Source organism: Streptomyces sp. DT190, from assembly GCF_049846985.1.
Taxonomy (GTDB): Bacteria; Actinomycetota; Actinomycetes; order Streptomycetales; family Streptomycetaceae; genus Streptomyces.
This window is the reverse complement of record NZ_JBNCNM010000015.1, coordinates 191,604-238,299: the sequence shown is the minus strand read 5'-3', so window position 1 is coordinate 238,299 and position 46,696 is coordinate 191,604. Positions and strand designations below refer to the sequence as shown.

The 46,696-nt window shown below is 72.8% G+C and carries 46 protein-coding genes (1 of these 46 running past the window's edge); 16 read left to right on the top strand and 30 right to left on the bottom strand.

Translation table 11 applies throughout. The annotated features are described in order from the left end of the window. The 6 genes from ACPXCS_RS25780 to ACPXCS_RS25755 all read right to left on the bottom strand — a co-directional run. Positions 1-222, bottom strand: a 222-nt coding sequence (locus ACPXCS_RS25780; protein WP_425946774.1) for a leucine zipper domain-containing protein, incomplete at its 3' end; no start/stop codon positions are given. Positions 223-323: 101 nt separating this feature from the next. After that, positions 324-1,049, bottom strand: coding sequence for a hypothetical protein (locus tag ACPXCS_RS25775; RefSeq protein WP_425949627.1), 726 nt, complete (start codon positions 1,047-1,049; stop codon positions 324-326). Beyond that, positions 1,046-1,657 carry an RNA polymerase sigma factor gene (locus ACPXCS_RS25770; RefSeq protein WP_425949625.1) on the bottom strand — a complete coding sequence of 204 codons (612 nt, stop codon included), beginning with the start codon at positions 1,655-1,657 and terminating at the stop codon, positions 1,046-1,048. Before ACPXCS_RS25770 ends, ACPXCS_RS25775 begins: the two co-directional genes overlap by 4 nt. A 640-nt stretch (positions 1,658-2,297) precedes the next feature. Further along, the gene (locus ACPXCS_RS25765) at positions 2,298-2,714 is read right to left on the bottom strand and encodes a hypothetical protein (protein WP_425949623.1); all 417 of its coding nucleotides are present in this window, start codon (positions 2,712-2,714) and stop codon (positions 2,298-2,300) included. A gap of 253 nt (positions 2,715-2,967) precedes the next feature. Further along, the gene (locus ACPXCS_RS25760) at positions 2,968-4,152 is read right to left on the bottom strand and encodes a PP2C family protein-serine/threonine phosphatase (protein ID WP_425949622.1); all 1,185 of its coding nucleotides are present in this window, start codon (positions 4,150-4,152) and stop codon (positions 2,968-2,970) included. Positions 4,153-4,296: 144 nt separating this feature from the next. Continuing rightward, on the bottom strand, positions 4,297-4,830 hold the full coding sequence (locus ACPXCS_RS25755) for a 2'-5' RNA ligase family protein (RefSeq protein WP_425949620.1): 534 nt from the start codon (positions 4,828-4,830) through the stop codon (positions 4,297-4,299). Positions 4,831-5,152: 322 nt separating this feature from the next. On the opposite strand from ACPXCS_RS25755, the gene ACPXCS_RS25750 reads away from it, so the two are divergent. Together ACPXCS_RS25750 and ACPXCS_RS25745 are read left to right on the top strand one after the other, a co-directional pair. Further along, complete coding sequence (locus ACPXCS_RS25750; protein ID WP_425949618.1) at positions 5,153-8,161, top strand: glycosyl hydrolase; 3,009 nt, start codon at positions 5,153-5,155, stop codon at positions 8,159-8,161. A 155-nt stretch (positions 8,162-8,316) separates the two neighbouring features. After that, positions 8,317-8,778: a pyridoxamine 5'-phosphate oxidase family protein gene (locus ACPXCS_RS25745; RefSeq protein WP_425949617.1), complete on the top strand. Its 462-nt coding sequence runs from the start codon at positions 8,317-8,319 to the stop codon at positions 8,776-8,778. A gap of 10 nt (positions 8,779-8,788) precedes the next feature. Here the strand turns inward: ACPXCS_RS25745 and ACPXCS_RS25740 are convergent, their stop codons facing one another. Beyond that, positions 8,789-9,322 (bottom strand): GNAT family N-acetyltransferase, encoded by a 534-nt coding sequence (locus ACPXCS_RS25740; RefSeq protein ID WP_425949615.1) that lies wholly within the window; start codon positions 9,320-9,322, stop codon positions 8,789-8,791. Between the two features lie 340 nt (positions 9,323-9,662). Between ACPXCS_RS25740 and ACPXCS_RS25735 the strand changes: the two genes are divergently transcribed. Continuing rightward, on the top strand, positions 9,663-10,022 hold the full coding sequence (locus tag ACPXCS_RS25735) for a hypothetical protein (protein WP_425949614.1): 360 nt from the start codon (positions 9,663-9,665) through the stop codon (positions 10,020-10,022). A 172-nt stretch (positions 10,023-10,194) separates the two neighbouring features. Here the strand turns inward: ACPXCS_RS25735 and ACPXCS_RS25730 are convergent, their stop codons facing one another. Both ACPXCS_RS25730 and ACPXCS_RS25725 read right to left on the bottom strand, forming a co-directional pair. Further along, positions 10,195-10,698: an NUDIX hydrolase gene (locus tag ACPXCS_RS25730; protein WP_425949612.1), complete on the bottom strand. Its 504-nt coding sequence runs from the start codon at positions 10,696-10,698 to the stop codon at positions 10,195-10,197. Positions 10,699-10,762: 64 nt separating this feature from the next. Next, positions 10,763-10,990 carry a hypothetical protein gene (locus ACPXCS_RS25725; RefSeq protein ID WP_425949610.1) on the bottom strand — a complete coding sequence of 76 codons (228 nt, stop codon included), beginning with the start codon at positions 10,988-10,990 and terminating at the stop codon, positions 10,763-10,765. 295 nt (positions 10,991-11,285) lie between these two features. Here ACPXCS_RS25725 and ACPXCS_RS25720 point away from each other — a divergent pair, with 295 nt between their 5' ends. The 3 genes from ACPXCS_RS25720 (at position 11,286) to ACPXCS_RS25710 (ending at position 15,951) form a co-directional block, all read left to right on the top strand. Further along, complete coding sequence (locus tag ACPXCS_RS25720; RefSeq protein WP_425949608.1) at positions 11,286-14,327, top strand: family 16 glycoside hydrolase; 3,042 nt, start codon at positions 11,286-11,288, stop codon at positions 14,325-14,327. A 202-nt stretch (positions 14,328-14,529) separates the two neighbouring features. Then, complete coding sequence (locus ACPXCS_RS25715; protein WP_425949606.1) at positions 14,530-14,952, top strand: thiol-disulfide oxidoreductase DCC family protein; 423 nt, start codon at positions 14,530-14,532, stop codon at positions 14,950-14,952. A gap of 138 nt (positions 14,953-15,090) precedes the next feature. After that, positions 15,091-15,951 carry an alpha/beta fold hydrolase gene (locus tag ACPXCS_RS25710; protein WP_425949605.1) on the top strand — a complete coding sequence of 287 codons (861 nt, stop codon included), beginning with the start codon at positions 15,091-15,093 and terminating at the stop codon, positions 15,949-15,951. Positions 15,952-16,124: 173 nt separating this feature from the next. On the opposite strand, the gene ACPXCS_RS25705 is transcribed toward ACPXCS_RS25710, so the two are convergent. Together ACPXCS_RS25705 and ACPXCS_RS25700 are read right to left on the bottom strand one after the other, a co-directional pair. Then, positions 16,125-16,571 carry an ATP-binding protein gene (locus ACPXCS_RS25705; protein ID WP_425949603.1) on the bottom strand — a complete coding sequence of 149 codons (447 nt, stop codon included), beginning with the start codon at positions 16,569-16,571 and terminating at the stop codon, positions 16,125-16,127. A 225-nt stretch (positions 16,572-16,796) separates the two neighbouring features. After that, complete coding sequence (locus ACPXCS_RS25700) at positions 16,797-17,141, bottom strand: ANTAR domain-containing protein (RefSeq protein WP_425949602.1); 345 nt, start codon at positions 17,139-17,141, stop codon at positions 16,797-16,799. A 180-nt stretch (positions 17,142-17,321) separates the two neighbouring features. Between ACPXCS_RS25700 and ACPXCS_RS25695 the strand changes: the two genes are divergently transcribed. Continuing rightward, positions 17,322-18,278: a GlxA family transcriptional regulator gene (locus tag ACPXCS_RS25695; protein WP_425949600.1), complete on the top strand. Its 957-nt coding sequence runs from the start codon at positions 17,322-17,324 to the stop codon at positions 18,276-18,278. Positions 18,279-18,386: 108 nt separating this feature from the next. Further along, positions 18,387-19,385 (top strand): type I glyceraldehyde-3-phosphate dehydrogenase, encoded by a 999-nt coding sequence (gene gap / locus ACPXCS_RS25690; RefSeq protein ID WP_425949598.1) that lies wholly within the window; start codon positions 18,387-18,389, stop codon positions 19,383-19,385. Between the two features lie 427 nt (positions 19,386-19,812). Here the strand turns inward: gap and ACPXCS_RS25685 are convergent, their stop codons facing one another. From ACPXCS_RS25685 to ACPXCS_RS25675, 3 genes are read right to left on the bottom strand one after another with little or no spacing between them, the layout of a single operon-like run. Further along, complete coding sequence (locus ACPXCS_RS25685; RefSeq protein WP_425949596.1) at positions 19,813-20,595, bottom strand: TSUP family transporter; 783 nt, start codon at positions 20,593-20,595, stop codon at positions 19,813-19,815. A gap of 29 nt (positions 20,596-20,624) precedes the next feature. Next, the gene (locus ACPXCS_RS25680; RefSeq protein ID WP_425949595.1) at positions 20,625-21,866 is read right to left on the bottom strand and encodes an FAD-dependent monooxygenase; all 1,242 of its coding nucleotides are present in this window, start codon (positions 21,864-21,866) and stop codon (positions 20,625-20,627) included. After that, entirely contained in the window at positions 21,863-23,260 is a 1,398-nt protein-coding gene (locus ACPXCS_RS25675; protein WP_425949593.1) for an MFS transporter, read from the bottom strand. Before ACPXCS_RS25675 ends, ACPXCS_RS25680 begins: the two co-directional genes overlap by 4 nt. Before the next feature lie 275 nt (positions 23,261-23,535). Between ACPXCS_RS25675 and ACPXCS_RS25670 the strand changes: the two genes are divergently transcribed. Further along, a complete protein-coding gene (locus ACPXCS_RS25670; RefSeq protein WP_425949591.1) occupies positions 23,536-24,177 on the top strand; it encodes a TetR/AcrR family transcriptional regulator in 642 nt (213 codons plus the stop codon). A gap of 65 nt (positions 24,178-24,242) precedes the next feature. Here ACPXCS_RS25670 and ACPXCS_RS25665 read toward each other — a convergent pair whose 3' ends face one another. From ACPXCS_RS25665 to ACPXCS_RS25650, 4 genes are all read right to left on the bottom strand, one after another. Then, positions 24,243-24,596, bottom strand: a complete 354-nt coding sequence (locus tag ACPXCS_RS25665) for a hypothetical protein (RefSeq protein WP_425949589.1) — start codon at positions 24,594-24,596, stop codon at positions 24,243-24,245. Positions 24,597-24,772: 176 nt separating this feature from the next. After that, complete coding sequence (locus ACPXCS_RS25660) at positions 24,773-25,192, bottom strand: Hsp20/alpha crystallin family protein (protein ID WP_425949588.1); 420 nt, start codon at positions 25,190-25,192, stop codon at positions 24,773-24,775. 380 nt (positions 25,193-25,572) lie between these two features. Beyond that, positions 25,573-26,946 (bottom strand): tryptophanase, encoded by a 1,374-nt coding sequence (locus ACPXCS_RS25655; RefSeq protein ID WP_425949587.1) that lies wholly within the window; start codon positions 26,944-26,946, stop codon positions 25,573-25,575. After that, positions 26,946-28,130, bottom strand: a complete 1,185-nt coding sequence (locus ACPXCS_RS25650; protein WP_425949585.1) for a tryptophan dimethylallyltransferase family protein — start codon at positions 28,128-28,130, stop codon at positions 26,946-26,948. Before ACPXCS_RS25650 ends, ACPXCS_RS25655 begins: the two co-directional genes overlap by 1 nt. A 161-nt stretch (positions 28,131-28,291) precedes the next feature. Between ACPXCS_RS25650 and ACPXCS_RS25645 the strand changes: the two genes are divergently transcribed. After that, a complete protein-coding gene (locus ACPXCS_RS25645) occupies positions 28,292-31,846 on the top strand; it encodes a BTAD domain-containing putative transcriptional regulator (RefSeq protein ID WP_425949584.1) in 3,555 nt (1,184 codons plus the stop codon). A 330-nt stretch (positions 31,847-32,176) separates the two neighbouring features. Then, positions 32,177-32,635: a hypothetical protein gene (locus ACPXCS_RS25640; protein WP_425949583.1), complete on the top strand. Its 459-nt coding sequence runs from the start codon at positions 32,177-32,179 to the stop codon at positions 32,633-32,635. 56 nt (positions 32,636-32,691) lie between these two features. Here the strand turns inward: ACPXCS_RS25640 and ACPXCS_RS25635 are convergent, their stop codons facing one another. Both ACPXCS_RS25635 and ACPXCS_RS25630 read right to left on the bottom strand, forming a co-directional pair. Beyond that, positions 32,692-33,054: a NucA/NucB deoxyribonuclease domain-containing protein gene (locus ACPXCS_RS25635; protein ID WP_425949582.1), complete on the bottom strand. Its 363-nt coding sequence runs from the start codon at positions 33,052-33,054 to the stop codon at positions 32,692-32,694. A 404-nt stretch (positions 33,055-33,458) separates the two neighbouring features. Then, a complete protein-coding gene (locus ACPXCS_RS25630) occupies positions 33,459-34,445 on the bottom strand; it encodes a magnesium and cobalt transport protein CorA (protein WP_425949580.1) in 987 nt (328 codons plus the stop codon). Positions 34,446-34,612: 167 nt separating this feature from the next. On the opposite strand from ACPXCS_RS25630, the gene ACPXCS_RS25625 reads away from it, so the two are divergent. From ACPXCS_RS25625 to ACPXCS_RS25615, 3 genes are all read left to right on the top strand, one after another. After that, positions 34,613-34,840 carry a hypothetical protein gene (locus ACPXCS_RS25625; protein ID WP_425949578.1) on the top strand — a complete coding sequence of 76 codons (228 nt, stop codon included), beginning with the start codon at positions 34,613-34,615 and terminating at the stop codon, positions 34,838-34,840. Between the two features lie 99 nt (positions 34,841-34,939). Next, a complete protein-coding gene (locus ACPXCS_RS25620; RefSeq protein WP_425949576.1) occupies positions 34,940-36,001 on the top strand; it encodes a YihY/virulence factor BrkB family protein in 1,062 nt (353 codons plus the stop codon). Beyond that, a complete protein-coding gene (locus ACPXCS_RS25615) occupies positions 35,998-36,555 on the top strand; it encodes a phosphatase PAP2 family protein (protein WP_425949575.1) in 558 nt (185 codons plus the stop codon). Before ACPXCS_RS25620 ends, ACPXCS_RS25615 begins: the two co-directional genes overlap by 4 nt. Before the next feature lie 80 nt (positions 36,556-36,635). On the opposite strand, the gene ACPXCS_RS25610 is transcribed toward ACPXCS_RS25615, so the two are convergent. Together ACPXCS_RS25610 and ACPXCS_RS25605 are read right to left on the bottom strand one after the other, a co-directional pair. Beyond that, complete coding sequence (locus tag ACPXCS_RS25610; RefSeq protein ID WP_425949573.1) at positions 36,636-36,791, bottom strand: DUF6131 family protein; 156 nt, start codon at positions 36,789-36,791, stop codon at positions 36,636-36,638. Between the two features lie 148 nt (positions 36,792-36,939). After that, entirely contained in the window at positions 36,940-37,413 is a 474-nt protein-coding gene (locus ACPXCS_RS25605; RefSeq protein ID WP_425949572.1) for an ATP-binding protein, read from the bottom strand. Between the two features lie 174 nt (positions 37,414-37,587). On the opposite strand from ACPXCS_RS25605, the gene ACPXCS_RS25600 reads away from it, so the two are divergent. Then, positions 37,588-37,953, top strand: coding sequence for an STAS domain-containing protein (locus ACPXCS_RS25600; RefSeq protein WP_425949571.1), 366 nt, complete (start codon positions 37,588-37,590; stop codon positions 37,951-37,953). Between the two features lie 157 nt (positions 37,954-38,110). On the opposite strand, the gene ACPXCS_RS25595 is transcribed toward ACPXCS_RS25600, so the two are convergent. Together ACPXCS_RS25595 and ACPXCS_RS25590 are read right to left on the bottom strand one after the other, a co-directional pair. Beyond that, the gene (locus tag ACPXCS_RS25595) at positions 38,111-38,749 is read right to left on the bottom strand and encodes an HD domain-containing protein (RefSeq protein ID WP_425949570.1); all 639 of its coding nucleotides are present in this window, start codon (positions 38,747-38,749) and stop codon (positions 38,111-38,113) included. A gap of 66 nt (positions 38,750-38,815) precedes the next feature. After that, positions 38,816-39,814, bottom strand: coding sequence for a GlxA family transcriptional regulator (locus ACPXCS_RS25590; protein WP_425949569.1), 999 nt, complete (start codon positions 39,812-39,814; stop codon positions 38,816-38,818). Positions 39,815-40,158: 344 nt separating this feature from the next. Here ACPXCS_RS25590 and ACPXCS_RS25585 point away from each other — a divergent pair, with 344 nt between their 5' ends. Continuing rightward, positions 40,159-43,167, top strand: a complete 3,009-nt coding sequence (locus ACPXCS_RS25585) for an AfsR/SARP family transcriptional regulator (protein WP_425949567.1) — start codon at positions 40,159-40,161, stop codon at positions 43,165-43,167. Between the two features lie 123 nt (positions 43,168-43,290). On the opposite strand, the gene ACPXCS_RS25580 is transcribed toward ACPXCS_RS25585, so the two are convergent. From ACPXCS_RS25580 to ACPXCS_RS25555, 6 genes are all read right to left on the bottom strand, one after another. Next, positions 43,291-43,947, bottom strand: coding sequence for a hypothetical protein (locus tag ACPXCS_RS25580; protein WP_425949566.1), 657 nt, complete (start codon positions 43,945-43,947; stop codon positions 43,291-43,293). A 34-nt stretch (positions 43,948-43,981) separates the two neighbouring features. Further along, entirely contained in the window at positions 43,982-44,125 is a 144-nt protein-coding gene (locus ACPXCS_RS25575) for a hypothetical protein (RefSeq protein ID WP_425949565.1), read from the bottom strand. 123 nt (positions 44,126-44,248) lie between these two features. Continuing rightward, entirely contained in the window at positions 44,249-44,704 is a 456-nt protein-coding gene (locus ACPXCS_RS25570; protein WP_425949563.1) for a luciferase family protein, read from the bottom strand. 6 nt (positions 44,705-44,710) lie between these two features. Beyond that, positions 44,711-45,202, bottom strand: a complete 492-nt coding sequence (locus tag ACPXCS_RS25565; protein ID WP_425949561.1) for a dCMP deaminase — start codon at positions 45,200-45,202, stop codon at positions 44,711-44,713. Between the two features lie 61 nt (positions 45,203-45,263). Further along, a complete protein-coding gene (locus ACPXCS_RS25560) occupies positions 45,264-46,280 on the bottom strand; it encodes a formylglycine-generating enzyme family protein (RefSeq protein ID WP_425949559.1) in 1,017 nt (338 codons plus the stop codon). After that, positions 46,277-46,696, bottom strand: the end of a protein-coding gene (locus ACPXCS_RS25555) for a WD40 repeat domain-containing protein (RefSeq protein ID WP_425949557.1). Its footprint extends 1,308 nt past the window's final position; 420 of the gene's 1,728 nt are visible here — the last part of the coding sequence; the start codon falls outside the window, past its right edge — the gene reads right to left on this strand; it ends in the stop codon at positions 46,277-46,279. The genes ACPXCS_RS25560 and ACPXCS_RS25555 overlap by 4 nt, the downstream gene beginning before the upstream one ends.

Sequence of the window (46,696 nt, the reverse complement as noted above, 5' to 3'; positions counted from 1 at the left end):
CTCGGTCGTGGCCGGGGTGCGGTGCGGTGTGGTGCGGGGCCGGCTGGAGCGGTCGTGCAGCCCTTGCTCGCCTTCGGCCCGCCAGCGACGCACCCACTTATGGGCCGTGACGCGCGAGATGCCCATCTCGGCCGCGACATGCGCGACCGGACGGCCTGCGCGGACCCGCTCGACGAGCAGTCGCCTGCCGTGCACGGTCAGCCGGGCATTACGGTGGGACACGAAGACCTCCGTGCGGTGTGTTCCTAGACAGCTCCACCACATCGGAGGTCTTCGCCATGATCAAGCCCGGCAAGCGTTAACAACGCTCGTGATCAATACACCTAGCTGCTCAGCGGGTCCCGCTCCGGTTCGCACGGGGTCATCCTGCCCTTGAAGGGGAAGTAGGCCTCCGTCCGCACGAGCCCGCTGTCGCTCCCGGAACCGGCCGGGCGGTTCTCGATGCCCAGGGAGTCGCCTGGGCGCAGCGTGACACTTGCGCCGGGCCATTCGTCCGGAAGGGGCTGAGCGCTCTTCGGGGCGCCGGCCTCGGGGCCGGCCTCGGGCGAGTCGAGGACGGCACTGGCCCCGACGACACCGAGGGACTCGCCGCGCGTCGGCGCGCACCGGTAGCCCGGCTTCAGGTTGTCGATGGTGACGTGGATTCCCGCGGCCCGCAGCTTCCGGGCGAGTTCCTTCTGGACGTCGGGGCCGATGCCCAGCGCGTGCAGGCTGAAGGTGACGCTGCCGTCGTCGTGGCGCTCCAGCGAGTACGCCGGCGCGACGGCGGGCGAGCCGGGTACCAGGGTCACCCCGAACCCCGCCAGCGCGCAGACTCCGGCGGCGATGACGAGCCGGGGACGCGTGACCAGCCGGCGCCGGGGAGCCAGGGTCCGGGGCCCGCCCCCCGCGCGGGCCCCGGAACCACCTCCCCTGCCGTGCCCGGCCGTCGTGTCCGCGGCGCCGCGTTCCGGCGCCCCCTTCGCCTCGTGCGCCCTCTGCTCCCGCCGCACGATCTCCCCCTGGAGCTCCGTCAGCAGTCGGTCCTCGAACGTCGTCCTCGCGGTCATGCCTCTCCCCCTGTTCCTCCGTTGACGAATGACAGTGACGCGCCGCGCGCTCCCGGTCCCGGCGGCAGCCCCGCGGCCTCCGGGCGCAGGGCCTTGCGGGCGCGGTGCAGCCGGACCCGGGCCGTGGTGCGGCGGATGCCGAGCGCCGCCGCGGCCTCGGTGACCGTGAGCTGGTCGACCACGATCAGTTCCAGCACCGCCCGTTCCCCCGGCGGAAGCCGCTCCATGGCGGCCAGCGCACGGCGCGCCGAGCTCTGCGCGTCGAGCTTGTCCTCCAGCCGGACGATGTCGTCGGCCTCGAGCAGCCGCCGCCCCGAGACCCGCCGGACGCGTTCGGCCTCCCGGGCGGCCCGGCGGTACTCGGACGAGACGACGTTGCGGGCGATGCCGTAGAGCCACGCGGTCTCACTGCCCCGGGAGGGGCGGTAGGTGTCCGCCGAGTCCAGGACCGCGAGGAAGATCTCGGCGGTCAGGTCGGCCACGGTGTGCGCGTCGGTGACGCGCCGGGCCACGAACGACGTCACGGCGTCCACATGGCGCCGGTAGAACTCCTCGAAGAGCTGTGGGTCGCAAGCCGCCTCGGCAGGCCCGCCCCGGTTCCCTGTCACTCGGATCCCCTCGTCGTCGGTTGCGCTTCACCCGTACTTGGCACAACAGGCGACAGGCGTTACACCCGCAGTCCGGGCTGACCGTCGAGTACCCGATGCCGGGTTGCGGGATGCTGTTGGACGTCACAGGGGAACAGGTGAAGCTGCCCGTCGGGCGCATTCCGGAGCTTGTTGGCCTGTCGGCCGGGCCACTCTGCATGCAGCTCTGGCTGTCGGCTGGCACGGACGTGGTCTGCTCCGTCAGGTACGTGGCGCCGGACACTCAGGTCCTCACCTTCGTACTCGGCGGGTTGACCGAGAACGAGCGTAAGCAGGCCATCGACGCGGTTCGACGGCTGATCCAGCGGGAGTTGGGCAGGACTGTCGCGCTGCTCGTCGATCCGGGCGGCGAAACAGCGGACGAGGCCAGCTGCCGCGCATGCCGGATCGTCCAGTTCGTCCCCCGCCGGTGCCCCTCATTCTGCGGGCGTCGGCGGCGTCCTGGTGAGCACGGTCGGTCGTGGGGTCGACCGACACGGTCCGCCGGGCGCCGGCCGCCTAATCCACTCAACCGCTCCGATCGATCGGCATTGACGCGCAACACCGGCCTTCCGCGCCCCGGCACTCCCTACGTCGAGTACCGGGGCACGCTGCCGGTGTGTCAGAAGCAGGGCCTGGAGACGTTGCCCACCTCGTTGCCCTTGAGCAGGCCGCCCCAGATGTAGTTGTCGTCCGAGAGGAGCACCCACTTGTTGTGGTAGACGCCGTTGGCGTTGACGTAGCCACCCTCGAGCCAGCACTCGGCGCTCAGGTTCTGGTTCGCCGCGACGGGGTAGGCGATGCTGTAGCCCGTCGAAGGTCCGATGCGGACATTGCCGTTGATCCAGGTTGTGACGGTCTGCGCCTGAATGCTCACCGTCTCGGCTGCGGGTCGCTCCGCCGACGGGACCGGTGCTGCGGCGGCCGGAGCGGCCGCGCCTCCCGCCACCACGATGGCTGCCGCTACTGCGGTCATGAGCTTGGTCGACGAGCGTGAAGTGATGCGCCGCATGATGATCTTCTCCCTGTTCAACAACATGTGCCGTGCGCCTCGCCAGTGGCCGGCTCGCTGTGCTCCGGCAACGTGTTCTTGTGGAAGCAAGATCCCGGCGCGCACATGCCGGTGCGATCCGCCCGCACTGACCAGGCACCGGTATCGTAGGAACCCAGGTGTGCCGCTGCTCCTGACAGATGTCAGGGGTGTGGACGCCGCCCCCTCGCCCTTTGTCATCACTCCCGTTCAGTGGCGCCCCGACCGGGCGGAGGGCCGCGCCGGCAGCGGAACCGGCGCGCTACCGCCGGTCGTCGTCGGCCGGCCTGCGGCGGTCGCCGTGCCAGTCCAGTATCAGGACCGTGGCGTCGTCCTTGAGGTTGCCGTGGCAGGCGTCGAGCACCGCGGAGGTCAGGCTCCGTACGGCTTCCCGCGGATGCTGCGCGCGGGTGTCGTGCACGACCGCGGCCAGATCCACGGCTGCGGCGCCGCGCTCCTGCATCCCGTCGGTGAGCAGGATCAGACGGTCGCCCGGGCGCAGTTGCAGCTCCTGCACGCGGTAGGCGGTGGGCGCCGAGACGCCGAACGGCAGGTTGACGGAGAGTTTGACCTCTTCGACCCGGCCGTCGCGCAACCGCAGAGGCCAGGGATGACCGGCGTTGACCAACTCGCACAGCCCGGTGGCGAGATCGACGCACAGCAACTGCCCGGTCGCCAGACCACGGCTGTGCGTCAGCAGGGCCTGGTGGGCGTGGTGGGCCTGCTTGAGGGCGTCACAACCGCTGCGCCGCGCCCGGCGCAGCGCACTCACCAGCAGCGTCGCCAGCAGGGCCGAGTTCGTGTCGTGGCCCATGGCGTCGGTGATGGACAGGTGCAGGGTGTCGCGGTCGAGGGTGTAGTCGTAGGAGTCGCCCCCGATGTCGTCGGCCGGGATCAGCCCGGCGGCGAGCGTGAACTGGGGTGCCTCGCAGCACGAGGCCGAGGGCAGCAGCTGGTGCTGGATCTCCGCGGCCAGGCTGGTCTTGGTGGTGCGCCGCCCCAGGTGGTAGAGGTCGGTGAAGCGCCGGTCGGTGACGATGATGTACGCCAGCGCGCGAGCCGCGTCCCTGACCTGCCGGAGCACCGTGTCGTCGGCGGACTGCAGGGTCGCCTCCAGAACGCCGACGCAGTCGCCGCGGTTGGTGACGGGCGTGATGACGCGGACCCCACCCTGGCCGTCCGGTTCCACGCGCTGGCGCTGGTTCTGCAGCACGCCGTCGTAGACGCTGCCCCGCAGGTCGACCGGTCCGCCGTGGTCCGCCGGGTCGGCGCCGGCCGCGTCGAGCCGTACCAGCCGCTGGCCGATGAGGTCGGCGAACAGGAACGACACCCGCGCCGCACCGAACCGCTTCTGCAGGTCCTGCGCGACGACGTTCACGGACTCACCCGGCGGCGCCGCCTCCGCGGCGGCCAGCACATGGCCCAGTTCCAGGTCTCCACGTTCCACGACAACCTCCCGTCAGCTGCGAGACCCTTTTTCCCCGACTTTGCGCGACCTCACCTCATCCGACCGTGTTGCCTGGTCACGACGGGGTGGACCGGGTCGGTCCGGTGTTGACGGCAGACGCCCGCCGCGTCGGGTCCGGGAGCCTCAGGCGCGGGGCGCCAGCACCTCCAGGGTGCCGGTCACGGTGTCGTAGCTGCGCAGGGTGGTGAGCCGCATCGCCGGCGGCGGAGCCGGCAGCAGCTCGGGTACGCGCCGGCCGGCGAACGCGCCCGCCCGGCGGGTCCGGCCGAGGGTGATGTGCGGGGCCCAGCGCTCCGGCCGGTGGAAAGGGTTGAGGGTGTCGGGCGGGCTGTCCGAGGCCACCGCCTCCCACACCCTGCGGTGCAGGTCGGCCAGTGCGGCGTCCAGCTCCAGCGCCCAGGCCAGCACCGAGGTGGGCCGCTCGAAGCGGACCACGCCGGTGCACCGCACCGGCAGCGGCAGGAGCGCCGCCACCTGCGCGAGTTCCCAGCGGATCGGGGCGGTGAGCTCCGGACAGGCGGCCAGGGTGAGGTGCGGGCTGTTCGTCGGTGAGCGATGGCGGGCCTGACTGGGCAGCCCCGCGTCGGCGAGCCGCCGCCAGGCGTCACGCACCGCCCGCTCCGCCGCCTCGTCCACCAACAGTTCGACCGTGCGCACCCGCGCAGCCTAGCGGCGCCCCCGACCCGCTCGGTGCGGGCCACGCGTTCGGAGATGTGGCGCACCACCCTTGACCCTCCGCCGATCTCCGGCTTAACGTTCCGGCGTTTACAGCGGATTGAAACGATTCAAGGACGCCGGTCCGTCCGACGGGTCCACCCGAAGCCCGAAACCCGACGCCCGAAACCCGACGCCCGACGCCCGACGCCCGACGCCCGACGCCCGACCCCGATTCAGCGATCCGCAGAACAGCCACCGCAAGCACACCCGCAACCCGCAGACCCGCAGACCCGCAGACCCGAACCAGAATCTGGGGCACCACATGCACAAGCCCATCCCCCGGCACGGCGGCATATCCCGGCGCACGGTCCTGGCCGCCTCCCTGGCCGCCGGCGCCGCCACCGTCCTCAGTACGGCGGGCCCGGCGGCCTCCGCCACCGCGCGCACCGGCCCGCAGCACCTGTCCGGGGGCTGGTTCGCCACCACCCCGCGCTCCGTGCGCCCGAAGTTCCGCTGGTGGTGGCCGGACGGCCTGGTCGATCCGGCGGAGATCGCCCGCGAGATCGACCAGATCGCCGACGCCGGCTTCGGCGGCGCCGAGATCGCCGCCGTCCACCACAGCATCAAGGACAAGTCCGTCCTCGACACCGCGCATCACGGCTGGGGCAGCACCCCCTGGCGCGAGGGGGTCGAGGCGGCCCTGCGCCAGGCCGCCCGACGCGGCCTGACGGTCGACCTCACCCTCGGCCCCAGCTGGCCCGCCGCCGTCCCGGGTCTCACGCCCGACGACGAGGCCGCCGCCCAGGAACTCGCCCACGGGCGCGCCTCCGTGACCGCCGGCACCACCTACCGGGGCCCGGTGCCCGAGCCCGTGCACGCGGCCGCCCCCGGCGTCACGCGGCGCACCCTGCTCGCCGTCCAGGCCGCCCGGGTCGAGCCGGCCAACGCCACCCGCAAGGAGACCGGCCTCGACCTCGCGAGCGTCCGCGACCTCACCCCCGACGTCCGCGACGGCGCCCTGACCTGGACCGCCCCCGCCGACGGGGACTGGGTGCTCATCTCCTACTGGCAGCGCGGCAGCGCCCAGCAACCGGAGTCCGGCCCGCACTCCGCCCCGGCCGCCTACGTCGTCGACCACTTCAGCCCCGCCGGCACCGAGGCCGTCACCGGGTTCTGGGAGCGCGCCCTCCTGACGGGCACCGTGCGCCGCCTGCTCAAGGCCGCCGGGGGCGCCTTCTTCGAGGACTCGATCGAGCTGGAGACCGACGCCCTGGTGTGGACGTCCGCCCTGCCCGAAACCTTCGAGAAGCGCACCGGACGGCCCCTGCTGCCCTGCCTGCCCGCGCTCGTCCTCGACAACAGCAACCAGGTCTTCGCCTTCGAGGCCCAGGTCACCCGGCAGATCCGCCACGACTTCTGGGAGACCGTCTCGCACCTGTTCAACACCCACCACGTCACCGCCCTGCGGGACTGGGCGCACTCACTCGGCATGGAGCTGCGTTCCCAGCCCTACGGGCTGCAGACCGACTCCATCGCCTCCGCGGCGATCCTCGACATGCCCGAGGGCGAGTCGCTCGGCTTCAAGAACCTCGACGACTACCGCTGTCTGGCCGGCGGCCGCGACATGGCCGGGAACACCGTCCTGTCCTGCGAGTCGGGCGCCTACAACGGCTCGGCCTACAGCACCACCTGGGACCGGTTCCTGCGCACCATGGGCGGCGCGTACGCGGCCGGCGTCAACCAGACGGTCGTGCACGGGTTCTCCTACGCCACCGCACCCGGCGTCGCCTGGCCCGGCTTCGCCGCCTTCAGCCCGTACAACGGGGCCTCCGGCTACGGGGAGTCCTGGGGTCCCAGGCAGCCCACCTGGCGGCACATGGAGGACATCGCCGGCTACCTGGGCCGCGTCCACCGCGTCCTGCAGACCGGCACCCCGCGTGCCGACGTGGCCGTCTTCCGGCAGACCGGCTACACCGCCACCGGCATCGGCGCCTCCTGGTTCACGGCGACCGGTGTACCGCTGGGCTGGACGCACCAGTTCCTCAGCGGCCCGCTGCTCGACCTGCCCTCGGCCCGCGTGGCGAAGGGGCGGCTCGCTCCCGAGGGGCCCGCCTACAAGGCCCTGTTCGTGGAGGGCGACTTCTTCTACGGCTCCACTCCGACCCTCGCGCTCGACGACGCGCGGAAGCTGCTGCGGCTGGCCCGGGAAGGGCTGCCCGTCGTCCTGCTCGGCGCCTTCGACCAGGCGCTCACGCCGGGCGTGCCCGGCGCGGGTGAGACCGACCGGCTGCGCGCGGTCCTGTCGAGCCTGCTGGCCCTGCCGAACGTCAGACGCGTCACCGACAAGGCGGCCGTCGGCGACGCCCTCAGCTCCCTCGGCGTCCGCCCCGACGCCCGCTACGCCACCAGCTCGACGCTGCTGAACTTCCACCGCGTCAGCGGCGACACCGACTTCTACTACCTGTGCAACGGCAAGCACGCCGAGACCGTCAAGCCGGCCGTCACCGCCATCGACCACGACGTCACCCTGCGCCGCACCCGGCGCGGCGCCACCGTCCCCTACCTGCTCGACCCGTGGACGGGCCGGGCCACGCGCATCGGCCGCTACACCGAGGACGGCGACGGCATCACCGTGCGCGTCACCCTCGACCCCGGCCAGGCCACGGTCGTCGCGCTCGGCCGGCCCGGCCTCTTCGGCGACGGCGACGGCAACCGCCCGCACGCGGTCGACAGCGACGCCGACCGCGTGCTGTTCACCGGCCGGGGCCTGGCCGTGCGTGCCTCCGGCGCGGGTACGTACACCACCCGCCTGTCCGACGGCAGCACGGCGACCACCACCGTCGCCGCCGTGCCCCCGCCCGTCACCCCGGCCCACTGGCGGCTCGACGTCGAGGACTTCCGCCCGGGCGCCGACGCGACCGGCACCGACGTCGTCGAGCGCACCCTGACCCTGGACACGCTGCTGCCCTGGTCGCAGATCCCGGAGCTGGCCGACTCCGCCGGCGTCGGCCGTTACCGCACCACGGTCGCGCTGCCCGGCGACTGGACCTCCGCCCACGGCGCCTACCTCGAACTCGGCACGGTCAGCGACACCTTCCGGGTCACCGTCAACGGCACCCGGCTGGCCCCCGCCGACCGGCTCCACCCGGTCGTCGACCTCGGCGGGCACCTGCACCGCGGCGACAACGTCATCGAGGTGGAGGTGGCGACACCGCTCATCAACCGCCTGCGCGTCGCCCAGCCGGCCGTCTTCGGCGCCGCCGCCCGCCAGGCGTACGGGCTGACCGGGCCGGTACGCCTGGTGCCCTACGTGCAGCGGCGCATCGGCTGACCCGAGCGGAGGGCGCACGCGGGGCGTGCCCGGATGCGGGACATCCGGGCACGGCCCGCAGTGGTCCTGCGACCGGGCCGCCGCCGGCTCCGTCTCCGGGCGTAGGTCCTGCGCCTCAGGCGCGCCCGGCGCCTGTCTGCCTAGGGTCGGTCCTCATGGAGACCACGGGAACGGTTCGCCGCGGGACGACGGAACGCAGGCGCGACGCTGTCGAGCGGCTCGTCGCCGAGCGGGACATGTGGGTGTCGACGGCTCACCCGGAGCACGGGCCGCACCAGGTGCCGCTGTGGTTCCTGTGGGACGGGCGGGCGGTGTGGATGTGCACCGGCGCCACTTCGGTGACGGCGCGGAACGTCCGTGCCGAGCCGCGGGTGCGCCTGGCGCTGCCGGACACCTTCGACGTGGTGCTCCTGCAGGGCGAGGCGGAGTGCTTCCCGGACCGGGAGGTGCCCGCCGAGGCGGCGGACGCCTTCACCGGCAAGTTCGGCTGGGACCCCCGCGTGGAGGAGGGCTCCTTCCTGTACGTGCGGGTGGTTCCGAGGACCGTGCGGGCCTGGCGTGGCGCGCCGGAGCTGCGCGGCGGAGTCGTCATGCGTGACGGGGTGTGGCTGGCGTAGCGGCCGTCCGCTACTCCTGATACTGCGTCAGGTCGATGCCGTACAGGCGCAGCTCGTGTCCGTGGAGCGGTTCCCCGGCCGTGCCCTCCGGCTGCATGCCGAGCTTGCCGAGGACGTTCGCGGAGGCCCCGTCGTCCGTACGGCACGCCGCGACCACCCGGTCCAGGCCCCGGTCCTGCACCGCGAACTCCAGGGTCGCGTGCGCTGCTTCGGAGGCGTATCCCTGCCCCCAGAACACCCGTCCCAGCCGCCAGCCGATCGCCACCTGACCGGCGAGTTCGGCCGGTGAGTCGGCCACGGTCAGACCGACGGCGCCGGCCAGCTCACCGGAGCCCAGGAGTTCGACCGCGAACACGCCGAACCCCTCCTCGTCCCACTCCTCCTCCCACACCTCGATGTCCTGGGCGGTCTGTTCGAGGGAGCGCGGCCTTCCGTCTCCGATGTTCCGCATCACCACCGGGTCGGCGTGGATCTCGGACAGCGCGACGAGGTCGTCGTCGAACCATCGGCGCAGGACGAGGCGGGGGGTGCGGATCTCGGTCATGGCCCCATCCTGCCGACACGGCGCCGCAGGCGCGAACCGGGGTCCCCGTCCGTCGTGACCGCACGCGTTCAGTCGGCATCGGCGTCGGCGTGGAAGCGGTAGGAGACCGAGCCGACCTCGAAGACCGGGAAGCAGGACTGTGCCGGGCTGATCGGCATGCGTCACCATGGTCGGCCGGGCGGAAGGCGGTCCTGGTGCCCGGCAGGACGGTTCTGATGGCCCGGCAGGACGGTCGGGCAGTGGGGGTGGGTCCGTGGATCGGAGCGAAGACGAGATCTTGGCCGAGGAGCTCGCTGCTCTCGGTGCGGCGAGTGGGGGCAGTGGTCGACTGGTCCGGGCCGTGGCGAAGCTGATGAGAAAGAACGTCCACGAGATCGATCTGCTGGTCCCCTTGCCGTTCGACGACGCCGTGAGGCGTGTCGCCGGCGTGCTCGGGAGGGCGGGCCGTGCGGTCGGGACCGCGCGGATCGATTCCCGCGAGGAGGAGACGATCCGCCTGGTGGCGGGCGGCGGTGTCGGCGGTCTGAACCCGGTGGTGGTCACCGCGCGGGTGCTGAAGGTGGATGAGGGCCGCTCGGAGGTCTGGCTTCGCTGCGCCGCCAAAGAGGGTGTGATCAGGCAGCGAGCCGGGGAGAAGACCGCGGTTCGGCTCGCCGGCCGGCTGAGCGAGGCGACGGGAGCGGACTGGGTGGGCGGGTGAACGGCCGGGGTGGACTGGACGGACGGGTGGGCTGTCACGTCAGCGGCTGGAGAGGACGAGCTCGCGGGGCAGGGTGGCGTCCCTCGCGCCGTCGAGGGTCAGGTCTTCGCAGGGGTGCTCGCCATCGCCCCCGGCGGGCGCATCCCGAAGACATCGATCGGGTCGTCGGCCCTCAGGGTGCTCCCCCCGGCAGCGGGGCACGGCTGAGCTCCGCGAGGCAGGCGTCCAGCGGCTGGAGTCGACCGGGCAGGGGCTCCCGCAGGTCCCACCAGTGCAGGGCCGCGATCTCCTCGTTCGGCTGGAACGACGGTGAGACGTCGGCGCCCCGGCCGCTGAACAGGGCGCCGTACTCGGTACGCCGGTCGGGCGCCAGCTCGAAGCGTGCGAAGCCGGCGAAGGCGAGCCGCCCCTCGGGTACGTGGCCGGTCTCCTCCAGCAACTCGCGCGCGGCCGCCCGGCGAGGGGTCTCGCCGGGGTCGATCAGCCCGCCGGGCAGTTCCCAGGCCTGCCGGTAGCGGTTGAAGGCCATCAGGACGCACCCGTCGTGCCACAGGGCCGCCAGCGCGAGCGGAAGTGGCGCGTCACCGGGCGGCTCGTCCTCCCGTCCCCGCGCGAAAGCGACCAAGGCGTTGCCGCGGTCGTCGAGGGCCAGCGGCGGAGGGTGAGGAGCAGCCACTCCGACATGATGCGCACAACTGGGCTTGCTTTTCCGCCGGTCTCGGCCGATTCCGCCAGGCGTGTCAGAACAGCCGCCCCTGGAAGACCCGTTGAGCCGGGCCTTGCGCCGGGCGTTGCGCCGGGCGGCGCCCTTTCCCCGCCGGAGGCGGTTCGTCGCCGAAGAGGGGAGCCGTGCCGCACTCGTCCAGCTCGGCCGGGATCCGTCCGTCGGCCTCCGGGCGCGGCGGCGCCTCGAGGTCGAAGTCGTCGGGCGTCATACGCACCCAGTCGCGGCCACCCTGCTCACTCACCCGCCGTCACCGCCTCTCCCCCGGGCCCACTTCCGGACGTGTTCCCGGGATCACGTGCTGCCCACCCATGATCAGTTCCACCATCCGGGTCTCACTGAACACCCTGGAGCGGCGCGGCACGCCGACAACGCTCCTGACGGGCCGCCAGAGCGCGCGGGCCGACTTTGAACACAGTGATGACAAAGTATGGACATGCCAAGCGAAAGTCTCTTACCTTTGCGGCGCAACCCGTGCTCCACCCCCGTGAAAGACCGGAACGATCCGGCACGGTCCGGTCCTTAGCACAGGAGGACCAATGCGCCAACGACCCTTCCCCAAAGCCCGAAGACACTTCTGCGCGGTACTGACGTCCACCGTCCTGGCCGGCGGTGTCCTGGCCGCCCCGGCGGCGGCCGACCCCGCCCCGACGCCCGCCCGGCCCTCCGCGACGGCCGCCGCTGACCTGCCTCCGCAGGAGCCCGGAGTCACCCTGCGCGTCTACGACGTCCAGACTCCGCTCAGCAAGCTGTGCACCCTCAAACCGGGGCAGACCCCCAACCACGACAAGCTCATGCCCACCGTCGACTGGTCCACGGCCGCCGACTTCGGCGGGTTCGAGGACCGGTTCGTCTCGGAGGCGACGGGCCGTCTGATCGCCCCGCGCGACGGGTCGTACGTCTTCCGCCTCACCAGTGACGACGGTTCCCGCCTCTCGCTCGACGGCTCCACGGTGATCGACCACGACGGTCTGCACGGGGCCGAGCCGAAGGACGGCACCGTCCATCTCACCGCCGGTTCCCACCCGTTGCGCGTCGAGCACTTCGAGCGCGACGGCGGGCAGCAGGTGCAGTTGTCCTGGAAACCGCCGGGCGAGAGCGAGTTCAGCGTCGTGCCCCGTGAGGCACTGAGCACCGACGCCGGTGTCGTCCGGGTGACGGCGCCCGGCCGCAAGGAGTGCGAGGCGAGCGGCGACTCCCCCGGCGACGGGCTGCCCCTCACTTCCGTGCGCCCCGACCTGGACCTCACGGACCTGCGCCCCGACGGTTTCGAGCCACAGGTCAGCGGTATGGACTGGCTGCCCGACGGACGACTGGCCATCAGCACCTGGGGCGGCAGTGACAACGTTGCCGGTGAGGTGTATCTGCTCGACAACGTCACCGGCCGCACCAGCCGCGACAAGGTCACCGTCAAGAAGGTCGCCGAAGGGCTGCGCGAGCCCATGGGCATCAAGTACGTCGACGGTTCCCTGTACGTCTCGCAGAAGCACGAGCTGACCCGGCTGGTCGACGACGACGGCGACGACGTCACCGACACGTACCGCACCGTCGCCACCTGGCCCTACGGCGGCAACTTCCACGAGTTCGCGTTCGGTCTGCTCTACCGCGACGGGTACTTCTACGTGAACCTCTCCGTCGCCATCGACTACGGCGGCGCGACCACCACCCCGCAGCCCGCCCCCGGCCGCGGGACCACGTACAGGATCAGCAAGAAGACGGGCCGGATCAGCCCGGTCGCGGGCGGTCTGCGCACCCCCAACGGGATCGGCTGGGGCCCGGGCGGCGGCCTCTTCACCACCGACAACCAGGGCGGCTGGCTCCCCTCGTCGAAGCTCGTCCAGATCAAGCAGGACCGCTTCTTCAACCACTACACCGAGCCCGCCGGCCCCTTCGAGTCCTCCCCCGTCACCGCGCCGGTGCTCTGGCTGCCGCAGAACGAGATCGCCAACTCCCCCTCGACACCGCTGTACATGAAGAAGGGGCAGTTCGCGGGCCAGATGCTGATCGGCGACGTGACCTACGGCGGGCTGCAGCGCGCCTACCTGGAGAAGGTGAAGGGCCAGTACCAGGGCGCGGTGTTCCGCTACACCCAGGGCCTGGAAGCCGGCGTCAACCGCCTGTCCCTCGGCCCCGACGGTGCCGTCTACGCCGGTGGACTCGGCGCCGACGGCAACTGGGGCCAGGAGGGCAAACTCCGGTTCGGGCTGCAGAAGCTGACGCCCAACGGCGGCAACACCTTCGACATCAAGACCATGCGCGCCGTGCCGGGCGGCTTCGACCTGACGTACACCCAGCCGGTGTCCGAGCAGACCGCCGCACAACTCGCGGAGCGCTACCGGGTGGAGCAGTGGCGCTACACCCCGACCACCGACTACGGCGGCCCGAAGATCGCCGAGGAGCGGCTCGCCGTGCGCTCGGCTACGCTCTCCGACGACGGCCGCACCGTCCGGCTGCGCACGGACGGGCTCAAGCCCGGCCACGTGGTGCACGTGCGCTCCCCGCGCCCCTTCACCTCGGCCTCCGGTGAGGCGCTGTGGAGCACCGAGGCCTGGTACACCCTCAACGCGCTGCCCGGCAAGCAGCCGCCGGCCGCCACCCTGTACGAGGCGGAGGAGGCACGCCTGACGGGCAAGGCCGGGATCAACACGGACCACTCCGGTTACTCCGGCAGCGGTTTCGTCGACCGTTACGCCACCGAGGGCAAGGTCGCCACGACGTTCGACGTGACCGTCCCGAAGAGCGGCACGTACGACGTCAACCTGCGCTACGCCAACGGCCCGAACCCGTTCGCCGGCACCAAGTCGCTCTCCCTGTACGCCAACGGGAAGAAGATCCGGCAGACCCTGCTGCCCTCCACCGGGGACTGGGACACCTGGTCCACCCGGACCGAGCAGCTGACCCTGCGCGCCGGCCGCAACGCGATCTCGTACCGCTTCGACGCCGGCGACACCGGCCATGTCAACCTCGACCTGATCACCGTGCGTCCGCGCGGTGCCACGGTCACGCTCTTCGACGGCACCGCCGGCTCGCAGGCCCAGTGGCAGCACACGGACGGGCGGAAGGTGGCATGGCCGCTGACCGAGGAGAGGTCGATGGAGGTGTGCTGCGGCGACATCCGCACCAAGGACGCCTACCAGGACTTCGCCCTGCACGTCGAGTTCCGGGTCCCCCAGCTGCCGCCGGACGTCACCGGCCAGGACCGCGGAAACAGCGGCATCTTCCTCCAGGACCGCTACGAGCTGCAGATCCTCGACTCCTACGGTGACACGTCCCTGGACACCAACGAGGCCGGGGCGATCTATCTGAAGAAGGCACCCGACGCGAACGCGGCGACCGCGCCGGAGACCTGGCAGACCTACGACATCGTCTTCCGCGCGGCCCGCTTCGACGACGACGGCAAGAAGACCGCCGACGCCCGGGTCACGGTCGTGTGGAACGGCAAGAAGGTCCACGACGACGTCGCCCTCGACGGTCCCACCGCCTCGGGCCGGTCCGAGACACCTGCGGCGGGAGCGATACGGCTGCAGGACCACGGCAACAAGGTCCGCTTCCGCAACGTCCGGCTGACGCCCCTGCGGTGAGCTGCGACGGGCCACGGGCCACGGGGTACCGGCACGGTCGCCGGTGGTCCCGAGCCGGTGGCCGGTAGCCGGCGGGGGGCCGGTGGCGGCGGCCACCGGCCCCCTGCCGTGCGCCGCCCCCGCACGAGCCGCCCCCGCGCGCCGGACCGTGCACCCGGGACGGCTCGCGCCGGACCGTCCGCGGGTGCGGCACGATGGAGGGGTGCGGACACGACCAGTGCTGATCTTCGACGGGGACTGCGGCTTCTGCACCATGTCGGTGGGCGTCGCCCGGCGTCTGGTGCGGCCGCGCTGCGAGACCGTGGCCTCGCAGCACGCGGACCTCGCGTCGCTCGGCGTCACCGAGGAACGGGCCCGGTACGAGGCCCTGTGGGTGACGCCCACCGGGCGGGTGTACGGCGGGGCGCAGGCCGTGGCGAAGCTCCTGCTGAACGCGGGCGGCCCGTGGTCCGTGATCGGTGCCGTCCTCACCCTGCCGCCCGTGCGCTGGGCCGCCCACGGCGTCTACCGCCTGGTGGCCGACAACCGGGGGCGACTGCCCGGCGGGACGGCGGCGTGTGCGGTACCAGGAGCGGGGACGCAGCGGACTCAGCCGGGCCCGCACAGCCCCTTCGTCCGCCCGTAGGCAGGAGCGACTGCGCGGACCCGGCGTGGACCGCGGCCTCGCGCGCACATGGCCGCCGCCGTCCAGGGCACTGGATGAGCCGGTACCGCGTCGACGGTGTGACGCGGTGCGTCAGCCGAGCCCCACAGGGAGGCCAATGTGTTCGAAGGGTTCGAGACGGCGCAGATCGATGTCGGGCCGGCTTCCGTCTTCGTGCGGTTCGGTGGGGACGGCCCGCCGGTGGTACTGCTCCACGGCCATCCCCGCACTTCGGCGACGTGGCACCGGGTCGCTCCGCTCCTCGTACGAGCCGGTCACACCGTGGTGTGCCCGGACCTGAGGGGGTACGGGCGCTCCAAGGGCCCGCGTTTCACGGCGGATCACGTGGGCTACTCCAAGCGCGCGGTCGCCGGGGACGTGGTGGCCGTGATGCGCCACCTCGGTCATCGGCGGTTCGCGCTCCTCGGGCACGACCGGGGCGGCTACGTGGCGCTGCGTCTCACCCTGGACCATCCCGAGGTGGTCTCCCGGGTGGCGTTCGCGGACTGCCTGCCTCTCACGGAGCATTTGTCGCGGGTGGACGCCACGTTCGCCACGCGCTGGTGGCACTGGTTCTTCTTCGCGCAGCCGGACGTCCCCGAGCGGGTCATCACGGCCGACCCCGACAGCTGGTACAGCGGCGATCCCGGCACGATGGGGCGGGAGAACCACGCCGAGTGGCGGCGGGCCACACGCGATCCCGACGTGGTGCGGGCCATGCTGGAGGACTACCGCGCCGGCCTGACCGTCGACCGGCGGCACGAGGAAGCCGACCGTGCCGCCGGTGCGCGCATCACCTGCCCGACGCTCGTGCTGTGGTCGCTGCGGGACGACCTGGAGGAGCTGTACGGGGACCCCCGCACGATCTGGCGTCGCTGGGCCGACGACGTCCGCGGCCACGGCATCGACTCCGGTCACCATGTGGCGGAACAGGCACCCGAGGCACTGGCCTCGGCACTGACCGACTTCCTCGGGCGCTAGGTCGTGTCCGCACAGTCCCTTCGTTCGCCCGGAGGGCGGGCCCTGCGGCGTCCGGTGCGTGCTCTCGGCGTGCCGGACGCGGTCCCTCGTACCGGGCGTACTCGGGACTGTGTCCGGTGCGGCGAGAGTGCGTGCCGGGCGTCGCGGGGCAGGAGGGACTGTGCGGACGCGGCCTAGAGCGGGTTGCGCCCGGCGATGTCCCCTCCGGGGTCGTCCAGCAGGGCGATGCGGACGGTGATGCGTTTGCCGACCGGCTCACGCTGGACCTCGAAGCCCTGCGCGACGGCCATGACGATCTCCAGGCCGTGCTGCCCGACCCGGCCCGCGTCGGCGGCCCGGGCCACCGGCAGGACCGGGTCGCTGTCCCAGACGATCACTTCCACCCCGTCGCCGGACACGCGCAGTTCCAGCAGCACGGGGCCGGGAGCGTACTTGCGGGCGTTGGTGACCAGCTCGCTGACCACCAGCCGGGTCAGGTCCAGGGCGCGGGCGGACACCGGGAGGCCGTGCTCGGCCTGGACCCGTGCGAGGAAGTCGGCCGCCCGGTGACGCGCCTCGGCGATGATGTGCCCGTCACCGTCGAGGGCGACCGTCTCCTGGATCGGTGCGGTGCCCGGCATCACGTGGCCCTCGCCCTCAGGGACTGATTCGGCCGGCTCCATCGTGTTACCCCCGTTCACACGCTTGCGCGTACCCCGCACTATGCCTCACATGTCTCGTGAGGTCTCCCTCATGGGGCGAACACGTGTTCCTCTCCGCCTCGCTGAGGCACGAAGGCCGCCGCGGACCGCCCGGGGCACCTGGACCGCCGTCGGCTTCCGAGCAGGCCCGGCCGCCCGATCCGCCTACTCCGGGCTCCCGGGTTCGCCCTCGGCACGCGGACGCCGCCGTACGGCCGCGTCCAACTCCTGCCCCACCGGCGGTGGCAGGGGCCGGCCCAGTGCCCAGTCGATCACCGTCTCGGCCACCGCGTGCAGCTTGACGTTGGTGTGCTGGGACACCTCGCGCAGCACCTCGAACCCGGTGGCCGGCGTCAGCCGGTGGACGGCGACGAGGACGCCGATGGCCTGGTCGACCGTCGCATGGGAATCAACCGCCTGCCGCAGCTGCGCGTTCTCCCGCTCCAGGCGCGTCGGCACGGCATCCTCCCCGGCCTCGGGCAGGGACCGCTGCGCACGGGAAGTCGTCATCACCGGCTCTCCGTCGTGAGGTTACGTCTGCTCCTCATACGCCTGCCCACAACAAGAGCCGCGAGACACATCCCTGGCGGGCCGGGCTGCGGGGGGGCAGGGATGACGGTCCGGCCCGCGGCTCGTGTGGGCGGGTCGTGCGCGGGCGTGGTGGTTTCCGCCGGCACGTAATCTCTTCCTGTGTCCGTCTCCCGCCTGCATCGTGTCGCCGTCCTCGTGCTGGAGGGGGCGAAGCCGCTCGACGTCGGGATTCCCGCGCAGGTGTTCACCACCCGCGCGAGCATGCCGTACGAGGTGCGGGTGTGCGGGGCGACGCCCGGTCTCGTGACGGGCGGTGACGGGCTCGCCTACCACGTCGCCCACGGGCTGGACGCGCTCGACTGGGCCGATCTCGTCTTCGTCCCCGGCTACCGGTTCCCGGACCGGGACGATCCGCCGCGGGCCGTCGTCGACGCGCTGATCGCCGCCCACGACCGGGGCGCGCGGCTCGCCGCCATCTCCACGGGTGCCTTCGCGCTCGCCGCCACGGGGCTGCTCGACGGCCGGCGCGCCACGACCCACTGGCATTACACGCGGGCCCTCGCGGCCAGGCATCCGCACGTGCGGGTCGACGAGAACGTGTTGTTCGTGGACGAGGGCAGCGTGCTCACCTCGGCCGGTGCCGCCTCGGGGATCGACCTGTGCCTGCACATCCTGCGCCGTGATCTCGGAGTGGCCGCGTCCAACCACGCGGCCCGGCGTCTGGTCGCGGCCCCCTACCGCAGCGGCGGCCAGGCCCAGTACGTGCCGCGCAGCGTCCCCGAGCCGCTCGGCGAGCGGTTCGCCGCCACGCGCGAGTGGGCGCTGCACCGGCTCGGCGAGCCCCTCTCCCTCGACGTACTGGCGCAGCAGGCGGGGGTGTCGGCGCGCACGTTCTCACGCCGCTTCGTGGAGGAGACGGGCTACACGCCGATGCAGTGGGTGATGCGCGCCCGCATCGACCTGGCCCGTGAGCTGCTGGAACGCTCGGAGCGCAGCGTCGAGCAGATCGCCGACGACGTCGGTCTCGGCACCGGCGCCAACCTGCGGCTGCACTTCCAGCGCATCCTCGGCACCACACCGAGCGAGTACCGGCGCACCTTCACCCGGGGCGAGTGACGGCGGCCGGCACCGTCTGGCGGGATCCTTTTGAACCATGGCGATAGCGCCACTGTCAGGAGCGTCGGCCGCGGACGAGCATGGTGGCGAAGGGAAGGGACCTCATTCATGACTCGCATCGCCATCAACGGATTCGGCCGCATCGGACGCAATGTGCTGCGCGCGCTTCTGGAGCGCGACAGCGCCCTGGAGATCGTCGCCGTCAACGATCTGACGGAGCCCGCCGCTCTCGCCCGCCTGCTCGCCTACGACAGCACCGCCGGGCGGCTGGGACGCCCGGTGAGCGTCGACGGGGACACCCTCGTCGTCGACGGCCGCCGGATCAAGGTGCTGGCCGAGCGCGAACCGGCGCAGCTGCCGTGGGCCGGACTCGGCGTCGACATCGTCCTGGAGGCCACCGGCCGCTTCACCTCGGCGAAGGCCGCCCGGGCGCACCTCGACGCGGGTGCGAAGAAGGTGCTCGTCAGCGCGCCGTCGGACGGCGCCGACATCACGCTCGCGTTCGGGGTCAACACCGACGCCTACGACCCGGACCTGCACACGATCGTCTCGAACGCCTCCTGCACCACCAACGCGCTGGCGCCGCTGGCGAAGGTGCTCGACGAGCTCGCCGGCATCGAGCACGGGTTCATGACGACGGTGCACGCCTACACGCAGGAGCAGAACCTCCAGGACGGTCCCCACCGCGACGCCCGTCGCGCCCGGGCCGCCGGTGTCAACATCGTGCCGACCACGACCGGCGCCGCCAAGGCGATCGGCCTGGTGCTGCCGAACCTGGACGGCAAGCTGTCGGGTGACTCGATCCGCGTGCCGGTGCCGGTGGGCTCGATCGTCGAGCTCAACACGACGGTCGCGCGCGAGGTGACGCGCGACGACATCCTGGCGGCGTACCGCGCGGCGGCGGAGGGGCCGCTCGCCGGTGTCCTGGAGTACTCGGAGGACCCGCTCGTCTCGACCGACATCGTGGGCAACCCCGCCTCGTCGATCTTCGACTCGGCGCTGACCCGCGTCGACGGCCGCCACGTCAAGGTCGTCGCCTGGTACGACAACGAGTGGGGCTTCTCGAACCGCGTCATCGACACACTCGAGTTCCTCGCGGCCCGCTGACGCACCCCGGGGCGGCCGCCGGACTCCCGGCGACCGCCCCGGCGGGCATTCTGCGATGAGCAGGGCTGCCATGCACACCGACCGGCCTACGGAAGGCCAGGAGAACCTGGCCCCAGCGGTACGGGCGGAAGACAACCCGGTCCAGGAACATGAGGCACGCTGCGGACGCGGGCATCACCACGAGCGCCGCGAAGATGTGCCCGGACTGTTCCCCGGAACATGTGCGGCCGGACCGCGATCCGCAGCCTCCCGTGAGCACCATGTCCCGGTGGATCAGGTACAGCGTCCCCAGCAGGACGGCCGCGGCCCCGGTACAGGCCGCCATGACCATTCGAACGGCGGCCGTGTCGACAACCGGCCCGCCACCGACGTCACCGACCCGTGGGGCAACGGACAGACTGCTACAGGGCCTTCGCGGCAGACTCCCCTAGATGAGCGCCTGCGCCGTGTAGAGGCCCCCGATCGTCGCCGCCAGGGTGCCCAGCAGGAGGCGGAGCGTGCCTTCGGGAAGGCGGGGCTGGAGGCGGGCCCCCAGGTAGCCGCCCGCCAGCCCGCCCAGTCCGCAGGTCAGTCCGAGGAACCAGTCGGGGGCGACGTCGTCGCCGCCGGTGAGGGCGAGCAGTGCGTAGGCGCCCGCGCCGACCAGCGAGGTCAGGAAGGTGGAGGCGAGTGCGGCCGGGGCGACCCGGGCGACGGGCATGCCCCGGCCGACCAGGACCGGGCCGAGGAGGGAGCCGCCGCCGATGCCGTAGATGCCGCCGATCGTGCCGACGGCCAGCGCCAGGGTGGTGAGGGCGCGCGGTGAGGGCTCGCGCGGTGTGCGGGCCGTCGGCGTGTGGAGCGTGCGGGCGATGAGCCAGAGCCCGAGGGGCAGCAGCAGGACGGCGACCAGGAGACGGAACACGGCCGGTCCGGGGATGGCGAAGACGCGGATGACGGCGCCCAGGACGACCCCGGGCAGGGTGCCCGCGATCAGCCGGCGGGTCAACGGGCCGTAGAGGCTTCCGTCGTGGCGGTAGCGCAGCAACGCGCCGGGACCGGCGACGACGTTGTAGAGCAGGTTGGTGGGGGTGACGGCGGGGCTGGGGACACCGAGGACGCTGAGCTGGACCGGCAGCAGGAACACGGCCCCGGAGACCCCGACCGGCGCGGTGACCAGCGCGATCAGGGCGCCCGCCGTGAAGGCGAGAAGTGACGCCGACCAGTCCATCGCTGTCCCCCGCCCCGTCCGACGCCCGTTCAGGGTCGATCTTCCCCCACGGGTGCGGGCCGGAGCGCGGGCAGGGTGAGCGCCGAATGGGCCGGTCGTCCCGTCCCGGAGGGCAGGGCGCTGAGCTGCCGCAGCATGGCGTTGCGCTGCCGCAGGGCCTGTGCGGTGGTGGGGAAGAGCCTGGCTTCGCCCTGGCCGACCTGGTCCTGGTTCACGGTCACGAACCGGCGGGTGTCCCGTTCGTAGGCGGCGAAGCCCGCGCTGTGGTCCCGGTCCGCCAGGGAAGCGGCGAGCATGTACGCGCCGACGAGCGCGAGGCTGGTGCCCTGCCCGGTGAGGAACGAGGGCGCGTACGCGGCGTCGCCCAGCAGCGCGACCCTGCCGCTGGACCAGCGGGGCATGCGGATCTGGCTGACTCCGTCGAAGAAGACGTCCTCCGCGTCCCGCAGGGCGGCGAGCATGCCGGGGACCTGCCATCCCGCGTCGGCGAAGACCTGGTCGAGGAGGTCCCGTCGGGCCTGCGGGTCCCGGAAGGCGTCGAAGGGCGGTTCCGGGTGGGCGAAGTTCAGGAAGGCGTGCACTTCGTCGTCGTCTCCGACGGCGTAGAGCGCGGCGGCTCTGCCGGGACTGTTCCACATCACGGTCTCGTGGGAGAGCCCGAAGGTGTTGGGCATGGTGAAGACGGCGAAGCAGTAGCCGAGGTACCGGTGGAACTGCTCCTCGGGTCCGAACAGGAGCTCACGCGTGTGCGAGTGGACCCCGTCCGCGCCGAACACCATGTCGAACGTACGCCTGCCGCCCCCGTGGAAGGTGACGTCGACGCCGGGTCCGGACTGGTCGAGGGTGTCGATGGAGTCGTCGAACAGGAACTCGACGTCGTCCCGGATCGCCGCGTGCAGGGCCCTGGTCAGATCGCCGCGGCGGACCTCCAGGTCCTGCCCCGCGGCGCTGCCGGCGACGGTGTGCGGGCTGACCGAGACCACCTCTCCCCCGTCCTCGTCGAGGAAGGTGATCCGGCGTAGGTCGACGTGCGCGTCCTGGAGCCGCGGCAGGATCCCCATGCGCCGGACGACTTCGAGGGCGGTGCCGCGCACGTCGACGGGGTAGCCGCCGTCGCGGAGCGAACTCGCCTTCTCGACCACCGTGACGGCGCATCCACAGCGGTGCAGCCAGTAGGCGAGCGCGGGCCCCGCGATGCTGGCTCCGGAGATCAGGACCCTTCGCCGGGGCGGGGTGCGGAGGCTCCTCGGCGGATCCGTGCGGCTCGTCATGCTTCGACTCCCTTTTTCATGGTGCGGGTGATGAGCAGGGACAGGACCGTGACGGCACCGGCCACGACGAAGCCGGTGACGAAGGCCGATTCGGCCGGGACATCCGACCCGGCAGGGGTCCCGTCGGTCAGGAGGGCACCTCCCACCTGCGCGCCCACGGCGTAGCCGACCACGCGCGTCACCAGGACGAGGCCGGTGGCGATGCCGGTGTCGCGCCGGTCGACGGAGGTGGCGGTGCCGGTCACCAACGCCGTGATGCACAGGCCGCCGGCGAGCGAGATCATCACCTTGCCGAGGACGAGGTGCCAGACCTCGGTGTGCACGGCGGCCAGGGCGGTCAGGGCGACGGCCATGAGGGCGATCCCGGCGGTGACCACGGCGCGCGAGCCGAGGCGCCGCGCCCCGACACCGCTGAGCGGCCCGGCCAGCGCGGCGGCGGCGGCGCCGGGCAGCAGGTAGAGGCCGATCTGGGTGGCACTGGCCCCGAAGCCGTACCCGTCGGCGGAGACGGCGAACAGCTGCGGGACGAGGTAGACCGCCAGCGACGTGCCGACGCACATCACGAACGTCAGCACGCACGACCTCCACACGGCGGGCCGCCTCAGCATCCGCAGATCCACCATGGGCGAGGCCGCGCGGCGTTCGACGGCCGTCCATCCGGCCGCGAAGGCGGCCAGGACCACGAGGAGAGCGCCGAGGACGAGGGGCCGCGCAGCGATGTCGGGCGCGAGAGCCAGCACGAGCATGAGCGTGACGAGGGTTCCGCTCAGGAGGAGCAGGCCGGGCCAGTCGAACCCGGTGTCGTCCGAACGCCCCGGCGGATCATGGGGAAACAGGGTGTTCACCAGCAGTGTGCCGACGACGACGGCGATGGTCGGCAGGGCGAACATCCAGTGCCGGGACAGCTGTTCGGCCACGGGCCCGGCCGACAGCGTGCCGGCCATCCCGCCCGCGACGAACAATCCGCTGACCACCCCGATGGCCACCTTCGCCTCACCGGCGGGCAGGTGTTCGCGCACCAGGATGAACGACAGGGGCAACGCGCCCACCATCGCCCCCTGCAGGACCTGACCGAGCAGCAGCACGGGCAGGTTGGGCGCCAGGGAGGACACCAGGCCGCCGGCCGAGACGACCGCCATCAGCCGGATCAGGATGCGTTTTCCGCCGTGGCGGTCGCCTAACGTGCCCGCGATCGGCGTGATCAGCGCACCGGTGATGAGAAGCACGATGCTGAGCAGCGCCCCCTCGGCCGGGCTCATGTCCAGTTCGCGCTGGAGGAGCGGGAGGGTCGGCGTCACCACCGACTCCAGGGCGCCGGTGGCGACCGCCAGCGCGCCCAGGGCACCGACGGCGGCCCTTCCGATACGGGTGGGGGGAGCCAGGGTTGCGGTCATGGACGTCCTTTCGTGACGGTCCTGAGCGTCAGAGGGCCGGCCGGCTGTGGGCGGGGAGGCCGCGGGCCCGCCAGGTCCGGCCAGGGGTACGGCGCCGTGCGCACAGCGCCATGGGCACAGCGGCCTTCTCACGCGGAGCGCGGAGCGCGGGACGGGTGGTGGCTGGTGGGTGAGGGGTGGTGCGGCGAGCGTGGCGCTGCGTGCCGAGTGCTGAAAGCGCGACCCGTTCGAAGACTACACTACACCGTGCAGTGTAGAACGGTTAGGATGAGCCCATGCCGACCACGAAGACGCTGCGCGAGGGCTCCGCGACGAAGCGGGCCGCCATCCTCCGGGCGGCCCGGGAACTGTTCCTCGCCGACGGGTTCGACCGGTCGAGCGTCGACGCGATCGCCGCCCGGGCGGAGGTGTCCAAGCGGACGGTCTACGACTACTTCGGCGACAAGCAGACGCTGCTGCAAGCCGTCGTCGACGCCATCGGCCAGTCGATGATCACCACGATCCGCAGCACCCTGGACGAGACCCTCCCCGGGCCCACCGAGCACACCGGGGCCGCCGAACTGGAGGACGCGCTCGTCACGTTCGCGATGCGGATCGCCACCGACATGCTCGGCTCGGCGGAGTACGCCACGCTGCAACGGCTGGTCCGGGCGGAGTCGGGCCACCTGCCGCACCGCGGCTACAACTCCATGGCCGACACACCCGACGAGGCGATCGCCGAACGCTTCGCCGCCTTCGCCGCCGCCGGGCTGCTCGACGTGCCCGATCCGCGGCTCGCGGCCGACCAGTTCATCGCGCTGACCTTCGGCGTGGCACTGGACCGGCTCGGTTCGGCGAACGCCGCGGAGGACGCCCGCGTGCGCCCACTCGTCGTCGAGGGGGTCCGGACCTTCCTGCGGGCCTATCGCAGCAGGTAGGACGGCTCGACCGCACCAGCGGACGCCGGCAGGGCGGCGGCCGACCCGCCGTGGAACCCGTCGGCTCAGTGGAACTCGTGGACCAGCTCGATCCTGCCGGCGATGTGAGCGTTGAACTCGTCGAGCTCCTCGGCCGGAACCCACAGTTCCAGGATCGTCCGGCCGCCTGCCTGCCGGACGGGGTACCTGCTCAGGAAGGCGGAGTCGACCTCGAAGCGGGTGACGTAGCCGGCGCCGTCGTGCTTGACGTTCCAGTCCCGCGCGATCCTGATCGCGTAGTCCTCGTCGAGGACCGGGTAGAAGATCGGCTGCTCGGGCAGGCGGGGCGGCCAGGCTCGCCACTCCAGCTCACGCACCAGTGCGAGCTCCTCGGGGCCGGTGGGACGCCACAAGGTCGTGGTCGCGCGCTGGTCGGTCACCGGAATCGCTCCTGGACGAGGCGACCGCCTGATGCGGCCGGCCGGGAGCCCGACGATATCGGCAGCCCGGGACAGCAGCCAACGAATAGGGCCGGGCGCCGAGCTGTGGGACGAGTGACCACAGCAGGGCGCTGACGGCCCGGCCTCCTCATGAACGCGGCGGTACGGAGCTGCCGTTACGCGGTGACCTGCTTGGGTCCGCCGTCCGCGATGGCGATCTTGCGGGGCTTGGCGTGCGCGGCCAGCGGGATGCGCAAGGTGAGCACGCCGTTGTCGTAGACCGCCTGGGCGGCGTCGGCGTCCAGCGCGTCGGACAGGGTCAGGCGGCGGCTGAACCGGCCCGTGGGACGCTCCGTGAGCACGGGCCTGGCGCCGTCCGGGACCGGGGAGGGGCGCTCGGCGCGCAGGAGGAGCGTGCCCCGTTCCACGGTGACCTCGACGCTGGAGCGGTCCATGCCCGGCAGGTCGAACTGGACGAAGAACGCGTCGTCGTCGCGCCAGACGTCCGCCGGGATGACGGTGCCTGCCGTGGCGCTCTCCGCGAGTTCACGCGTGAGCCGGTCCAGATCCCCCAGAGCGCCGCTGCGCACAAGCATGCCCCACTTCTCCTTTCACTCCTGGACGGCGGCTGCCACGGTGGCGACCGTGACCCATGAGAACCGCCGTAGCCGTATAACCCACCGTCAGGATGATTGACAAGTGCCGACTGGATCAAGTTGATGCCATCCGACTCAACTTGCACCACGCCGAGCCGGCCGTTGTGAAGAACTCATGTGAGACGAAGCCAGCTTGCCATCTCGGCCCGGGGCCGGGGCAGACGTCCTGTCAGCACTTCCCCGTGAACCTCCGCGTCGCGGCGTGCTGTCCGAGGAGCAGCACCGCGTGCTCACTGCTCCGGCCGCGCCGCGGAGGGTGGGGTCCGTCCGCCGCGTCGTCGCCGTATCGGCGGGTGTTGACGCCACCGCCGGTGATCCGGTCAGCGGAGGGGCACGTCGGGTTCGAGTCTGCAGCGGAAGTGGCGCAGAAGCGGGGGTTGTTCGGTCAGGCGGTAACCGGGGATCCGGTCCCTGGCCGTGGCCGTGGCCGCCAGGACCTCACCGACGTGATCCAGGTGGCTGAGGCCGTACGTCCGGCGGGGCAGCGCGAGGCGGACCAGTTCGTAGGGCGCGGAAGTCACCGGGGTGCCGTTCTCGTCCTCGCGGCCGAGGTACAGAGAACCCAGCTCCACCGAGCGGATGCCTCCTTCGAGGTAGAGCTGGCACGCGAGCGCGTGGCCGGGAAAGCGGTGCGCGGGGATGTGGGGAAGCAGCCGGCCGGCGTTGAGGTAGAGGGCGTGCAGGCCCGGTGGCTCGACGATGTCGACGCCCGCGTCCCGGGCCAGGCCGGCGAGGTGCCGGGCGGCGTCGGCGCGGGACCGGAGGTAGCGGGGATCGGTGACCTCGGTCAGCCCCTGGGCGATCATGTCGAGGTCCCGGCCCGCGAGACCGCCGTAGGTGGGGAAACCCTCCGTGGCGATGAGCAGCAGCTCGCACCGCTCCGCCAGCAACGGGTCGCGCAGGCCGAGGAAACCGCCGATGTGGACGATGCCGTCCTTCTTCGCGCTCATCAGGCAGCCGTCGGCCAGCCGGAAGGCCTGCTCGGCGACCTGGCGTGGACTCATGTCCCGGTAGCCGTCCTCGTGTTGCGTCACCAGCCAGGCGTTCTCGGCGAACCGGGCGGCGTCGAGGAAGAGCGGGACCGCGTGTTCCCGGCACAGCGCGGCGGCTCGGGCGAGGTTGTCCATGGAGACCGGCTGGCCGGCCTGGCCGTTGTTGGTCAGCGTCATGATGACCAGGGCGATCCGGGTGGCGTCGGGGCCGCGCAGGGCCCCCTCCAGCCGGTGCAGGTCGATGTCGCCCTTGAACGGCTCGGCGCTGTCGAGGTCCTCGGCCTGCGGGCAGGGCAGATCGACCGCCCGGCATCCGGCGAGCTCCACGTTGGCGCGGGTGGTGTCGAAGTGGGTGTTGCTCAGCGTGATCTGCCCGGGGGTGAGCAGCGCGGAGAAGAGGACGCGTTCCGCTGCCCGGCCCTGGTGCACGGGCAGGACGCACGGGTAGGAGGTGAGGTCCTGGATCACGTCCCGGAAGCGGTAGAAGGACCGCGACCCGGCGTACGACTCGTCACCGGCCACGCCGGCCGACCACTGCGCCGCCGACAGGGCACCCGTGCCGGAGTCCGTGAGAAGGTCGATCGTGACCTCGTCCGCCCGCAGCCCGAACAGGTTGTAGTGCACCCGGCGCAGGGCTCGCTCGCGCTGGGCTCGCGTGGTGATCGGAATCGGTTCGACGACCTTGATCCGGTAAGGCTCCACTAGCTCGCCCCTTCCCGGCCGGTCGACGCGGTGCGCACGGGACGGACGGCGTAGGCCTCCGGCGAGAGGTAGACGTTCACCCGAGGCGGCTCCCAGGTGCTCTGTACCAGCGAGACGTAGGTGATCAGTCCCACTCCCTCGGACGGGCGGCGGGACGTCATGGCGGTCAGGGCGCGGCCGATGACGTCCGCGTCCATGCCGAAGCGCCGCAGAGCGGCGGTGGCCCGGTCCCGGGCGACTGCGTCGTCCGGCGCGTAGTCACGGACCGGTACGTGCACGGTGTAGCCACTGGGGTGCTCGACGTCCCGTTCGGTGTACGACAGGCAGGACACCAGGGGCCGGTGGGCGAAGCGCCCGGGGCCGCCCCCCATCTCCCGGCAGAAGTCGTGGACCCGCTGGGCGGCTTCTCCGGGCAGCAGGCGTGCCATCTCGTGCGCCTCCGGGACGGTGACGCCGTGGTGGGCGACGTAGACCTTGACCCGCGGGGTGGGCCAGTCACCCAGGTCGAGGGCGAAGAAGAGGATCTCGTCCCTGCCGGGGCCGCGTGGCAGGGCGCGTTCGCGCAGTTCGGGCCATGCCCGGCCGAATCCGAAGCGGGCCAGCGCCTCCTGGGTCACCCCGGCGGATCGCTCCCGCCCGTGGGCCTGCGGATTGACGTAGACCTTGACGCCCCCGCCCCCACCCGGCTGTTGCCGCTGCTCCGTCGCACACCACAGCGCGAACGAGCCGTGCACGACCGGCGGGAAGAACAGGTCCGCCACCCGGCGCACCGGCTCGGTCGAGAAGCCCCGGCGCGCGGCCAGTTGGCCGAGGGCGCGCCGGCCGAGGCGGCCGTTCTCCTCCAGTGAGGCCGCCGTGCAGCCGGGCTCGACCAGCAGCCGTACGGCCACGGGGCGTCCGGCGCCGAAGGCGAGCGAGATCTCGGCAGGCGAGTGGTCGTCGCACACGAAGGAGGGTGAGGGCGGCCCGGACGCGAGGGGCCGAAGAGCCGCGGGGCCGAGCAGGTCGAGCAGCTCGAGGAGAGGGGAACCGGACCCGTCGGCCGGGACCGCGAAGCCGGCCGCAGCGCAGACGCGGCGCACCTGACCTCTCAGGTGCGCACCCAGGGTCGCGGACGGGCCCGTCGCCGGCGACGTCGTCTCGCCGAGACCGGCGGAAAGGGGTCGGGGGTTGGTCAGGGGCATGGTGCGGACTCCAGGACGTGTGCCGTGAACGCTGGGCCCACCGTCCCGGTCCCCGGCCTCACGCGGGTCACTTCCCGGTCGCGCGGTGGCTACAATGCGTATCCGGGCGGTCACTTGTCGTGGAGCGCCGCGACCGCCCGGGGCGGATGACCGGGGGAACGGTGAGCACGCGGTACGAGTTCAAGGTCCTGGGGCCCCTCGAAGTCCTGTGTGACGGGCGGCCCCTGCGCATCGACGCGGCGAAGGTCCGGCTGCTGCTGGCGGCCCTGCTCGCCGACGCCAACCAGGTGGTCACGGTGGAGACGCTGATCCACCGGCTGTGGGGCGAGAACCCGCCCGGGCGCGCCCGCAACACGCTGCAGAACTACGTACTGCGCCTGCGGCGCGCCCTGGGTTCCGCCGCCGACGGCGCCCCCGTGCTCACCCGCCCTCACGGTTACCTGGTGGAGACCGCGCCGGACGCCTTGGACCTGCACCGTTTCACCGCCTTGGTGCGTCAGGGCCGTGCGGCCCTGGCGGAGGGCGCGGCGGCCCGCGCGGCGCCCCTGCTGCGCGAGGCCCTGGGACTGTGGCGGGGGGAGCCGCTGTCCGACCTGCCCGCACACGGCCTCCAGGGCGTCGTGGCGGCCCTGAACGAACAGCGGCTGTACGCCTGGGAGTTGCGGATCGACGCGGACCTGGCGCTCGGCCGGGCCGCCGATGTGCTGCCGGAGCTGCGGGGTCTCGTCGGCGCGCACCCGCTGCGCGAGCACTTCTGGGCTCAGCGGATGCTGGCGCTCTTCGACTGCGGACGGCAGGGCGAGGCCCTGGCGAGCTACCGCGAGGTCACGGCGCTGCTGTCCGAGGAGCTGGGCGTCGCCCCCGGGGCCGAGCTGAGGCAGGTCCACCAACGGCTGCTGGCGGCCGCCCCGAACCTGGACGAGGCACCCGCCGTGCGGACGGCTCCGTCGACCCGGGTCGACGAACTCCCCGTGGAGATGACGACGTTCGTCGGCCGCGAGGCGGAACTGGCCGAGGTACGGCGCCTGTTGGGGGCGGCGCGGCTCGTCACGCTCACCGGAGTGGGCGGTGTGGGCAAGACCCGGCTCGCGTTGCGGGTCGCGGCGGACGTCGCGCCCTCCTTCGCCGACGGTGTCCGGCTCGCCGACCTCGCTCCGCTGAGCGACCCGGACCTCCTCGACCGTGCCGTGTCGGAGGCGCTCGGACTGCGCGACCAGTCCGCGCGGCCCGCCGCGGACGCCATTGTCAGCCATCTGCGCGACCGCCGCCTGCTACTGGTCCTCGACAACTGCGAGCACCTGGTGGAGCACGTCGCCGCGCTCGTGCTGCGACTGGCGCGGGCGGCACCCGGGCTGCGCGTACTGGCCACGAGCCGCCAGCGCCTCGGGGCACCTGGTGAGCACGTACTGACCGTGCCGTCGCTCACCCTGCCCGACGCGGACGAGCGGGCGGACGGCAGTCCCCGAGCCGGCTCCGGGTGTGCGGCACGAGCGGCCGCCGGAGCGGGACCGGGTCCCGGGGGCACGGCCGGCCCCGGGACCGGACCCGGCGCTGTGGCCGCCTCCGGGACCGGCGCCCTGACCGCGGCCGCCGACTTGACCGCGGCCACACCCGACGGCTCCATCCCGGGCCACGACTTGACCGCTGCCACGCCCGACGACCTGACCGCAGGTGACCACGCGGCCCCGGCCACACCGGACGGCCTCACCGCAGCGCGCGACTTGGCCGTGGCCACGCCCGACCGCCTCACCGCAGGCGACAACTTGGCCGTGGCCACACCGGACGGCCTCACCGCAGACGACCACTTGGCCGTGGCCACACCCGCCAACCTGACCACAGGCGACAACTTGGCCGTGGCCACACCCGACGACCACACCACAGGCGACCACTTGGCCGCAGGCACGCCCGACGACCACACCCCAGCTGCCCACTCGGCCGCGGCCACGCCGGGCTCATCGGCCCCGGACGCACCCGGCTCCTCGGCCGCCGTCCGCACCGACGCCCCGGCCCTGGTCTCGCCCGACGCCCCGGCCCTGGTCTCGCCCGGCGGCCTGGCTCCGGTCGGGACCGGCACTCCAGGTGCTCCCGGCACCCAGGCCGTCACCGGGACCGACGACCCGCTGCTGCGTTCCGAGGCCGTGCGGCTGCTCATGGACCGTGCCGCCGGCTCGGCACCCGCCTTCCGGCTCACCGCCCGCAACCGCCGGGCCGTCGCCCAGTTGTGCCTGCGCCTCGACGGCATTCCGCTCGCGATCGAACTCGCCGCGGTCCGGCTCAGCGCGATGACGGCCGAGGAGATCGTGGAGCGCCTCGACGACAGGTTCCGCCTGCTGTCCGTGCCGCAGCCGCGCACGTCGGCCCGGTACCGCCTCACCCTCCGCGGCGTCGTCGACTGGAGCTACGACCTGTGCACCGAGGGCGAACGGCTGCTCTGGAACCGGCTGTCCGTGTTCTCCGGCGGCTTCGACCTGGAGGCTGCGGAGACGGTGTGCGCGGGTGAGGGGGTGGCCCGGACGGACGTGCTGGACCTGCTGGCCGGGCTGGTCGACAAGTCGATCGTGGCGGTCAGCCATTCCGGTGACCGGACCCGGTACAGCCTGCTGGAGACCATCCGCCAGTACGGCCGTCAGCGGCTGCTGGAAGCGGGCGAGGCGACCCGGCTGCGGGTGCGGCACTGCGAGTACTACCGGCTGACGGCGGTGCGGGCCGGCCACGCGTGGTGCGGGCCGCGCGAGGTCGACTGGCTGCTGAGGCTGCGCACCGAACTGCCCAACCTGCGCACGGCTCTCGACTACTGCGCCGGCCGGCACGACCTCGCGGTGGCCGGGGTCGAGATCGCGGTGAACCTGGCGCGCACCCGCTGCTGGTTCTTCAGCAGCACGCTGGGAGAAGGGCGGCACTGGCTGGAACGGCTGCTGGCCACCGGCCCGGACGGGCCGTGGGTCCAGGTCGAGCCGGCGCTGGTGGTCGGCGCGCTGGCGATGAAGGCCTGGATCGCCCTGTGCCAGGGGGACAACCCCGCGTCCGAGCGGTTCCTGGCCGAGTGCCGTGCGGGGGCGCGGGAGTCGGCGGACGGTTCCCCCTCGGCACCGCTGACGTACATCGAGGGAGCGCACGCCATGCTGGTGCGCGGCGACCCGGCCAGTATCCCGCTGCTGGCCGTGGCGCGGGACCGGTTTCGCGCGCTCGGGCAGGGCGGCGACGCGCACATGGCGACGATGCTGTGGGCCATGGCGGAGGCGTTCCTCGGCACCCGCGCCTCGGCCTCGGCGGCCAGGGACGTGTACGTCGCGGAGGCGGAGGCGAGCGGCGCCGAGTGGGCCCGCACCTGGGCCCAGTGGTGCACCGGCCTCGTGGAGCTGCGGCACGGTGCGGCGGAGCGGGCTCTGTCTCCGCTGCGGGCCGCCCTGGTACGGCAGCGCGCCATCGGGGACAGCTGGGGACCGGTGTGGGGCCTGGAGACGCTGGCCTGGGCGGTGGCGGCCACCGGTGACGGCACGCGGGCGGCATGGCTGCTGGGCGCCGCCCACCGCCTGCGTCAGGACACCGGGGTGGCGCTGATCGGCCTGCGCCCGTTCCACGAGGCGCACGTCGCCGCCGAGGAGCGGGTGCGCGCGCTGCTCGGCTCAGCGGAGTACACGGCGGCCTGGTCCCGGGGCGCGGCGGCCGACGACCCCCTGCGGCACCCGCGGGACGGAGCGGAGTTCCGGGGGTGACACACCGGGATCACAGGCGGCTCGCGCCGCCCGTCGCCGTACGCGCTGCACGCGCCCGCGAGCAGGCCCGGCTCGCCCAGCGGCCGCGCCGGGAGCCCGGCGGCGCCGGAACGGGCCGCGGCGAGGGGCGGCACCGGAACGCGCCCGCGAGGAGTCTCAATGACTGAGTCAAGCCACCTGCCTGGTCTATCGCTGAGCGTCGAGGCCCATGCTTTGCCTGTGTAGCTGTCGCCGCCTCGCCGTGCAAAGGCTGGTTCCGCTGTGATTTCGCCGCTAAAGATCGACGATGATGGAGCCCCTCGCACCAGACGACGACAAGGGGTGGGTGACGTGGCCAGCCTGATCAGGCGCCAGGAGTATCCGGTGAATGTGGACTACAACGGATGGGCCTTGCAGGACTTCGACGACACGCAGGTTCCTGTGCTGTTCCCTGAGGGTTTCGAGGGCGACGCGTTTCTCACTGCTCACCCTGGGCGCCTTGATTTCTACAGTGCCGGGCACACCCACACCGCGTCCCTGACGGTGGAGGTCTGGGACGGGGAGCCTGCAGTGCCGGCCGGAGAGTGGGACGAGACAGCCCTGGCCAGCATCGTTTGTTCTTCGGGCAAGTTGCGCGCCAGGGGGATGGCGGCAGGGCCGATGCCGGAGGCGATCGAATTGTCGGCCGGGCCGGGCGTCTGGACGGTGCGAGTGGTGTGCACCGGCCGTGAGGCGGCATCTGCGCAGACCCAGCACGGTGTGGTGCACGGAGTCGAGCGCTACATCGCACAGTTCTGGCCGAACGCCTGAAGTACTGGGGGCGGCTCCTGTCTCCGAGCCGCCCCCCCCCACACCTGTCAAAGTCGCTACGAAGTGATCTCGACCCAGAAGCCGTCGTCCGGTCCGTCTATGATCCTGTTCTTGTCATAGAACTGCGCGAGCAGGCTTCCCGCAGCCCCATTGTCCTCTTTCTTGACGGGCAGGACACTGAAGTTGCCCGGCTCGGCGAGGTGATCGTAGTCGGATTGGCCTGCTCCCTCGTACGTAGACGCCATCGGATACTCGTCACATTCTCGCGCGTACCCGGCTGACGTCGCGTAGTCCTCGCCGAAGTACTTCCCGCAGTTATAGACGGAGCGGCTACGGTTCAGCTCCCGGCGTTTGGTGTCCCAGTACAGGCGCGTCAGCGCGGGCTCGGGACCCTTGCCTGGCAGATCCTTCTTGGCCATGGGGGGCTGCGTCGTCCCTGGCGTGGTGAATGCTTTCTGGATATGCAGGGCCACCTCCCGTTCTGGAGCACCGGCAACCGTGCACAACTCCGGCCTGCCCGAGCCCGACCTTCTGCAACACCCTTTAGTTCCGAACAGCTATGCCGTGGACCCGAGGAACGCCCCGCTGTTCCGCTCCCTAAATAGCGTCCGCACACAGCGCGCACAGCTCAATCAGCAGCCAGGGCGCCCCGAAGAGCCGGACGGCCACTCCTCGCTAGCCACTATTGGCACGCCCTACTCAGCCACATCCGACCCTCCCGGGCCGCACAACAACTTACGGAGCCCCACTGGTACGCGCCGGCGAAGGGCGTCCCCGAAAGCGGGGCCGCGCCGGGGACGGGGCCGCCCCTCGCCGCCTGGTCTCACAACCACCCGTTGCGGCGGAAGGCCCGGTACAGCAGTCCCGCGCCGAGGGCCATCACGGCCAGCGCGCACGGATAGCCGTAGCGCCAGTTCAGCTCGGGCATGTCCGCGAAGTTCATGCCGTAGATCCCGGCGACCATGGTCGGGACGGCCAGGATGGCCGCCCAGGCGCTGATGCGGCGCATGTCGTCGTTCTGCCAGGTGCTCACCTTCGCCAGGTGGGCGTCCAGGACGGAACCGAGCAGGTCGTCCAGTGCGCGGACCTCGGTGTCGGTGCGGGTCAGGTGGTCGGCGACGTCGCGGAAGTACGGCACCAGCTGGCGCGGCCAGCTGTCGGCGGGCGAGGTGAAGTCGTGCAGGACGGGGACCAGGGGCTGGACGGCGTCCCGGAACTCCACGACCTCCCGCTTCAGGGAGTAGATCTGCTCCGTCAGGTCGTCCCGGGCGGGTGAGAACACGCACCGTTCCAGATCGGTGAGGTCCGCGCGGACCTGGGAAGCGGCCTGGGCGTAGGCGTCGACGATCACGTCGGTGACCGCGTGGAGGACGCTCGCGGGTCCGAGCCGCGCCATCCGCGGGTCGTCCGCCAGCCGCCGGGCCGCCTCCACCGTCGGGTCGTGCGTGCCGTGCCGGACGGTCAGGGCGAAGGACGGCCCGAGGAAGATCATCACCTCGCCGGTCTCCACGTCGGCGGTCCGCTCGACGAACCACAGGGTCTTCAGCGCGACCGCGAGCACGTCACCGTAGCGTTCCTGCTTCGGCCGCTGGTGCGCCGTCACGGCGTCCTCGACCGCCAGCGGGTGCAGCTCGAGGTACTTCCCCAGGCGCTGCAACTCCTCCGGGCCGGGTTCGTCGACGCGGATCCAGGCGAACTCGTCCGGTTTCAGCTCGGCCAGGCGGTCGAGCGTGGCCTGGCAGCCGTCGTCCTCCCGGCAGTCGATCGTCTCGCGTTCGCCTGTCTGCTCTCGGTAGATCGCGCACTCCATGCCTCTCGGATGCGCCTGCCACCGCGTTCCATGCACGGACGGCGCAGGTGCCTGCCGCCCGCGCTCCGTCTGCACCCGGTGGTCACCAGACCCTCACATCCGTCCGTCGCCCACCTCGCCCGGGCGGGGAACCCGGATGGAACAGCCGACCGGGAGGGAACGGGGCCGTGATCACTGTCGCCGTGCTGCTGCTGCCGGCCCTGGGTGTGCTGCTGTACGCCATGGACCGCATCGAGGACCGGCTGTCGGCCCGCCCGCGCGCGGCCCGGCACGCCCGCAAACGCCATCTGCGTCTGGTCCACGACGCCGGCCCGCGCTCCGCCGAGCGCGGTCACGCCCGGCGTGCGAACCGCCGTTCGGCACGGCACTCGGCGCGGCGCGACGCGGCGGCGTGACGCGGCGGCGTGACGCGGCGGCGTGACGCGGCGGCGTGACGGCACCTCAGACGCCGTCGGACCAGGGATCGAGCGGGGATCCGGGGGTACCCGGCGCACATGAAGCTGCATCTTCCCGGGCGGAACGCACACGACGGCAGCCATGACTCCGCGGAGCGTGCGATCCCGCCGCCCGAGGAGGCGGGGCCCGGCCCCGCGGTGGAGCGGCGCGCTCCGGACCGGCCGACGAAGCTGCCGAAGCGGGCGTGGGCGGCGGTACTGAAGGGCAGTCTGCGCGAGTTCGGGGACGACGAACTGACCGACCGGGCGGCCACGCTGACGTACTACGGCCTGTTGTCGCTGTTCCCGGCGCTGCTGGTCCTGGTGTCGCTGCTCGGCCTCACCGGCAGATCCACGACGAACACGGTGATGGACAACCTCCAGCAGTTCGCCCCCGGCTCCGCCCGCGACATCATCACCGGCGCGGTCACGCAGTTGCAGGACGACGCCAGCATCGGGTCGGTCATGGCGCTGGTCGGCATCGTCCTGGCGGTGTGGTCGGCGTCCGGGTACGTGGCCGCGTTCATCCGCGCGGCCAACCGGGTCTACGACATGCCGGAGGGCCGCCCCGTGTGGAAGATCCTCCCCGTGCGGGTCGGGCTGACGGTCGCGCTGATGGTGCTCGCCGTGGTCAGCGCCCTGATCGTCGTCTTCACCGGCGCCCTGGCCCGCCAGGCGGGGAGGGCTCTCGGGATCGGCGACACGGCGCTGACGGTGTGGTCGATCGCCAAGTGGCCCGTTCTGGTGGTCCTGGTGACGGTCATGATCGCGCTGCTGTACTGGGCCAGTCCGAACGCCCGGGTGAAGGGGTTCCGGTGGATCACACCCGGCAGCTTCCTCGCCCTGGCCCTGTGGATGATCGCGTCCGCCGCCTTCGCCTTCTACGTCGCCAACTTCGCCTCGTACAACCGGACGTACGGCACGATGGCCGGTGTCATCGTCTTCCTGGTCTGGTTGTGGATCAGCAACCTGGCGATCCTGCTCGGCCTGGAGTTCGACGCGGAAATCATCCGGCAGCGGTCGATCGCGGGCGGGCTGCCGCCGGGCAAGGAGCCCTACGCCGAGCCGCGCGACACCAGCAAGTGGACCGAGAAGGACATGCGCCGACTGGACGAGACATGACAGAGACGAGTGTGATGACGGGCCTGTTCGAAGCCGACCGGGTCATGACGCAGCGGGCGGCGTCCCGCATCCCGCCGGCCGTCGCCAAGGTGCTGTCGGCCGTGGAGGAGACCGCGGAGAGTTCGAAACTGTGGTGCGGAGCCGCCGTCGCCATGGCCTGGCTGGGGGGATGGCGGGGCCGCAGGGCCGCGGCCGCCGGAATGGGCGCGCTGGTGGTGGCGCAGGTGGTGTCGAACGGCCTGTGCAAGCAGCTCGCCGACAGGCCGAGGCCGCCCGCCGAGTGGATCCCGCACGACGAGGTCGCCGACCGCCCGGACTCCTCCTCGTTCCCTTCCGGGCACACCGCGGCCGCGGTGGCCTTCACGTCCGCCGTCGCTCCCATCTGGCCGGCCGCGGGCGCACTGTGTGCCGTGCCGGCGGCCGCGGTGGCGGTGGAGCGGGTGCAGTCGGGCGCCCACTACCCCACCGATGTCGCGGCCGGAGCCGTGGTCGGCCTGGCCGGAGCCTGGCTGGTGCGCCGCGCCCCGCGCCTGCTCCTGCGGCACTGGCGGTAGGGGGCTGTCGTGCGGCAGCACGGTAGGGGACCCTGTGAGGGTCCCCTACCGTGCTGCCGTCCGCGCTGCCGGGGGCAGCGTCACCAATAGTGTCGGCGGCCCGCTACCGCGTGTCCCATGGAGCCCATGATCCACAGGACGGCGCCGACGACCGCGAGGATGAGGCCGATCGTCCAGAGGATCGATACACCGGTGATCAGGCCGATTACCAAGAGGATGATGCCGAGGAGGAGCATGACCGCCTCCAGAATGTAGGAGTCCTCCCCCACCGTGTACCCCGGTGCCGCCCGGAGGAACGGTCGTGGCCGCGTCTTCCCGAACCGGCCGCGCGCGGCGTCCGGGGCGCTCCGGTGGCGCGGCGCGTACGCGGGGTCGTGCGGCCGGTCAGCGCGCGGCCCGGGTGGCGCTGTCGCTGTGGGGTGACTCACACAGGCCGATGCGGGCGGTGATGCGCTTGCCGGCCGCCTCCCGCTCCATGTGGAGGTTCTCGGTGACCGCCTTGACGATCTCCAGGCCGTGCTGGCCGATCCTGCCCGGGTCGGCCGCGCGGGCCGCGGGGACCGTGGGATCGCTGTCCCGGACGATGATCTCCACGGCACGCGCGGTGAGGCGCAGTTCCATCAGGACGGGGCCGGGGGCGTACTTGCGGGCGTTGGTGACGAGCTCGCTGACCACGAGCTGGGTGAGGTCCCTGGCCCGATCCGAGACGGGCACCTGGTGGTCGTCGCCGGCCCGGTCGAGAAAGGCCGCCGCGTGATGCCGGGCGTCCGCGATGCAGCGGTCCTCCGCGCCGAGGGTGTAACCGGCCCGCATCACGTGCTCGTCCCGCCCCGTACAGTCGTCGGCATCAGCATCCATGGGTCTCGTCCTCACTCCCCGTCATGCGCGCGCCAGTACCCCCCTGCGGCCGTGGCATGCAGCACGGCATGGGCACGAAATCGCCACCCGGGTGCATCCGGCCGCGTCCGTGGGGCAGAATCACCCGGGCATCCTGCCCCGAGGGGGCAAGCCTAGATTGCAGTCGAGGAGACCGTGGCCCACACCGAGCAAGCCGACCGGCCCAGCCGGCTCTCCGCGGACCATCGCGTGGTCGAAGGGGTCCGTGTCGTCACCCTGCGGGGAGAGATCGACCACGACGTCCAGGACGTGCTCAGGGGAGCTCTCCTGGGCGAGGGCGGGACGGGGACGGCCCGGATCGTCGCCGACCTCAGCGGTGTGACCTTCATGGACTCCAGCGGCATCAACGTCTTCGTCGCCGCCCACCAGCAGGTGAGCACCGAGGACGGTTGGGTGCGCATCGCGGGCGCCCAGCAGTCCGTGCTGCGCGTCCTGCAGCTGGTCGGCGTGGACACGCTCATCCCGTGCCACGCCACGACCGAGCAGGCCCTGACCGCCTGACCGCTCCCCTTCCGGCTCCGGCGGGACCGGGAGCACCGGACCGCAGGGCCCGGTCCGGCGCGCACCGGGCCCCCAGGAACCGGCACGCACCGGACCTCCTCCCCCCTCGGAAGGGGTCGCGAGGTCCGGTGCGCCGTGGCCGGGTGCCGGCCGCAGCTCACTCGGGCCAGTCGGAGTTCCGGATCACGTCCACGAAGTCGGTGCGGCGGAAGCCGGGGACGAAGTGTTCCAGGACGTCCGCGTTCACCGTCCCGAACGTGGTCTCGGGGCGGTCCCGGAAGCCGTCCGTGAACGCCTGCAGGATCTGCCGCTTGAAGTCGGGGCGGGGATGGGCCGCGGTGATCTCGCCGATCTGGGCCGGGGTGAGGGCGGCCAGCCTCAGGCCGAGCACGTCGGTCTCCACGCCCGCCGTGGTCGCCGCGATCTCCGGCGCGAGCCGGTACGGCACCTCGGGCGTGGTGTGCAGGGCCACGGCCGTCCAGACGGTTGCCGCGTCGGCTTCGGACAGGCCGTGGTCGAGCAGGAACGCGCGGGCCCGGTCGGCGCCGTCCATCTCGAACCGCTGGTGGTCGCTGCGGTACGGGGCGACCAGGCCGGTGTCGTGGAAGAGCGCCGCCACGTACAGCAGCTCGGGGTCGGGGCTGAGGCCCAGGGCCGCGGCCTGCAGGCTGCCGAAGAGGTACACCCGCCGCGAGTGGTGGAAGATCAGCGGCGGTGTGGTGCTGCGGATCAGTTCCGTGGCGTCGCGGACCAGCGTGCTGTCCGGGATGACGACACCGGCGATCTTCTCGCTCATGACGGGTTCTCCTTGGCAGAGGTGGTCGGTGGCTCCACCCTCCGTCCGCCGGGGACCCCGCGTCCGCTACCGGATGGCCGACAACCCCTCGGAAACGGCCACGCCCGCCCCCGTCGTGCCGAAGCGGCGCTGGTACCCGGTCGGGGAGATGCCCAGGTGGCGGGCGAACGCGCGGCGCAGGCTCTCGTAGCTGGGGAAACCGGACCGCGCGGCGGCCTCGGTGGCGTTGTGGCCGGAGTCCAGCAGCGCCTTCGCCAGGTCGAAGCGGATCAGTTCCACGTACCGCATCGGTGTGGTGTCCAGCTCCGTACGGAACATCCGGGTCAGGTGGCGGGGGCTGACCCGGACACGGGCGGCGAGGGCCTCCAAACTGTGGTCCGCGGTGGGGTCGGCCTGTACGGCGTCCTGGACCTGCCGCAGGGCCTGCGTCCGCGGGGCCGGCCCCTGCAGCGAGGCGGAGAACTGGGACTGTCCCCCGGCCCGCTGCATGTGGACCACGAGTGAGCGGGCGACGCCGCGGGTCAGGTCCGGTCCGTGCTCGTGCTCCACCAGGGCCAGGGCCAGATCGATACCGGCCGTCACCCCGGCCGAGGTCCAGAGCGAGCCGTCCCTGACGAAGAGCGCGTCGGGCTCGACGCGCGTGCCGGGACAGCGCCGGGCGAGCAGCTCGGTGTGCTGCCAGTGCGTCGTCGCCCGTCTGCCGTCGAGCAGGCCCGCCGCGCCGAGGACGAACGCGCCCGTGCAGATCGACGCGACCCGGCCGGCGCGGGAGGCCAGGGTCCGTGCCGCGGCGGTGAGCTCCGGGTCCACCGGGCCCCAGGGCAGTTCGTCGCCGCCGACGACCAGCAGGGTGTCGAAGGCCGGTGCCTCGGTGACGTCGGCGTCGACCGGCACCCGGACGCCGATGGACGAGGAGACCGGGGTCCCGCCGACGGACACGAGGGTCAGGCGGTAGTGGGCGCCGTACCGGTTGGCCTCGCTGAAGACCTCGGCCGGCCCGGACAGGTCCAGCATCTTCATGCCGTCGAACACGAGTACGCCGACGCTGTGCTCGCCCGGCTTCATCACTCTCACCTCATGGGTCCCGGCTCCCCGGCGGAGCTCGTCCTCCCCCATTGTCCTCACCCTCGGCCGGCTGTGCGGGTCGGCCGTGCGGGCCGGAAGCGGCGCCGGTGAGGGGCGGGGTTCGGGGACGCCTCGGGCGGCGGGGCCCGGGACGCCTCGCGGGCCGGGACGCGGGGCAGGCTGTCGGAGGGAGGCGGCGCCACGCCGCGCCGCGCCGGACCGGTGCATGTCAGCCGTCGAGCGTGGAAGTGTATGTATGTTCAACCGGCACATAGCACGGACATATGAGGTCACCGGCCTGCGGGGGAACAAGTGGGAACACACCATGAGTTGGAGCACCGACCATGCACACCACCCCCCGCGTGCACTTCCATGTTCTCGGCCCCCTGGAGATCTGGGAGGGTGAGAGACGGATCAAGCCCGGTGGTCCGGTCAACGAACGGGTCTTAGCCATGCTGCTGCTGGAGGCGGGACGGATCGTCCCGGTCTCCCGGCTGGTCCAGGCGGTCTGGGAGGAGGAGCCGCCGTCCACGGCGGTGCACCAGATCCGCAAGGCGGTCGCCGAACTGCGCCGGCGGTTGCCGTCCGGGCACGAGGTCATCGTCACCGAGCCGCCCGGTTACCGCGTCGCGCTCGACGACGGCCAGCTGGATCTGCGGATGTTCGACATCCGGGTGCGCCGCGCCCAGGAGGCCCGCGCCGAAGGCCTGTTTGACAACGCTGTCATGCAGCTCAGGACCGGACTGGACTCATGGCGGGGTCCCATCCTCGGCGGCGCTGGCGGCCCCGTCATCGACGCCGCCGCGGCCGTGTGGGAGGAACGGCGTCTGACCGCCACCGAGCAGTGCTTCGAACTGCGCCTGGACCAGGGCGAGTCGAGCGCGCTCATCGGTGAGCTGCGCGAGGCCGTCACCGCCCACCCCTACCGCGAGGTGCTGCGCGGCCACCTGCTGCTGGCCCTCTACCGCGCCGGACGGCAGGCGGAGGCGCTGGAGGAGTACACGCGGCTGCGGACCTCGCTCGCCGAGGAGCTCGGCATCGACCCCGGCCCCAAACTGGCCGCGCTGTACGAGCAGATCCTGCGCGCCGACCCGGTCCTGGACGCCCCTCCGGTGCCCCAGGACGCCAAGGAACCGCCCTTCGCGATCACCGGTGCCTCCCCGTGCACGCTGCCCTACGACCTGGCCGACTTCACCGGACGCCAGGACGAGATACGGCGGCTCACCACCCCGCCACCCGCCGACGGCGACCGGACGAGCCCGCACATCCTGCTCATCGACGGCATGGGCGGCAGCGGCAAGACCGCGCTGGCCGTGCACGCGGCGCACCGGCTGGCCGACACCTACCCCGACGGGCAGCTCTACCTCGACCTGCGCGGCTTCACGCCCGGGGAGGAGCCCTTGTCGACGGGCACCGCGCTCGGTGTGCTGCTGCGGGCGATGGGCGTGCCCGGGCGGTCCGTGCCCGAGGACCTGCTCAGCCGGATCGCGCTGTGGCGGGTCACCAGTGCCCGCCGCCGGCTGCTGCTGGTCCTGGACAACGCGGTGGACGGTGCTCAGGTCCGCCCGTTGCTGCCCGCCTCCCCCGGCAGTCTGGTCCTCATCACCAGCCGGATCCGGCTGCCCGAACTGGAGGGCGCCGAAGGGCTGTCGCTCGGTCTGCTCACCGAGGAGGAGAGCGTCGAGATGGTGCGCCGCATCCTGGGGCCGGACCGCGTGGCCGCCGAACCGGACGCCACCGCGCAGCTGGTGCGGCTGTGCGGCCGGCTGCCGCTGGCGTTGCGGGTCTGCGCCGCCCGCCTGCGCAAGCGTCCGCACTGGACGCTGCACCACCTGACCGAGCGGCTCGGCGACGACGCCCGCATCATGGGCGAACTGGAGTCCGGGGACCGGAGCGTGGCGACGGCCCTGCGCATGTCCTACGACGCGATGAGACCCGAACACCGCGCCCACTTCCGGCTGCTGAGCCTGCATCCGGGTGCGGACTTCGCGCTGCCGACGGCGGCGGCGCTGCTGGACACCGACCAGCACACCGCCGAACGGACCCTGGAACACCTGCTGGACGTGCACCTGTTGCAGGAGTTCGAGTGGGGGCGGTACTCCTTCCACGACCTGGTGCACAGCTTCGCCCGCACCCTGTCGGCCGACGATCCCGCGCAGCGGTCCGCCGCGGTGCGGCGGATGGCCGAGCGCATGGTGGCCGACCTGGAGCGCGCGTGCGACGCCCTGTTCCCCGGCCGGGTGCGCTACGGCTGCGCCCCGGCGGCCGACCCCCGGTACGCGGCAGCGGCCCTGCGCCCGCAGGACGCGCAGCGGTGGTTCGCCCAGGAGTGGCGCAACGTCGTCGCCGTCGTCCACCTCGCCGACCAGCACGGCCTGCACCGGCACGCCGCGTGGCTCAGCCGCGGCGTCGGTTTCCACCTGCACGCCCAGAACCACTTCTCCGACTTCGAGCGGACGGCCCGGCTGGCCGTGGACAGTGCGCGCAAGGAGGGCGATCCGGAACTGCTGTGCGTCTCGCTGATCAACCAGGCGGTCGCCCAGTGGCAGCGCGACCTGTTCCGGGAGGGCATCGCCTCCGCCGAGGAGGCCCTGCGGATCTCCGCCGGGCTCGACGACCCGCGCACCGAGGCGGCCTGCCTGAGCCGGCTCGGCGTCCTGTGCGCCAGCGTCGGACGGCTGACGGACGCCGTCGGCTACCTGGAGCGGGCCGGCGACGCGCACCGCGCGCTGGGTTCCGCGCGGGAGGAGGCCCAGGCCCTGGCCAACCTGTGCTTCGCCAGGGAGCGTCTGGGGCGCCTGCCCGACGCCGTGAGCGCCGGGGAACGGGCCGCCGAACTGGCGCGCCGCACGGGTGACGCGGGGATCGAGGTGACCGCGCTGGCCAACCTGTCGCTGGCCCTGCTGGGTCTGGAGCGGATCGAGGACGCGGTGGAGTGCCTGGAGCGGGCCCGGGCGCTGTGCGAGCCGCTGCGCTCGCCCGCGCTGGCCTCCCTGGTGCTGAGCAACCTGGCGGAGGCGGAGCTGCGGGCGGGACGGGCGGACACGGCGCGCGAACACGCGGTGGCCGCGCTCGACCTGGCCCGCGGTCACGGGTCACGGGCCAGACAGGCCGCCGCCGAGAACGTGCTGGGGCGGATCGACGGGGCGCGCGGCGAGCACCGGCGGGCCGTGGAGCGTCACCGGGCGGCGCTGGCGCGGGCGACGGCCATCGGGCTGCGTACGGAGATCGCCGGCTCGCACCGGGGGCTCGCGGACGCCCTGCGGGCCCTGGGGGACGTGGCCGCCGCCGACCGGCACGGCCGCTCGGCGCGGGAGCACGCCGCCGCGATGGCGCTGGACTCGCAGAGGTGAGGGGGCCGGCCGTGACGGTGCCGTGGCCGCGGCCGTGACGGCCTGATGGAGCCGGCCGCCGGGTCCCGAGCAGGAGGCGTCGGGGCCCGGCGGCCAAAGGCGGTCACGTCCTCGGAGCAGGGGTCAGGGCGCTGCTCCGGCCACCCTGTCCCCGCCCGGCACCCGGGCCGCCGGGGTGCGGGCCGCCCGGGTCGCGGCGGGAAGCAGCCGCGCGGCGATCAGTCCGGCCAGGGCCGTGGCCCGCGGCCCCGGTGGCAGGGTGACGAACTCGGTGCCGGAGGTGGAGTGACGGCTCCACGGCGCCAGACCGGGGGCGCCGGGCCCGGCGGGTGCCGGGTCCGCGCAGACCACCAGCCGGCTCTCGGTGACCGTGCGGCGCACGGCGTGCGTCAGCGGTCCCGGAGCCGGTGCCGTCGCGCGCGGCGCCGGGGCCCGGCCGGGGGCGGGCGCGTCCGACACGAACAAGGTGGTGCAGACGGCGTATCCGGCCGCCCTCTCGAACGCCCCGGCCAGCGCCAGCCCGAGGTAGGCGCCGGTTCCCCAGCCGTGCAGGGCGAACAGGCCGGTCACGCCCGCGTCGCGGACCCGGTGGACCAGACCGTCCGCCAGGTCGTGCGGGGCGCGCGCCGCCGCCGTACGGGGCCGGACCCCGTCGGCGGGCCGCAGGACGACCGGCCGGAGGGCGGCGGGCAGCGCCTGGACCAGGCGGGTCACCTCAGCGGCCGGGGTGTCCGGTCCCGGCAGGAGCACCACCGGGAACCGGCCCGCGCTCACCGTCATCTCGGTCTCCTCCCGGCTCGGGACGACGCGGAGGTCAGTGGGTGGGGCCGACATCGGTGGCCAGCACCCGGTGGTGTCCGTCCGCCCCGTGCGCACCGGCGGCTCCCGTCGTCGCGCCCGCCCAGCCGAGTACCGCCGTCATGACCACGGCCAGCGCCGCGTGCCCCAACCACCGCATGTCGTGTTCCTTTCGAGCCGTCCGTTTCCGGTGTGCCACGACAGTGCGACGGGCGGGTCCCGGTGGCGTCCCGGTGCGATACCGGCCCGATACCCGGGCAGGTCGGCCGGGTATCGGGCCGGGTCAGGGCGGGCCGGGTGTCCAGCTGCCGCGTGCGTACAGGTACGCCCGGGTCACCAGGCGGGCGACGACGGCCGTCTCGGCCTCGTCGCGCGGGCCGTAGACGAGCAGCGAGCCGTGCGGTGCGGCGGCCGTGCCCCAGCCGGCCGCGATCACCTCCTTGCCCCACGGGGCGGGCAGCATCAGGTGCAGGCTGCCGTCGTAGGGCGGGTGCACATGCCCGAACTCCGAGCCCGCGAGGAACGCCTCGGCCGGTCCGTGGGCCAGGACCGGCGCGAGATGGAACGCACGGGTCCCCCGTACGCAGACGTACGAGGGACCCGTGCGGACCCCGTCGAACGCGGTGACCGCGTCGACGAGCCGTTGTGTCAGCCCGGCGGGCGCCGGGTCGGTGAGTTGTTCCACCGGGTCACCGGTCACCACCAGTGGGGCCGGCCCCGGGCGCGGCGGCAGCGGCATGACGGCTCACCCGCCCGCCGTGCCCGAGGACAGCAGATGGCGGTTCACCGCCCGGGCCTCGGCCGCCAGTTCGTCCCGGCACACCACCTCGACACCCGCCGCGCGGAGGGTCTCCACGCCGGTGCAGTCCGCCACGAACAGGGGCGGTTCCCGCCAGGCCACGACGACCCGTCCGATGCCCGCGGCCAGCACGAGCCGCGCGCACGGGGACGGGGAGGACGCGCGCCGCGTGCACGGTTCGAGGGAGGTGTAGAGGGTGGCGTCGCGCAGAGCGGGCAGGGGGTCGCCCAGGGAGCGCAGCGCGGCCTCCTCGGCGTGGACCCGGCCGCCGTCCTGGCGCGAGTGCCCCCGGGCCAGTTCCCTGCCGTCGGCGGCGACCAGGATCGCCCCGACGGAGAACGCGGTCGGCGACGGCGGGCAGTGGCGGGAGAGGTCCACGGCGCGCCGTAACCACTCCAGGTCGCTCCCGGGACCCGGTCTGTCCCGACGGCCCGTCACGGCGGCACCCGGCGGGCCACCGCCCCGGCCGGCGCCGGACATGGACGCCTGTTCACCGGCCTCACCCCGGTCCGGTGCCGTCGGCGGGCGGGGTCTCGGCGAGCCGGAACCCCATGGCGTACAGGTCCCGGCGGTACCAGCCGTGGCGGCGGCGGCAGCGGCACAGGTCGGCGTAGCGGGTGAAGCTGCCGCCGCGGGCCACCCGGTAGGCGGTGCCGGTGTTCCCGTGCAGGTCGTCGTCGACGAGGTCGCCGCCCGGGTAGGGCCGGTAGTCGTCGGATACGTACTCCTCGACGTTGCCGGCCATGTCGTACAGGCCGAACGGGCTGCGTCCCGCCGGGTACATGCCGACCGGGGTGGTGGTCAGCGGCCCGTACTCCACGGTGTTGGCCAGGTCCTCGCCGGGTTCGTCGCCCCAGGGGTAGGCGCGGCCGTCACCGCCGGAGGCCGCGTACTCCCACTCCGCCTCGGTGGGCAGCCGGAACGCCCGGCCGGTGCGGCGGGCGAGCCAGGCGGCGTAGGCGTCGGCGTCCTGCGGGGACACGCTCCACACGGGGTGGTTGGCCAGGTGGGGCGGGTAGACGCCGAACCGCCAGGAGGTGGGCAGCCCGGCGTCCGGGTTCTCGGTGAGGAACAGCCGGTACTCCGCGTTGGTGACGGGGTGGCGCGCGATGCGGAAGGCGGCGATGTCGGCTTCGTACTCGGGAGCCTCCTTCGCGATCCACGCGCGGGTCACGCCCACGTGCCGCCAGGCGGCGGCGACCGCGTCGACCCGGTCCGCCGCCAGTCCCAGCCGCACCCGGGCGGCCGGGACGTCCGCCATCGCCGGCGCCAGCGGGTCGATGCGGGGATCGCCCAGCAGGGCCAGCAGGTTGCCGGCGGCCAGCCGCAGCAGCGGCTCGGCCGCCGGGTCCGACACGCGCAGGGCCAGCGCGCGGGGGTCCTGCCCGGCGAGCGTGCCGGTCAGGTGCCGCAGCCGGTCCTGGTCGACGCGGTCGGTGAAGGAGGCGGGCAGCCCCATCGCCGTACGGTCGTCCAGCTCGTTGGGGTTGACCACGGTGGCCTCGGCCGTGGTCATGCCGCCCGCTCCACGGGTGCCTCGGAGGCCGCCGGCGGGTCCAGCGGGTAGACCCGGCCGTCGTAGGACGAGGCGAGGAAGCGGCCGCCGGTCTCGTCCCAGTGGAGGCTGGAGATGCCGGCGGTGGTGGGCCGCACGACGACCGGCCAGTCCCCCGTCGTCACGTCGTGCACGGCGACCGTGCCCGCGTAGGAGCCCGTCGCCACGAGGCGTCCGTCCGTGGAGGCGGCGACGCACTTGACGGAGTGGTCGTGCGGCGTCGGCACGGTGCGGCTGGTGCGGCCGTCCCAGACGCGCAGGGTCAGGTCGCGGCTGACGCTGGCGAAACGGCCGCCCGGCAGCGGGGCGCAGCCGTTGGCGATCCGCGCGTGGGCCCCGTCGACGCGGCCGGTCTCGGTGAACGTCTCCAGCGAGAA

Bases quoted from the DNA above. Each gene is read 5' to 3' on its own strand.
- ACPXCS_RS25660 (WP_425949588.1), bottom strand. From the start codon at position 25,192: ATGCTTGTGCGCAGCGGCGCTCTGGGGGATCTGGACCGGCTCACGCGT.
- ACPXCS_RS25670 (WP_425949591.1), top strand. From the start codon at position 23,536: ATGCCGACCACGAAGACGCTGCGCGAGGGCTCCGCGACGAAGCGGGCC.
- ACPXCS_RS25570 (WP_425949563.1), bottom strand. From the start codon at position 44,704: ATGCCGCTGCCGCCGCGCCCGGGGCCGGCCCCACTGGTGGTGACCGGT.
- ACPXCS_RS25750 (WP_425949618.1), top strand. From the start codon at position 5,153: ATGCACAAGCCCATCCCCCGGCACGGCGGCATATCCCGGCGCACGGTC.
- ACPXCS_RS25580 (WP_425949566.1), bottom strand. From the start codon at position 43,947: ATGACGGTGAGCGCGGGCCGGTTCCCGGTGGTGCTCCTGCCGGGACCG.
- ACPXCS_RS25605 (WP_425949572.1), bottom strand. From the start codon at position 37,413: ATGGATGCTGATGCCGACGACTGTACGGGGCGGGACGAGCACGTGATG.
- ACPXCS_RS25740 (WP_425949615.1), bottom strand. From the start codon at position 9,322: ATGACCGAGATCCGCACCCCCCGCCTCGTCCTGCGCCGATGGTTCGAC.
- ACPXCS_RS25595 (WP_425949570.1), bottom strand. From the start codon at position 38,749: ATGAGCGAGAAGATCGCCGGTGTCGTCATCCCGGACAGCACGCTGGTC.
- ACPXCS_RS25775 (WP_425949627.1), bottom strand. From the start codon at position 1,049: ATGACCGCGAGGACGACGTTCGAGGACCGACTGCTGACGGAGCTCCAG.
- ACPXCS_RS25765 (WP_425949623.1), bottom strand. From the start codon at position 2,714: ATGTTGTTGAACAGGGAGAAGATCATCATGCGGCGCATCACTTCACGC.
- ACPXCS_RS25705 (WP_425949603.1), bottom strand. From the start codon at position 16,571: ATGCCGGGCACCGCACCGATCCAGGAGACGGTCGCCCTCGACGGTGAC.
- ACPXCS_RS25615 (WP_425949575.1), top strand. From the start codon at position 35,998: ATGACAGAGACGAGTGTGATGACGGGCCTGTTCGAAGCCGACCGGGTC.
- ACPXCS_RS25680 (WP_425949595.1), bottom strand. From the start codon at position 21,866: ATGACGAGCCGCACGGATCCGCCGAGGAGCCTCCGCACCCCGCCCCGG.
- ACPXCS_RS25620 (WP_425949576.1), top strand. From the start codon at position 34,940: ATGAAGCTGCATCTTCCCGGGCGGAACGCACACGACGGCAGCCATGAC.
- ACPXCS_RS25630 (WP_425949580.1), bottom strand. From the start codon at position 34,445: ATGGAGTGCGCGATCTACCGAGAGCAGACAGGCGAACGCGAGACGATC.
- ACPXCS_RS25700 (WP_425949602.1), bottom strand. From the start codon at position 17,141: ATGACGACTTCCCGTGCGCAGCGGTCCCTGCCCGAGGCCGGGGAGGAT.
- ACPXCS_RS25560 (WP_425949559.1), bottom strand. From the start codon at position 46,280: ATGACCACGGCCGAGGCCACCGTGGTCAACCCCAACGAGCTGGACGAC.
- ACPXCS_RS25585 (WP_425949567.1), top strand. From the start codon at position 40,159: ATGCACACCACCCCCCGCGTGCACTTCCATGTTCTCGGCCCCCTGGAG.
- ACPXCS_RS25610 (WP_425949573.1), bottom strand. From the start codon at position 36,791: ATGCTCCTCCTCGGCATCATCCTCTTGGTAATCGGCCTGATCACCGGT.
- ACPXCS_RS25720 (WP_425949608.1), top strand. From the start codon at position 11,286: ATGCGCCAACGACCCTTCCCCAAAGCCCGAAGACACTTCTGCGCGGTA.
- ACPXCS_RS25675 (WP_425949593.1), bottom strand. From the start codon at position 23,260: ATGACCGCAACCCTGGCTCCCCCCACCCGTATCGGAAGGGCCGCCGTC.
- ACPXCS_RS25650 (WP_425949585.1), bottom strand. From the start codon at position 28,130: ATGCCCCTGACCAACCCCCGACCCCTTTCCGCCGGTCTCGGCGAGACG.
- ACPXCS_RS25685 (WP_425949596.1), bottom strand. From the start codon at position 20,595: ATGGACTGGTCGGCGTCACTTCTCGCCTTCACGGCGGGCGCCCTGATC.
- ACPXCS_RS25575 (WP_425949565.1), bottom strand. From the start codon at position 44,125: ATGCGGTGGTTGGGGCACGCGGCGCTGGCCGTGGTCATGACGGCGGTA.
- ACPXCS_RS25635 (WP_425949582.1), bottom strand. From the start codon at position 33,054: ATGGCCAAGAAGGATCTGCCAGGCAAGGGTCCCGAGCCCGCGCTGACG.
- gap (WP_425949598.1), top strand. From the start codon at position 18,387: ATGACTCGCATCGCCATCAACGGATTCGGCCGCATCGGACGCAATGTG.
- ACPXCS_RS25745 (WP_425949617.1), top strand. From the start codon at position 8,317: ATGGAGACCACGGGAACGGTTCGCCGCGGGACGACGGAACGCAGGCGC.
- ACPXCS_RS25590 (WP_425949569.1), bottom strand. From the start codon at position 39,814: ATGAAGCCGGGCGAGCACAGCGTCGGCGTACTCGTGTTCGACGGCATG.